This is a genomic window from Novosphingobium sp. GW821-FHT09E05, assembly GCF_059416165.1.
On sequence record NZ_JBWKOQ010000001.1, the window covers coordinates 2,303,246 to 2,358,747 of the forward strand.

General features: G+C 67.9%; 55 protein-coding genes and 2 tRNA genes (2 of these 57 running past the window's edge). 19 read left to right on the top strand and 38 right to left on the bottom strand.

The window, feature by feature from the left end:
• Positions 1 to 1,731: the 3' portion of a TonB-dependent receptor gene (locus tag AC07M9_RS10900; protein WP_494883701.1), read on the top strand. Its footprint begins 663 nt before the window's first position; the window shows 1,731 of its 2,394 coding nt (coding positions 664-2,394); its start codon lies beyond the left edge, outside the window; it ends in the stop codon at positions 1,729 to 1,731.
• A 43-nt stretch (positions 1,732 to 1,774) separates the two neighbouring features.
• Here AC07M9_RS10900 and AC07M9_RS10905 read toward each other — a convergent pair whose 3' ends face one another.
• From AC07M9_RS10905 to AC07M9_RS10915, 3 genes are all read right to left on the bottom strand, one after another.
• Positions 1,775 to 3,205 carry an aromatic ring-hydroxylating oxygenase subunit alpha gene (locus AC07M9_RS10905; protein ID WP_494883702.1) on the bottom strand — a complete coding sequence of 477 codons (1,431 nt, stop codon included), beginning with the start codon at positions 3,203 to 3,205 and terminating at the stop codon, positions 1,775 to 1,777.
• A gap of 239 nt (positions 3,206 to 3,444) precedes the next feature.
• Positions 3,445 to 5,922 carry a PhoX family protein gene (locus AC07M9_RS10910; protein WP_494883703.1) on the bottom strand — a complete coding sequence of 826 codons (2,478 nt, stop codon included), beginning with the start codon at positions 5,920 to 5,922 and terminating at the stop codon, positions 3,445 to 3,447.
• A 158-nt stretch (positions 5,923 to 6,080) separates the two neighbouring features.
• Entirely contained in the window at positions 6,081 to 6,833 is a 753-nt protein-coding gene (locus tag AC07M9_RS10915; protein WP_494883705.1) for a Crp/Fnr family transcriptional regulator, read from the bottom strand.
• Positions 6,834 to 7,060: 227 nt separating this feature from the next.
• On the opposite strand from AC07M9_RS10915, the gene AC07M9_RS10920 reads away from it, so the two are divergent.
• On the top strand, positions 7,061 to 7,651 hold the full coding sequence (locus AC07M9_RS10920) for a heme oxygenase-like domain-containing protein (protein WP_494883706.1): 591 nt from the start codon (positions 7,061 to 7,063) through the stop codon (positions 7,649 to 7,651).
• On the top strand, positions 7,644 to 10,214 hold the full coding sequence (locus AC07M9_RS10925) for an HWE histidine kinase domain-containing protein (protein ID WP_494883708.1): 2,571 nt from the start codon (positions 7,644 to 7,646) through the stop codon (positions 10,212 to 10,214). The genes AC07M9_RS10920 and AC07M9_RS10925 overlap by 8 nt, the downstream gene beginning before the upstream one ends.
• 45 nt (positions 10,215 to 10,259) lie before the next feature.
• Here AC07M9_RS10925 and AC07M9_RS10930 read toward each other — a convergent pair whose 3' ends face one another.
• The 4 genes from AC07M9_RS10930 to AC07M9_RS10945 form a co-directional block, all read right to left on the bottom strand.
• A complete protein-coding gene (locus AC07M9_RS10930) occupies positions 10,260 to 12,023 on the bottom strand; it encodes a putative bifunctional diguanylate cyclase/phosphodiesterase (protein WP_494883710.1) in 1,764 nt (587 codons plus the stop codon).
• A gap of 32 nt (positions 12,024 to 12,055) precedes the next feature.
• The gene (locus AC07M9_RS10935; RefSeq protein WP_494883712.1) at positions 12,056 to 12,529 is read right to left on the bottom strand and encodes a response regulator; all 474 of its coding nucleotides are present in this window, start codon (positions 12,527 to 12,529) and stop codon (positions 12,056 to 12,058) included.
• On the bottom strand, positions 12,522 to 14,003 hold the full coding sequence (locus AC07M9_RS10940) for a sensor histidine kinase (RefSeq protein ID WP_494883714.1): 1,482 nt from the start codon (positions 14,001 to 14,003) through the stop codon (positions 12,522 to 12,524). Before AC07M9_RS10940 ends, AC07M9_RS10935 begins: the two co-directional genes overlap by 8 nt.
• A gap of 153 nt (positions 14,004 to 14,156) precedes the next feature.
• A complete protein-coding gene (locus AC07M9_RS10945; protein WP_494883716.1) occupies positions 14,157 to 14,654 on the bottom strand; it encodes an asparaginase domain-containing protein in 498 nt (165 codons plus the stop codon).
• 184 nt (positions 14,655 to 14,838) lie between these two features.
• On the opposite strand from AC07M9_RS10945, the gene AC07M9_RS10950 reads away from it, so the two are divergent.
• A complete protein-coding gene (locus tag AC07M9_RS10950) occupies positions 14,839 to 16,026 on the top strand; it encodes an MFS transporter (protein ID WP_494883717.1) in 1,188 nt (395 codons plus the stop codon).
• Between the two features lie 14 nt (positions 16,027 to 16,040).
• Here AC07M9_RS10950 and AC07M9_RS10955 read toward each other — a convergent pair whose 3' ends face one another.
• Complete coding sequence (locus AC07M9_RS10955) at positions 16,041 to 17,033, bottom strand: DNA topoisomerase IB (protein ID WP_494883718.1); 993 nt, start codon at positions 17,031 to 17,033, stop codon at positions 16,041 to 16,043.
• A gap of 134 nt (positions 17,034 to 17,167) precedes the next feature.
• On the opposite strand from AC07M9_RS10955, the gene AC07M9_RS10960 reads away from it, so the two are divergent.
• Both AC07M9_RS10960 and AC07M9_RS10965 read left to right on the top strand, forming a co-directional pair.
• Complete coding sequence (locus tag AC07M9_RS10960) at positions 17,168 to 17,650, top strand: hemerythrin domain-containing protein (RefSeq protein WP_494883719.1); 483 nt, start codon at positions 17,168 to 17,170, stop codon at positions 17,648 to 17,650.
• A gap of 137 nt (positions 17,651 to 17,787) precedes the next feature.
• Positions 17,788 to 18,252 (top strand): pyridoxamine 5'-phosphate oxidase family protein, encoded by a 465-nt coding sequence (locus AC07M9_RS10965; RefSeq protein ID WP_494883720.1) that lies wholly within the window; start codon positions 17,788 to 17,790, stop codon positions 18,250 to 18,252.
• Between the two features lie 74 nt (positions 18,253 to 18,326).
• On the opposite strand, the gene AC07M9_RS10970 is transcribed toward AC07M9_RS10965, so the two are convergent.
• The 3 genes from AC07M9_RS10970 to AC07M9_RS10980 all read right to left on the bottom strand — a co-directional run bounded on the left by AC07M9_RS10970 (position 18,327) and on the right by AC07M9_RS10980 (position 19,798).
• A complete protein-coding gene (locus AC07M9_RS10970) occupies positions 18,327 to 18,593 on the bottom strand; it encodes a hypothetical protein (RefSeq protein WP_494883721.1) in 267 nt (88 codons plus the stop codon).
• Positions 18,594 to 18,659: 66 nt separating this feature from the next.
• Positions 18,660 to 19,073 (bottom strand): response regulator, encoded by a 414-nt coding sequence (locus tag AC07M9_RS10975; protein WP_494883722.1) that lies wholly within the window; start codon positions 19,071 to 19,073, stop codon positions 18,660 to 18,662.
• A gap of 50 nt (positions 19,074 to 19,123) precedes the next feature.
• Positions 19,124 to 19,798, bottom strand: a complete 675-nt coding sequence (locus tag AC07M9_RS10980) for a sigma-70 family RNA polymerase sigma factor (RefSeq protein WP_494883723.1) — start codon at positions 19,796 to 19,798, stop codon at positions 19,124 to 19,126.
• A gap of 430 nt (positions 19,799 to 20,228) precedes the next feature.
• On the opposite strand from AC07M9_RS10980, the gene AC07M9_RS10985 reads away from it, so the two are divergent.
• Positions 20,229 to 21,023: a response regulator gene (locus AC07M9_RS10985; RefSeq protein ID WP_494883724.1), complete on the top strand. Its 795-nt coding sequence runs from the start codon at positions 20,229 to 20,231 to the stop codon at positions 21,021 to 21,023.
• A 39-nt stretch (positions 21,024 to 21,062) separates the two neighbouring features.
• Here the strand turns inward: AC07M9_RS10985 and AC07M9_RS10990 are convergent, their stop codons facing one another.
• Positions 21,063 to 21,434, bottom strand: a complete 372-nt coding sequence (locus AC07M9_RS10990; RefSeq protein WP_494883725.1) for a PilZ domain-containing protein — start codon at positions 21,432 to 21,434, stop codon at positions 21,063 to 21,065.
• A 118-nt stretch (positions 21,435 to 21,552) separates the two neighbouring features.
• Positions 21,553 to 23,214, bottom strand: a complete 1,662-nt coding sequence (locus AC07M9_RS10995) for a CHASE domain-containing protein (RefSeq protein ID WP_494883726.1) — start codon at positions 23,212 to 23,214, stop codon at positions 21,553 to 21,555.
• 262 nt (positions 23,215 to 23,476) lie between these two features.
• Between AC07M9_RS10995 and AC07M9_RS11000 the strand changes: the two genes are divergently transcribed.
• Complete coding sequence (locus tag AC07M9_RS11000; RefSeq protein ID WP_237449604.1) at positions 23,477 to 23,662, top strand: NepR family anti-sigma factor; 186 nt, start codon at positions 23,477 to 23,479, stop codon at positions 23,660 to 23,662.
• On the top strand, positions 23,655 to 24,200 hold the full coding sequence (locus AC07M9_RS11005) for a sigma-70 family RNA polymerase sigma factor (RefSeq protein WP_494883727.1): 546 nt from the start codon (positions 23,655 to 23,657) through the stop codon (positions 24,198 to 24,200). The genes AC07M9_RS11000 and AC07M9_RS11005 overlap by 8 nt, the downstream gene beginning before the upstream one ends.
• Here AC07M9_RS11005 and AC07M9_RS11010 read toward each other — a convergent pair.
• The 4 genes from AC07M9_RS11010 to AC07M9_RS11025 form a co-directional block, all read right to left on the bottom strand.
• The gene (locus AC07M9_RS11010; RefSeq protein WP_494883728.1) at positions 24,178 to 25,362 is read right to left on the bottom strand and encodes an MFS transporter; all 1,185 of its coding nucleotides are present in this window, start codon (positions 25,360 to 25,362) and stop codon (positions 24,178 to 24,180) included. The genes AC07M9_RS11005 and AC07M9_RS11010 overlap by 23 nt on opposite strands.
• 179 nt (positions 25,363 to 25,541) lie before the next feature.
• Positions 25,542 to 26,144, bottom strand: coding sequence for a superoxide dismutase (locus AC07M9_RS11015; protein ID WP_494883729.1), 603 nt, complete (start codon positions 26,142 to 26,144; stop codon positions 25,542 to 25,544).
• 301 nt (positions 26,145 to 26,445) lie between these two features.
• Complete coding sequence (locus AC07M9_RS11020; protein ID WP_494883730.1) at positions 26,446 to 26,721, bottom strand: hypothetical protein; 276 nt, start codon at positions 26,719 to 26,721, stop codon at positions 26,446 to 26,448.
• 100 nt (positions 26,722 to 26,821) lie between these two features.
• Positions 26,822 to 27,091, bottom strand: a complete 270-nt coding sequence (locus AC07M9_RS11025; RefSeq protein WP_494883731.1) for a GlsB/YeaQ/YmgE family stress response membrane protein — start codon at positions 27,089 to 27,091, stop codon at positions 26,822 to 26,824.
• Between the two features lie 344 nt (positions 27,092 to 27,435).
• Here AC07M9_RS11025 and AC07M9_RS11030 point away from each other — a divergent pair, with 344 nt between their 5' ends.
• From AC07M9_RS11030 to AC07M9_RS11060, 7 genes are all read left to right on the top strand, one after another.
• Positions 27,436 to 29,133, top strand: coding sequence for an FAD-binding protein (locus tag AC07M9_RS11030; RefSeq protein WP_494883732.1), 1,698 nt, complete (start codon positions 27,436 to 27,438; stop codon positions 29,131 to 29,133).
• Positions 29,134 to 29,163: 30 nt separating this feature from the next.
• Positions 29,164 to 29,682, top strand: a complete 519-nt coding sequence (locus tag AC07M9_RS11035) for an SRPBCC family protein (RefSeq protein ID WP_494883733.1) — start codon at positions 29,164 to 29,166, stop codon at positions 29,680 to 29,682.
• A gap of 212 nt (positions 29,683 to 29,894) precedes the next feature.
• Positions 29,895 to 30,641, top strand: a complete 747-nt coding sequence (locus AC07M9_RS11040; RefSeq protein WP_494883734.1) for an energy transducer TonB — start codon at positions 29,895 to 29,897, stop codon at positions 30,639 to 30,641.
• 118 nt (positions 30,642 to 30,759) lie between these two features.
• Positions 30,760 to 31,647, top strand: coding sequence for a TauD/TfdA dioxygenase family protein (locus AC07M9_RS11045; protein ID WP_494883735.1), 888 nt, complete (start codon positions 30,760 to 30,762; stop codon positions 31,645 to 31,647).
• A 171-nt stretch (positions 31,648 to 31,818) separates the two neighbouring features.
• Positions 31,819 to 32,274 (top strand): RrF2 family transcriptional regulator, encoded by a 456-nt coding sequence (locus AC07M9_RS11050; RefSeq protein ID WP_494883736.1) that lies wholly within the window; start codon positions 31,819 to 31,821, stop codon positions 32,272 to 32,274.
• A gap of 147 nt (positions 32,275 to 32,421) precedes the next feature.
• Positions 32,422 to 32,598, top strand: a complete 177-nt coding sequence (locus tag AC07M9_RS11055) for a YezD family protein (protein ID WP_494883737.1) — start codon at positions 32,422 to 32,424, stop codon at positions 32,596 to 32,598.
• 158 nt (positions 32,599 to 32,756) lie between these two features.
• Positions 32,757 to 33,530, top strand: coding sequence for a sulfite exporter TauE/SafE family protein (locus tag AC07M9_RS11060; protein WP_494883738.1), 774 nt, complete (start codon positions 32,757 to 32,759; stop codon positions 33,528 to 33,530).
• A gap of 15 nt (positions 33,531 to 33,545) precedes the next feature.
• Here AC07M9_RS11060 and AC07M9_RS11065 read toward each other — a convergent pair whose 3' ends face one another.
• The 5 genes from AC07M9_RS11065 to AC07M9_RS11085 are packed head-to-tail and all read right to left on the bottom strand — an operon-like array spanning position 33,546 to position 38,448.
• Entirely contained in the window at positions 33,546 to 34,187 is a 642-nt protein-coding gene (locus tag AC07M9_RS11065) for a TetR/AcrR family transcriptional regulator (protein WP_494883739.1), read from the bottom strand.
• Positions 34,188 to 34,242: 55 nt separating this feature from the next.
• Positions 34,243 to 34,743 carry a spore coat protein U domain-containing protein gene (locus tag AC07M9_RS11070; RefSeq protein ID WP_494883740.1) on the bottom strand — a complete coding sequence of 167 codons (501 nt, stop codon included), beginning with the start codon at positions 34,741 to 34,743 and terminating at the stop codon, positions 34,243 to 34,245.
• On the bottom strand, positions 34,740 to 37,178 hold the full coding sequence (locus tag AC07M9_RS11075) for a fimbria/pilus outer membrane usher protein (RefSeq protein ID WP_494883741.1): 2,439 nt from the start codon (positions 37,176 to 37,178) through the stop codon (positions 34,740 to 34,742). Before AC07M9_RS11075 ends, AC07M9_RS11070 begins: the two co-directional genes overlap by 4 nt.
• Before the next feature lie 12 nt (positions 37,179 to 37,190).
• Positions 37,191 to 37,916, bottom strand: a complete 726-nt coding sequence (locus tag AC07M9_RS11080; RefSeq protein WP_494883742.1) for a fimbrial biogenesis chaperone — start codon at positions 37,914 to 37,916, stop codon at positions 37,191 to 37,193.
• A gap of 1 nt (position 37,917) precedes the next feature.
• Positions 37,918 to 38,448, bottom strand: coding sequence for a Csu type fimbrial protein (locus AC07M9_RS11085; protein WP_494883743.1), 531 nt, complete (start codon positions 38,446 to 38,448; stop codon positions 37,918 to 37,920).
• A gap of 237 nt (positions 38,449 to 38,685) precedes the next feature.
• Here AC07M9_RS11085 and AC07M9_RS11090 point away from each other — a divergent pair, with 237 nt between their 5' ends.
• Together AC07M9_RS11090 and AC07M9_RS11095 are read left to right on the top strand one after the other, a co-directional pair.
• A complete protein-coding gene (locus AC07M9_RS11090; RefSeq protein WP_494883744.1) occupies positions 38,686 to 39,912 on the top strand; it encodes an MFS transporter in 1,227 nt (408 codons plus the stop codon).
• Between the two features lie 102 nt (positions 39,913 to 40,014).
• Entirely contained in the window at positions 40,015 to 41,253 is a 1,239-nt protein-coding gene (locus AC07M9_RS11095; RefSeq protein ID WP_494883745.1) for a cytochrome P450, read from the top strand.
• A gap of 125 nt (positions 41,254 to 41,378) precedes the next feature.
• On the opposite strand, the gene AC07M9_RS11100 is transcribed toward AC07M9_RS11095, so the two are convergent.
• The 16 genes from AC07M9_RS11100 to AC07M9_RS11175 form a co-directional block, all read right to left on the bottom strand.
• The gene (locus tag AC07M9_RS11100) at positions 41,379 to 42,365 is read right to left on the bottom strand and encodes a bile acid:sodium symporter family protein (RefSeq protein WP_494883746.1); all 987 of its coding nucleotides are present in this window, start codon (positions 42,363 to 42,365) and stop codon (positions 41,379 to 41,381) included.
• A gap of 24 nt (positions 42,366 to 42,389) precedes the next feature.
• Positions 42,390 to 43,328, bottom strand: coding sequence for an NAD-dependent epimerase/dehydratase family protein (locus tag AC07M9_RS11105; protein WP_494883747.1), 939 nt, complete (start codon positions 43,326 to 43,328; stop codon positions 42,390 to 42,392).
• On the bottom strand, positions 43,325 to 44,458 hold the full coding sequence (gene proB / locus AC07M9_RS11110; RefSeq protein WP_494883748.1) for a glutamate 5-kinase: 1,134 nt from the start codon (positions 44,456 to 44,458) through the stop codon (positions 43,325 to 43,327). The genes AC07M9_RS11105 and proB overlap by 4 nt, the downstream gene beginning before the upstream one ends.
• A 158-nt stretch (positions 44,459 to 44,616) precedes the next feature.
• Positions 44,617 to 45,675, bottom strand: a complete 1,059-nt coding sequence (obgE, locus tag AC07M9_RS11115) for a GTPase ObgE (protein WP_494883749.1) — start codon at positions 45,673 to 45,675, stop codon at positions 44,617 to 44,619.
• A gap of 170 nt (positions 45,676 to 45,845) precedes the next feature.
• Positions 45,846 to 45,921, bottom strand: a tRNA-Ala gene (locus AC07M9_RS11120).
• A 120-nt stretch (positions 45,922 to 46,041) separates the two neighbouring features.
• On the bottom strand, positions 46,042 to 46,791 hold the full coding sequence (locus AC07M9_RS11125) for a hypothetical protein (protein ID WP_494883750.1): 750 nt from the start codon (positions 46,789 to 46,791) through the stop codon (positions 46,042 to 46,044).
• Between the two features lie 178 nt (positions 46,792 to 46,969).
• On the bottom strand, positions 46,970 to 47,710 hold the full coding sequence (locus AC07M9_RS11130) for a Bax inhibitor-1/YccA family protein (RefSeq protein WP_494883751.1): 741 nt from the start codon (positions 47,708 to 47,710) through the stop codon (positions 46,970 to 46,972).
• Between the two features lie 137 nt (positions 47,711 to 47,847).
• Positions 47,848 to 48,657 carry a pyrroline-5-carboxylate reductase family protein gene (locus tag AC07M9_RS11135; RefSeq protein WP_494883752.1) on the bottom strand — a complete coding sequence of 270 codons (810 nt, stop codon included), beginning with the start codon at positions 48,655 to 48,657 and terminating at the stop codon, positions 47,848 to 47,850.
• Positions 48,658 to 48,839: 182 nt separating this feature from the next.
• A complete protein-coding gene (rplA, locus tag AC07M9_RS11140; protein ID WP_494883753.1) occupies positions 48,840 to 49,538 on the bottom strand; it encodes a 50S ribosomal protein L1 in 699 nt (232 codons plus the stop codon).
• A gap of 3 nt (positions 49,539 to 49,541) precedes the next feature.
• Positions 49,542 to 49,973, bottom strand: coding sequence for a 50S ribosomal protein L11 (gene rplK, locus AC07M9_RS11145; protein ID WP_494883754.1), 432 nt, complete (start codon positions 49,971 to 49,973; stop codon positions 49,542 to 49,544).
• A 179-nt stretch (positions 49,974 to 50,152) separates the two neighbouring features.
• Positions 50,153 to 51,190, bottom strand: a complete 1,038-nt coding sequence (locus tag AC07M9_RS11150; protein ID WP_494883755.1) for an acyltransferase family protein — start codon at positions 51,188 to 51,190, stop codon at positions 50,153 to 50,155.
• Positions 51,187 to 52,110 carry an acyltransferase family protein gene (locus AC07M9_RS11155; RefSeq protein ID WP_494883756.1) on the bottom strand — a complete coding sequence of 308 codons (924 nt, stop codon included), beginning with the start codon at positions 52,108 to 52,110 and terminating at the stop codon, positions 51,187 to 51,189. Before AC07M9_RS11155 ends, AC07M9_RS11150 begins: the two co-directional genes overlap by 4 nt.
• Positions 52,111 to 52,277: 167 nt before the next feature.
• Entirely contained in the window at positions 52,278 to 52,814 is a 537-nt protein-coding gene (nusG, locus tag AC07M9_RS11160; protein ID WP_007684065.1) for a transcription termination/antitermination protein NusG, read from the bottom strand.
• Positions 52,815 to 52,845: 31 nt separating this feature from the next.
• Positions 52,846 to 53,040, bottom strand: coding sequence for a preprotein translocase subunit SecE (gene secE / locus AC07M9_RS11165; RefSeq protein ID WP_494883757.1), 195 nt, complete (start codon positions 53,038 to 53,040; stop codon positions 52,846 to 52,848).
• 146 nt (positions 53,041 to 53,186) lie between these two features.
• A complete protein-coding gene (locus AC07M9_RS11170; protein ID WP_494883758.1) occupies positions 53,187 to 54,725 on the bottom strand; it encodes a hypothetical protein in 1,539 nt (512 codons plus the stop codon).
• A 224-nt stretch (positions 54,726 to 54,949) separates the two neighbouring features.
• A tRNA-Trp gene (locus AC07M9_RS11175) sits at positions 54,950 to 55,025 on the bottom strand.
• A gap of 103 nt (positions 55,026 to 55,128) precedes the next feature.
• Here AC07M9_RS11175 and aat point away from each other — a divergent pair.
• Positions 55,129 to 55,502: the 5' portion of a leucyl/phenylalanyl-tRNA--protein transferase gene (gene aat, locus AC07M9_RS11180; protein WP_494883759.1), read on the top strand. Its footprint extends 469 nt past the window's final position; the window shows 374 of its 843 coding nt (coding positions 1-374); it begins with the start codon at positions 55,129 to 55,131; its stop codon lies beyond the right edge, outside the window.

Consider the following 55,502-nt stretch of genomic DNA (forward strand, 5'->3'; position numbering starts at 1 on the left):
GAGGGACCGCAGGGCACGCTCTACGGCGCCGGGTCGCTGGGCGGCATCATCCGCCTCGTCCCCAACCCGCCGGTGCTGGGCGAGAGCAGCGCCTCGGCCATGCTGGGCGGCTCGCTGACGCAGGACGGCTCGCCCGGCGGCGACGCGGCGGCGAGCCTGAACCTGCCCGTCGGCGAGCACGTCGCCTTGCGCGCCAACGTCGATGCGGCCAGCCTCGGCGGCTACATCGACAAGCCGCTGCTGAAGCGCCGCGACGTCAACCGCACCCGCATCCTCGGCGGGCGGGCAAGCCTGCGGGCCGAGCTCGCGCCGGACTGGACGGTCGATCTCATCGCGCTGGGCCAGTCCACCGACGCGCGCGACAGCCAGTACGCCACCCGCGACGGCGAGCCACCGCTCAGCAGCGAGGCCCGTGTGCGCGAGGGCTCTGACGCCTACTATGCGATGGGCCAACTGGTGATCTCCGGCCGCATCGGCGACATCCACGTGCGCTGCACCACCGGCGCGGTGCGCCAGCACCTTGAGGAGCGCTACGACGCCAGCCTCGATGCCGACAGCCCGCGCCTGTTCTCGCAGCAGAACCGCACCCGCATGATCGCCCACGAAACGCGCGCATGGCAGCCCGAGCGCGGCGGTTTCGGCTGGCTGGTCGGGGCGAGCTACACGCATAATTCCACCGTCCTCTCGCGCGGGTTCGAGACCCAGTTCACCACCACCTCTGCCACGGGCGTGCGTAACACCATCGACGAGTTCACGCTCTATGCCGAGGGCAGCCTGCGCATCCGGCCCGGCCTCACCGCGACGGCGGGCGGGCGACTGACTCATTCCCGGCTTGGCGGCTCCGGCGAGGATGTGCCGCCCGCCATCGCCTTCGCCCGCGCCGAAGTGACCGCCGACCGCTCCGCCACCACCTTCCTGCCCGCGATCGCGCTCAACGCCGAGCTGCTGGAAAGTACTGCGCTCTACATGCGCTATCAGGAGGGCTTCCGGCCCGGCGGCTTCGCCATCGAGAGCGATTTCGTCCGCCGCTTCCGGGGCGACCGCACCGGCACCTGGGAATTCGGCGTGCGGCACGGCCGGCCGGGTGCGGGCACCTTCGACCTTTCCGCCAGCGTCTCCTACACGCGCTGGCGCGACATCCAGGCCGACTTCATCGACAATTCGGGCCTGCCGAGCACCGCGAACATCGGCGATGGGCGGGTCTGGTCGGCCAGCCTGGCCGGCGGCATACAGGTCGCCGCCGGACTGCGCGTGGAGGCGGGGGCGACATGGAACCAGAGCAAGGTGGACCCGCCGCCCGCCGAACTGCTCGCCCTGGTCGCCCGCGCGATCCCGGCGGCCGAGCTCGCCAGCACCGACCTGCTCGATGCCGCGCTCGCCCGCTCGATGCAGGTGCCCAATATCGCGCAGTTCTCCGGCCGCGTCGGGATCGGCTGGAATCATCGGCTGACCGAAGAACTGCATCTCACCGCCAATGGCTGGGGCAGCTATGTCGGCAGGTCGCGGCTCGGCATCGGGCCGGAACTGGGCCGGTCGCAGGGAGACTATCTCGACAGCGGCGCGGACCTGCGCGTCGGCACCGCGCGCTACGGGGTGACGCTGTCGATCGACAACGTCACCAACTCACGCGGCAACCGCTTCTCGCTCGGCACACCCTTCGGCACCGCGCGCGACCAGGTGACCCCGCTGCGTCCGCGCACGATAAGGCTGGGCCTAGACGCGCGGTTCTAGGAGGACCCGCGCCTCTGCGACGTCCAGACAGCAAGTCTCGTCCCTAGCTGTTCGAGCCATCGAACGGAATCCGCGTGGGGGCGCCGCGCCCGCCCATGAAGTTGGCGAGGTTGCGGTGGAGGTTGATGACCTTCTGCTCCTGGTGCGGATTGGGCAGCGGTCCCCGGAACCCGCTTGACTTCATGCCCTTCTGGACGAACTGCATGTTCGAGAAGTCCTGCGCCAAGACCGAGCCCCACAGCTCGCCGACGGGGTCGGCGTAAGTCCACTCGGTCTCGGGGACCTCGCCTTCGGGGAAGCGCTCCAGCGCGTAGCTTTCGAATACGCACTTGTTCGGGTCATCGCCATAGGGGCGCACGCGGTAGCACAGCGCGAACGTCACGCCGTGGAGGATGTTCTGGTTGGGGAACAGCCCCCAGGCGAGCCCGGCCTCGGCCATGACGGCGGGCGGGACCTCGGGCCAGGTGACGCCGCGCGCGGCGTCGTCCTTCCTGGCGCTGGCCATCCAGTGGGCGATGACCTCCTGCGCCGGGGTGCCCTCGGGCAGCTCGTCGACGAGGCGGCTGGCGGCGTTCACCAGCGTCTCGGTCGAGGCAGAGTAGTTCACCGTCTCGTAGTTCTCCTTGATGAGCTCGTAAGTCGACAGCCGCGCATCGTCGCCCTTGCCGGCGCGGGTGGTGCCCGAGCTTTCGCTCATCTTGAACGCGTCGTCGCGGGTGTCGTAGCTCGATACCGAGTGCAGCCCGTACTGCTTCGACAGCGCATAGTAGTTGCCGTAGGCGAGCAGCTGGGTGTGGGTGCCGGCGACGTGGTAGGGTTCCAGGAACGCCTCGATCGCGGTCTTCCAGTTGCAGTCGTAGATCGCCCACTGGCGCCACTTGTAGTGCATCTTGTCGAGCTCGAAGTGCGACAGGATCTCTCCGGCGCGGCCCATCCACTCGCTCAGCGGCACCGCGTCGGGGTCCATGGTCACGTAGATGTAGCCCGCCCAGGTATCGACCTGCACGTCGGACAGGCAGGTCATCTCGGCGGTCAGCTTGTTCTGCCAGTCCTGCGGATCGAGGATGTAGGTGTTCTGCCCGTCTAGGTCGAAGGTCCAGCCGTGGAAGCCACAGATGAAGTTGCGGCGGTTGGAGCCGCGCACGTCGTGGATCTTGCCGGGAAGCATGTCGGGCACCGACACCAGCTGGCGCCCGCGGTGGGGGCAGACGTTGTGGAAGGCCTTGAGGGTGCCGTCGTCCTTCCTGAGGATGATGATCGATTCGTCGGCGACGTCGTAGGTCATCCAGTCGCCGGGGTTGGGCAGGTCGCTCTCGCGCTCGACCATCTGCCAGACCTTGGGCCAGAGGTGCGTCTTCTCCGCTGCGAGGTAGTCCTTCGAAAGGAACGCCTCGGTCGGGTAGGTCGCAAGCACTTCCGCGTCCATGTCGGCGGCGGTGAGGCGGCTGGGTTCGAAGGATTCCGGCTTGTTCATGGTCGTCTCCCTTGACGCCCCGCCCGTCCCTTCGCGCGGGGACATGGTGGCCGGTGCGGCAACACTATTCAACAGCACTGTCTATTAAGCCAAGGTCCGGCCGGTTTCCAGAGCCTACCTTGCGCAACGCCCCGGCGATGCGGCGAGACGCGCCTCGTGCTAACGGAAAGGGAGGAGATGCCCGCCGGCATCCCCTCCCCTCTCACTTTCCGTGAGGGCGAACCCTCCGGATCAGTGCCTTACAGGCCGACGATACCGCCGTCGGTCTTGGTGATCGCGATCAGCGCCGAGCGGGGACGCACGGTCGCGGCCGGGGTGCTGCCGTCCTGCGTGTAGGGCCAGTGGCTGCCCGGCGCCGCGTAGGTGCCTTCCTCGCCCGGATGCTGGATGCCCACGAAAAGGGTGCGGCCGTCCGGGGTCTGGTCGATGCCGGTGATCTCGCACTGGGCGGGGCCGACGAGGAAGCGGCGCAGGTTGGCGGCGGTCGCCTTGGCGCCGACGTAGGTCTTCTGCGTGCCGGTGCCGCCATTGGTATTGGTGATGGTCACCGCGCCGCCGTCACCGACCTTGCCGGGGATCGCGGCGAGCAGCATGCAGTTGGTGCGGTCGGTTAGGGCGCCGTCGTCGGTCTCGATCCACAGCAGCGGATTGATCTGGCCCGATGGGTTGGTCGAACGCGAGAAGTTCAGGCCATCCGGGCTCGAGAAGTCGTTGGCGACGGTGAGGCCAGAGACGTTGACGTTGACCGGATCGGCATCGGTCGAGTCGGCGCCGAACAGATAGATGTCCCACTTGAAGGTGAGCGCGCTGGTGGTGTCGCCGTCTTCGCGCAGGCGCACGATGTGGCCGTTGGGGTTGCCGGTCTGGGCCGTCTTCGCGGCGCCCTTGGGGTCGTTGTACGAGCGCGGGTTGGCGGCGTTGGTGCCGGTCACCGGGCGGAAGGCGTTGTTCGAATTGGTGAGGGTGAGATAGATCTCGCCGGTCACCGGGTTGCCCACGGTCCATTCCGGGCGATCCATCGGCGTCGCGCCCACCGCGTCGGCGGCGAAGCGGGTGTTGACGCAGATGTCGGCCTGGTCGGCGAAGGTGTAGGCGGGGTAGGTGCCGCTGGCCGGGCGGGCCGGGACCGAGCCGGCGACGAGCGGCAGCCACTTGCCGGTGCCGTCCGCGTCGAAGCGGGCGACGTAGAGCACGCCGGCGTCGAGGTACTTGTCACCCATCGCGAGGCGGTTGGTGGCGGTCGCGTCGGCGGCGTCCCAGGTCGCGGTCGAGACGAACTTGTAGAGGTATTCGCCGCGCGAGTCGTCGCCCATGTAGACGCCGAGCTTCTGGCCGGTGGCGATGCGCACGAAGGCGCCTTCATGGCCGAAGCGGCCCAGCGCGGTGCGCTTGCGCGGGGTCGAGGCGGGATCGAACGGGTCGATCTCGACCACCCAGCCGAACTGGTTGGGCTCGTAGCGGAAGTCGGCGGTGGCAGGGGCGGTGGCGCCGCTGATCGTCGCGTTCCAGCGCGTGAAGCGCGTGTCGGTGCTAGACGCGGTCGACCACGAGTAGCTGCCCGAGCGGCTGGTGATGCCGTTGCGCTGGAGCGAGGCCAGTTCGCGCGGCGTGCGCAGGGCATCGTCGGCAGCGTCACGGCGGAAGTAGCCGGCGTAGTTTTCCTCGCAGGTGAGGTTGGTGTTCCAGCCGGTCACGCCGTTGGCGCAGTTGTTGATGGTGCCCCGGCCCGCCTTGCCATCCTTCGAGTAGGCGGTGACGAGGTAGGCCGAGCCGGCGGCCGGACCCGAGAAGCTCATCGGCGTGTTGGGGGTGATGCGGCGGTTGAAGGCACTGTTCTGGACGTAGCTCCAGGTGCGGTTGCCCGAATCCGCGTACTCGACGACCGAGACGCCGTGGCACTCGATCTCCTTGAGCGCTTCGGCCAGCGGGCGGGGCGCGGCGGTGGGGCCTTTGGGGTGGAGGTAGGTCTGGGTGATGTTCTCGTGGTTCTGCACCATGAGGCCGCGCGTGGAGCTGGTCGGCGCGGGCGCGCCGGTGGCAGACATGCCGAAGAAGTGCAGCGCGTCGTGGTGGTCGCCGATGCGCTGGTCGAAGCCGCTGTCGGTGCCGTCGTTGGCATAGGCCGAAACACCGGCGGCGATCGGATCGCCCAGGCGGGTCATGACCGTGACCTTGTAGCCTTCAGGCACGATGGCGACGTCGGCAAGGCTGTGTGCGACGGCGGTGAAGCCGAGCACGGCGGGCGACACGCGCACGGTGGTGGCGGCGCTGGTGGTTTCGCCGTAGGCCGAGGTGGCGGTGTACGTGAAGCCGAAGTCGGTCGCGGCGGCGACGGCCGGGGCGATGAACGTGACGATGCCGGTGGTGCCGGAAAGCGTGACGGCCGGGCCGCTGGTCTGGGTCCAGACCGGCGCGGCGGCGCCCAGGGTTCCCGTGGTGCTGCCGTTCAGCGTGACGACACGGCCGGCGCTGGTGGCCGCGTTTTCGCCTGCCGAGACGGTGACACCGCCCACGCCGCCGCCGTCGCTGTCGCCGTCACCGCAGGCCGCGAGGAGGCTGGTGCCCATGAAAGCCATCGTCGTGGCGCCGGCGCCGCGGAACATCGCCTGGCGGCGCGAGTAGCGCTCGGCGGCCATGCTCTCGAGCGAGCGCTGGGTGGAATCGTTGGTGTCGACGTCGCCGTCGGTGTAGCCGCTGTCGTGCGAAATTTCGGTCATGGTGTCGCCCCTGTTGTTGGTCGCGAGGGCGACAGCTAGGGGCGGTTCATGACAACAACACGCAAGTTCGATGGCAATTCGATGGCGGTATTCCGACGGTCATTCGACTGCGCTGCCGAACGGGTGGTCGCGGGGTTTCGGATGGAAGATTCTCACCCTCACCCCTCGTGGGGATAGACCTCGCCCAGCACACGGCGGAAATGGCCTTCGACCTGGTCGTTGCAGCCGCATGCCCGGTCCTTGAGCCCCTCGCGGGCGAGCACTTCGATGCCGCCGCGCCGGGTGCGAACCATGCCGTCGCGTTTGAAGCGCTGGAGCACGCGGCTGGCGTAGCTGCGGCCGATACCCATCATCGAGGCGAGCTGCTCCTGCGTCATCGTCACGTCGTTGCGGCCGATGCGGTCGACGGCGGCGGACAGCCACTTGGCGGCGCGCTGCTCGATGGTGTGGACCGCGTTGCAGGCGATCGACTGGAATATCTGCGCCATCACGCAGTCGGCGTAGCGGTTGAACAGGTGATCTATCGCCGGGGAGCGGCCCTTGGCGGCATCGAGGTCGCGGGTGGAGATGCGCAGGAAAAGGCCCTCGTGCAGCACGTTGGCGCGGGCGTAGGACGGGAGGGAACCCTGGCTGACGATACCGCCCAGCGCCCCTTCGCGGCCGACGAGAATCGTTTCGACCGCCATGCCGTCGTCCATCTCGACGAAGTAGGAACTCATCGCGCCTTCGGTGGGGAAGTAGCAGTACTCCACGGTATCACCGGGATTGTAGATGATCTCACCGGACTTGAGCCTGCACTCGCCGAGCCTAGGTTCCAGCAGCGCGAGGTCGTCCTGGCGGAGCGCGGACAGCAGATCGCTGCCGGCGATCGCGGCGGCCGACACCGGGCTGGATTGCGGGATTGTGCTCATTGATAGTCCTCGGCCGCGCGGTCCACCCCCGGACCATTCGCAGACAACCCCCGGGCGCGGAGCCAGTTCCCGTCCTTTGCGATCAAAAGTGGACAGACGCGGTAATCTGGCGGTGCTATGCGGCATCTTGTGTGACTGAGGAACATAACCGGCCGGCAAAGGTTCGCATGCCGGGCGTTCCATTCGGCTCGCTTTGAAAACGTGCAAAAGGCCTCTAAGCGGATACCATGCAAGCCGATGTCCCTTCCCCAGTCCCTGACCTGCTGAGCCTCCTACGCACGGCAACCGGCCCTTCGCACGAGCGGCTCGACGCCTCGTTCGGGTCGCTGGATCTCTCCCGCCGTGACGATCTGGCGCGCTTCCTCGCCGCGCACGCGATCGGCCTGGCGCCGATGTTCCCGGTGTTCCGCGCTTTCCTCCAGGAGCGTCTGGGGCTAGACTGTCCCGACTATCCGGCGATGCTCGCCGCCGATCTGGCCGCGCTCGGCGTCGACCGCCGCGCGTTGCCGGTGCTGGACGTCCCCGCCGAAATCGCGCCGATCGGCGCCGAGGCGGGCGTGGCTTATGTGATCTGCGGCTCGCGTCTCGGCCTCGCGATGATCCGCCAGCGCGGCTACTGGGGCGAGGCGCAGGGCTTCCGCTCCGCCTACATGACCGACGGACGCGGGCACGAGGCATGGAAGGCGCTGGTCCCGCTGCTGCGCGGACAGCCCGTCACCCCGCTCGCCGCCGAGGCTGCGGCCGCCGCCGCGCTGACCGCGTTCGAAACCTTCTCCGCCGCCTTTGCCGCCAGCGCGGATGTGCCCACCGATGCCTGATACCATAGCCACGCCCCCCGTGGACCTCACCACCTGCGACCTCGAACCGATCCACGTGATCGGCCGCATCCAGAGCTTCGGCTGGCTGCTGTCGTTCTCCAGCGACTGGATCATCAACCACGTCTCCCTGAACGGCGGCGAACTGTTCGGCCGCGACCCGCGTGACATGGTCGGCCTTTCCGCCACCGAATTCCTCTCGCCCAGCGCGCTGCACGACATCCGCACCCGCCTCCAGATCCTCGGCGGCGCCGGGGCGGTGGAGCGCATCTTCGAGATCGACCTTGTGGGCAACGGGCGCGCCTTCGACGTCGCGGTCCATTCCTCGGGCCGCTCCTTCGTGCTGGAGATCGAGCCGCACGAGACCGGCCGGCGCCGCGACTTCGTCTCCTATGTCCGCCCGATGATCGAGCGCCTGCGCCAGTCGCCGACGATCGAGCAGCTCTGCACCAGCGCCGCGCGCCACTTGCGCGGCCTCACCGGCTTCGACAGGGTGATGGTCTATCGCTTCGAGAACGACGGTGCCGGAGAAGTCATCGCCGAGAGCCTCAACGGCACGGTCGACAGCTTCAAGGGCCAGCACTTCCCGGCCTCCGACATCCCCGCACAGGCGCGCCGCCTCTACACCCGCAACATGCTGCGGATCATCAGCGACGTCGACGACGCCACGGTTCCCATCCATCCGGCGACCGGCCCCAACGGCGAACCGCTCGACCTGTCGATGTCGGGCCTGCGCGCGGTTTCGCCGATCCACATCGAGTACTTGCGCAACATGGGGGTCAAGGCCTCGATGTCGGTTTCGATCATGCGCCGGGGTAAGCTGTGGGGGCTGATGGCCTGCCACCACTACACGCCGCTGGTGCTATCCTATTCGGTGCGCACCGCCGCCGAGCTGTTCGGCGAGTTCTTCTCCTACCTGCTCGAGCAGAAGGAGACCGACTTCGCGGCCGTCAAGCGCGAGGAATCGGTGCGCCTCCATGACGAGATCATGGCCCGCGTCGCCGGCGGCGGATCGCTGCTCGAAGCCTTCGACGAGTTCACCGACGCGATCCGCCACGTCATCCCGTTCGACGGCGTCGTCGGCTGGGTCGACGGGCGCTTCATCGCGCATGGCAGGACGCCCGACCAGGCGCAGTTCACCCAGCTTGCCCGCTTCCTCAACACCGCCGGTGCCAGCACCGTATGGTCGAACGACGCCATCGCCGCGGTCTACCCGGCCGCCGAAGAGTGGGCCGACAAGGCGGCGGGCGTTCTCGCCCTGCCGGTCAGCCGCTCCCCACGCGACTACATCGTGCTGTTCCGCCAGGAACAGGTGCGTGAACTGAAATGGGCGGGAAATCCCGAAAAGCCCCTCGAACTGGGCCCCAACGGCGTTCGCCTCACGCCCCGCAAGAGCTTCGAGATCTGGCGCGAGGAACGGCGAGGCTATGCGCTGCGCTGGACCGACGAGGAAGTCTCGGCGGCGGAATCGCTGCGCATCACGCTGCTCGAAGTCGTGCTGCGCCTGTCCGATGCCGCCCACTCCGAGCGTGAGCAGGCCAGCCGCCAGCAGGACATGCTGATCGCCGAGCTGAACCACCGCGTCCGCAACATCCTCAACCTGATCCGCGGCCTCGTGTCGCAGAGCAAGGAGAGCGCCGAGACGATCGACGATTTCGCCGAGATCGTCGGCAGCCGCATCCAGGCGCTCGCCCGCGCCCACGACCAGGTGACCCGCAAGGAGTGGTCGCCCTCCTCGCTCTACGACCTCATCCGCACCGAGACCGAAGCCTACGCCAGCCAGAGCCTGGACCGCGTGGTGATCGAGGGGCCCGACGCGCTGGTCGCGCCGAACGCCTTCACCACGCTCGCGCTGGTCATCCACGAGCTGACCACCAATTCGTGCAAGTACGGCGCGCTGTCGGACACCTCGGGCGCCATCCGGATCACGCTCAGCCGGGGCGACGACGGCTCGCTCGAACTCGACTGGCGCGAGGAAGGTGGCCCGCCGGTCAAGGTGCCCACCCGGCGCGGTTTCGGCTCGACCATCATCGAGCGCACGATCCCGCACGAACTGGGCGGATCGGCCTCGGTCGTCTACCCGGCCGAGGGCCTGCACGCGCTGTTCCTCGTGCCCGTGGACCATGTCTCCGGCTTCGAGACGCCGGGCGCGCATATCCGCGAAGTCGTGGCCGAACCACCGCAGGCCTCAGAGTTCACCGAGCGGCTGGCCGGCGGCACCGCGCTCATCGTCGAGGACAACGTCATCATCGCCATGGAGGCGGAGGACCTGCTGCGCGGCTTCGGGTTCACCGACTGCCGCGTCGCCGGTTCGGTCGAAACCGCGATGGGTATCCTGGAAGCCGCCGAGGTCAGCTTCGCCATGCTCGACGTAAACCTGGGCAAGGACACCAGCGCGCCCGTCGCCACCGCCCTCAACGAGCGCGGCATCCCCTTCATCTTTGCCAGCGGTTACGGCGAACGCTCGCTCCAGACGGGCGCTTTCCGGGGCGTGCCGGTCGTCACCAAGCCCTACGGCGAACGCGACGTGCGCGCCGCGATCGGCCGGGTGCTGAAAGGGCGGTAAGGCGCCCGATCCTCCCTGTCGCGGTGCAATGGGGAGGATCGAGACTTACGCTCGCAGCCGCGTGCTGCTGCGTTCGGTGTTCCACATCTCCAGCCAGCCGCGGACGTTTTCGTAAGGCATCGGGCGGCAGATGCCGTAGCCCTGCCCGCAGGTGCAGCCCATCGCCACCAGCATCGCCTGCGTCTCGGGGTTCTCCACCCCCTCGGCGACGAGCGGGATGCCCAGGCTCTCGCACAGCACGACGAGCGAGTGGACGAGCGACTGGTCGAACCGGCTCTCGGTGAAGCGCGAGATGAATGAGCGGTCGATCTTGATCTCGCTCACCGCGAACTCCCGCAGGTACCCGAACGAGGTGAAGCCGGCGCCGAAGTCGTCGATCGCGAGCGAGATCCTGTGGTCCTGCAACTGCTCGATCACCCGCCGGGCCTGCGCGGGGTTGGCGATCAGCGCGGTCTCGGTAAGCTCGAGCATGACGCGCGAGGGATCGACCTTGTGGCGCGCGGTGGTGGCGACGACGTGGCTGACGAAGCCCGGCCGCTCGAGCATCCGCGCCGAGACGTTGATGCAGATCGCCGCCTCGTCCAGCAGATGCTGGAGCGCCGCGAACTCGCCCAGCACCACATCGAGGCTGAGGTAGGTGAAGGCTTCCAGGAGGTGCGACTGCTCGACCGTCTCGATCAGCACGTCGGCAGGGATCGGGCCATCCTCCGGGTGGGTCCAGCGCACCAGTGCCTCGAAGCCGAGGACCTGGCCGTCGCGCATGTCGACCTTGGGCTGCCAGTGCCATTCGAAGTCGCGGGTCGCGATGGCCCGCTCGATGTCGCGAAGCATGCCGCCGTGGTCGAGCGAGGCCGGCCGGCGCTCCTCTCCCTGCGCGAGCATCGCCTTCTCGTGCCCGCGCTTGGCCTCGTACATCGCGCCGTCGGCAGCGGCGAGCAGGCCCTCGGGCGAGAAGCCGAGCTGCGGGCACAGGGCGATGCCGATCGAAGCCCCGACGTGCAGCATCCGTCCCGCGTGGACCACCGGCTGCTCGATCATTTCGGTCAGCTTGGTGGCCACCGCCATCGCCGATTCCTCGCCATCGATGTTCTGCAGCAGGATCGCGAATTCGTCGCCGCCCAGCCGCGCGATGGTGTCCACCTCGCGCAGGTGCTCGCGCAGGCGCTTGCCGATGGTGACGAGCACCGCGTCGCCTGCGGCATGGCCGAAGTTGTCGTTGATCTCCTTGAAGCGGTCGAGGTCGACCATGACCACCGCGAAAGGGTCGCCGCTGCGCCGCGCCCGCGCGCAGGCCTGGCCGAGCCGGTCGGAGAACAGCGTGCGGTTGGGCAGGTCGGTGAGCGGATCGTGCAGGCTGCGATGGGTCAGCTCCTCCTCCTGCCGGCGCAGGTCCTCGCGGTACTGGCGCCAGGCCATCCCCTCCTCCACCGAGGCGGCCACCCGCTCGGGCGAGAGCGAGCGCTTGGTGAGATATTCGGTCATGCCCGACTTGATCGAATCCGCCGCGATCTGCTCGTCGGCGTTGCCGGTGACGGCGATGATCGGACAATCGGGGTCGATCTCGCCCCGGATCGCGGGCAGCAGGTCGCGCCCGTCCCCGTCGGCAAGGCCGAAGTCGAGGAAGACAATGTCGAAATGCGCCTCGGGCCGGCGGATCTTCTCTAGCGCCTCGGCCTGCGAGCCGGCCTGCTCGACGGTGATTGCGCGGGGGCCACGATGCAGCATCCGGACCAGCCGCTCGCGGTCGACATCGTCGTCGTCGACGATCAGGGCGTGGATGTTCTGGGTGCCGTTGTGCAGGTGATCCATGGGCGCAAGGGTCCTCCGGGCGAAAGGTGAAGCTAGGGCAGCTGCTGGGTGCGGGCATATTTCCCGATGAAGTCGGCGAGGCGGGCGAACTGCGGGCCGACGCAGGACTTGACCATGTAGCCCGCGACGTGGCCGTCGTAGGCGCGGCAGCGGTCCTGCTCGCGCGCCGAGGTCGAAAGCACGAAGACCACCGTGCGGCGCAGCAGCGGATCGGCGCGCAGCGCGTCGAGGAACTGGAAGCCGTCCATGCCGGGCATGTTGAGGTCGAGCAGCACGATCACCGACGTGTCGAGCTTCTTGCTGGCATGGCTGCCGCGCAGGATCTGCAACGCCTCGCCGCCGTCCCCCGCCGTGACGGTGCGGCAGGGCACGTCGTGCTTGCGGAAGCTGCGCAGCACGCCCTCGATCGCGACGTCGTCGTCGTCGACCAGCAGGACCGTGCAGTTGGCAAGCAGGTCGCTCCCCGTGGTGTCGCATTCGCTGGGCACCCGTGCGAGTTCAATCATCGTCGTTCTCCCTCAGGAGGATGCGCGGCCAGTGGACTTCGAAGCTGGCGCCGCCGAGCTGGCCCCTGCCCTGCGCGGTGACCAGGCCGCCGTGCGCGTTGATCATGCGGCGGGTGAAGGCGAGGCCCACCCCGTCGCCGTCGGTGCCGGGAGAGGCCCGGTGGAACAGTTTGAAGATGCGCTCCTCGCTGCCGGGCGGAATGCCCTGCCCGTCGTCCTCGACCGAGAAGATCGAGAAGCGGCCTTCCTCGCGCAGGGCGATGCGGATGTGGCCGGTTTCGCTCCCGTGGTGCTTGACGGCATTGGCGATGAGGTTGCGCAGCGAGGTGGAGAGCGGCGCACGCGGGGCCATGAGATCGCTGCCGTTGATATCGACCTCCACGGTGAAGCCTTCCGGGATGACCACCATGGCCATCGCCTCCTCCACCAGTTCGCGCGGGTCGATCCGGTGCAGCTTGGGATCGCGCACCCCGGCACGGGCGTAGCTGAGCAGGTCGTCGATCATCTGCTCGCAGCGCTCGATGCGCTGGGTGATGCGGTCGAAGTTGTGGCGCACCGCCTCGGGCAGCGCGTCCTCGCCCCAGACATCGGCGAGATCCTCGCGGATCCACGAGACGAGATCGCCGATCCCCCGCAGCGGCGAGCGCAGGTCGTGGCTGGCGACGTAAGTGAACTCCTCAAGCTGCGCGTTGGTCTGCTGCAGCGCCGATTCCGAGCGCTTGCGGTGCGTGACGTCGCTGACCACCGCCATGAAAAGCGGCTGGCCCGGGTTCTCGAAGCGGGTCAGGGCGATCTCGACGGGAAACTCGCGGCCCGAACTGTGCAGGCCGGTGAGGTCGCGGCCCGAGCCCATCATCCGCGAGGCCGGCGCCGCGCAGTAATCGGCGACGTGGCCGACGTGAGCGGCACGGTAGCGCTCGGGGATCAGCATGTTCAGCGGCTGGCCGATCATGTCCTCGACCGGATAGCCGAACTGGCTGGCCAGCATGACGTTGGCCTGGGCGATGCGCCCCTTGGCGTCGACTACCACGAGCCCCAGCGGCAGCGTCTCGAACATCTCGGAGAAACGCCGCTCCGCCGTGACCTCGCGCGTGGTGTTGCGGACATAGACGACCGCGCGGTTGCCATCGTCGCGGCCCTGCTCGCCTTCGAGCGGGGCCAGCGTCAGTGCGATCGTCGGGCGTGAGCCGTCCGCGGCGTTGAGCACGAACTTGCGGGTCCAGGGATCGCGCTGCGCCGGGGGAGCCTTGAAGAACAGCTCGAACATCTGCCGCAGCGTCTCGGCATCGTCTTCGCAGAACCACACGAACAGCAGGCCGAGACGCAGGCGCTCGGTGTCGGGCTCGGCGAACAGGGTGGCGCAGACGGCGTTGGCCCAGCAGATCACGCCGGTCCGCTCGACGATCATCGCACCGAACGGCGCGTGGGTGAGCGGGGCCTGGATATCGGGCGTGATGTGCATCGCCAGCGTCACGGTTCCTGCCTTGCCGGGAGGGCCGCGGCGCGTGGGAGACACGCGCAGTCGGCACCTGTTACTAAAAACAGGTACAGCGACGGAGTTAGCGATCGGCCAAGCAGCGCCTAGGGAAGCTTCCCTAGACGCCAGCATTAGCAACGATTGCAGTGGTTAACCGGCGACGAACTTCCCGGCGTCCCGGTCCTTGCGGACCTTGAGCCCGTCGAACACCGAGCCGCTCATGGTGATCCACACCCCTGGCCGGGCAGACTGGCAGGTGGCAAAGGCCATGCCGAGGTTGAACGCCGCATCGCTCTCGGCGAAGCGCGCCGGGGCGAGCGCGCCGCACAGAACCACGGTCTTGCCCTCGATGTGGGCGAGCGCGGCGGCGGTCTGGGTCATGGTGTCGGTGCCGTGGGTGACGACGACGAGGCTCTCGGGCGCGCCGGCGATGGTGGCGGCGATCAGCGCGCGGTCCTCGTCGGTCAGCTCGAGGCTGTCCTTGCGCAGCAGCTCGACCACGCGGAACGGATGCGCCACGCGGGCAATATCGAGCAGCTTCGGGATCACGCTTTCGGTGATCCGGTACTCGCTCAGCGCGTCGAAGTACTGCTTGTCGAGAGTGCCGCCGGTGGTGACGACGAGGATGGGGGAGAGCGAGACTGTCATCCGGATGCCTTAGAGCCTGACGGCGGCGTTTCCAATATCCCGTCGTCGCCGCGAACACGGGGACCGCTCACCGGCCCGCAACGCCTCACCGCGCCTCGAGCGCACGCCGTTGAAATGTCCGACCTGCGATCTTGCGCATTTCTCGCCGGTGCCATCCGCGTGCCGGCATGTTACGGAACCGCAGATGACCGCTGCACCGACCGCCGCCCGACACGAACTCGCCGCCGGATGGCCCACCGTGCTGGCCGCCGCGCTGGCGATCGGGGTGGGCATGATGGGCCTCGGCTTCTACACGCTCGGCCTGTTCGTCACGCCGCTGCAGGCCGAGTTCGGCTGGAGCCGCGCGCAGGTGGCCGGCGCTGCGACGTTCCAGCAGCTCGGTATCTTCCTCTCCGCTCCGCTGGTGGGCCGTCTTGCCGACCGCTTCGGCAACCGCCGCATCGCCATCGCCAGCTATATCGCGACCCCGCTCGCCTTCGTCGCACTGTCGCGGACCGGGCCGTCGCTGACCGCGTGGTATGCGCTGTGGCTGCTGCTCTCGCTGGCCGGCTGCGGAACGACCCCGGCGATCTGGGCGCGGGTGGTCTCGCTCCGCTTCGATGCGGGACGCGGCCTCGCGCTCGGGCTGATGCTGATGGGGACCGGCACCGCCGCCATGCTCGCCCCCGCGCTGATCGGCCCGGTGATCGCCGCCCACGGCTGGCGCACCGGCCTGCTGGCGATGGCCGCGACGGTCGCGGTGATCGGCATCCCTGTTAGTCTCCTCACCGGGCGCGACGCCGCCAGGCCGCTGGCCGATCGCCGCGCGCGCGGCCGGATCGAGATAACCGCCGCAACCTCGCGCCTCGCCCTGATCGGCTTCCTGCTCGGCGTGATCGTCGCCGCGCTGATCGTCCATCTCGTGCCGATGCTCGTCGACCGCGGCATTCCCGCCGCCGAGGCCGCGCGCATGGCCGCGCTGATCGGCGTGGCGGTGGTCGTCTCGCGGCTAGTGGTCGGCTGGCTGTTCGACCGCTTCCACGCGCCGCGCGTCGCCTGCCTGTTCCTGACCTCGCCAGTGATCGCCTGCGCCGTGCTCTACTTCGACGGCCCCGCCGTGCCGGCCGCGCTGATGCTGGGCCTCGCCGCCGGAGCCGAGGTGGACATGCTCGCCTATTTCACCAGCCGCTACGCCGCGCTGGAGAACTACGGCGCGACCTATGGGCTGATCCTCGGCCTGTTCAGCCTCGGCGCCGCGTTCGGGCCGCCGCTGTTCGGCTGGGCGGTAGACACCACCGGCAATGCGGACCTCGCGCTCGCCTGTTCGGGCGCGGCGCTGGTCGGCGTACTGGTCCTCATCGCGACGCTGGGGCCGTACCGGCGCGAGGCATAACCGTCGTCGCGCGGTCAGACGGTCTCCAGAAACTTCAGCAGGCCCCGTTCCTCCCGCGTCATCCACTGGGTGCTGCGCGGCAGCGTCCCGGGCAAAGCCAGCGCCCCCGCATCACCCTTGGCGGCGGCGATCACGGCCGGATGGACGTAGGACTTGCGCGCGATCGCCGGCGTGTTGCCGAGGCGCTGGGAAACTTCCTCCAGCAGCGTCCGCAGCGACAGGCCCGGCGTCTCGTGCAGCAGCGAGAAGCCCAGCGTGCTGGCCGCCCAGGTGCGGAAGTGCTTGGCGGTAAAGCCCTCGCCCGCGGGACCGCAATCCATCGTCTCGGCCAGGTATTCGTTGACGTCGTGGCTGTGCACCGGGACCGCGCCGCCCTCCGCGTCTAGGTACTGGAACAAGTGCTGGCCGGGCAGGTCCTGCATCTTGCGCACGCAGCGCACCAGCGCCGCATCGTCGCAGTCGATCTCCTGCAGCTTGCCCGACTTGCCCTTGAAGCGCAGGCGCAGGGTGCCCCGCTCGATTTTCGCATGGCGATTGCGCAGCGTCGTCGCCCCGAAGCTTTTGTTGGTCCTGGCATACTGCTCGTTGCCGACCCGGATCGCGCCGGTATCGAGCAGCGCCACGACCGAGGCGATCGCCCTATCGCGGCCCAGCGTGCGGCCGGCCAGGTCGGCGGCGACGCGCTTGCGCAGGGCCGGCAGCGCCTCGCCGAAGCGGGGGCACAGCTCGAACTTCATCGCCTCGCGGCTCTCGCGCCAGTCGGGGTGGTAGCGGTACTGCTTGCGGCCCCGCGCATCGAAGCCGACCGCGAGCAGGTGGACGTTCGGGTCCGCCGAGAACCAGCAGTTGGCGTAAGCCGGTGGCAGCGCGATCCGGTTCAGGCGGTCGATCTCGTCGCGGTCCTTGATCCGCGTGCCTTCGGCATCAAAATAGGCCCACTTGCCGCCGCGCACGGGCTTGCGGGTGATCCCGGCCGCCGTGTCGTCGGCGAATTTCAGTCGCGGCATGCGTTTGCGCTTTCCGATCAGGCCCTTGCCCCTGCTGAACGCGCCAGCGGCGGCGAAGTTGTCGACGCCTTCGGAAACCGGATGCCTTGCTGGCCGTTCCATCAGCAAAGAAGCAGCAATCACAGGAACCCACCATGGCAGATGCACGGATCTTCGAAGACCTCAAGGCCGACCACGACCGGCAGCGCGTGATGCTCGAGCAGCTCGGCGAGACGAAGGGCGACAGCGAGGAACGCCGCGACCTCTTCGAGAAGCTGCGCAAGGAACTGCAGGCCCACGCCGCCGCGGAGGAGGAGTCGCTCTACGCAACGATGCTCGGCAATCCCGAACTGCGCGACGAAGCGCGCCATTCGGTGTCCGAGCACAAGGAAGTCGACGACTACCTGGGCGAACTGGTCGAGCTGGACATGAGCTCGTCGGGCTGGCTGGTGAAGTTCAAGGAGATGCGCCACCGCTACCTCCACCACATCGACGAGGAAGAGGAGGAGATGTTCCCCTCCGCCGCCAAGACGCTCTCGGGCAAGGTGGAGGCGCAGATGGCCAGGACCTTCGAGGACCGCAAGCCCAAGGAACTGGCGCTGGCCGAAAAGGAACTTCCCGGCGACGCGCGCGAATAACCGCAAGCCATAACCGCGCCCCCGGGTCGCGGACAAGGCGGGCCTCCCATGCGGCAAGCAGGGGAGGCCCGCTGCCTTTGGGGGAACGCCGCCGCTGCCGGAGCGTTGACCCTTCAAAGCCATCAAGGAGACGAGCCATGGATCAGGACATTCGCGAAACTTTCTGGAAAGCTTTCCAGGCGAGCCCCTTCATCATGATAAAGCTCGATGCCGCCTCCGGTCATGCCGAGCCGATGACGGCCCAGCTCGACAAGGACGCGCACCACGCGGTGTGGTTCTTCGCCAAGCGCGACAACCGCATCGCTCCCGGCGGCAAGGCCATGGGCCAGGTCGCGACCAAGGGCCACGACGTCTTCGCCTGCATCGACGGCACGATCGTCGAGGAAACCGACACCGCGCTGCGCGAAAAGCACTGGAATAACGCCGTCGAGGCGTGGTTCCCCAACGGCAAGCAGGATGCGTCGGTGGTGCTGCTGCGCTTCGACATTGAGGACGGCGAAGTCTGGACCTCGGACCTCGGCCTCAAGGGCGCCTTCAAGCTACTGACCGGCCAGCCGATTGCGGCACACGAAGCCGGCGAACACGCGCTCGGCGCGGTCTGATCCCTCTCGGACCTGCCTGAGCAGCGGGGGCGCGGCAACTTCGGTTGCCGCGCCCTTCTTATTCCGGGGAAGGGTCAGGCGGTCTCTTTTCTCCGCTTGGACAGCAGATAGCGCCAGACGCCGACGCAGTTGATCGCGAACAGCGCGATGTTCTGGACGCCGATGCCTTCGGCCTTGTCGTCCAGGAAACCCCATGCGACGAGCGCCATCGAACTGGTGACGAAGATCACGAACCCGAAACCCGTCCAGCGCCGCCCGAGGTCGAGAGATACGATTAGCGCCGCCACGGTTCCCGCGGCGGCGCCATAGTATTGCAGGCATTGCAGGACAAATTCACTCATCCACTCGCCTTTTTCTGAGGCCCGATTGTTTTTTGGTTCCGGGCCCGGGCTCTATCGGCCCCTCTCCTACTCGGGAATACGTATCGTCAATTGCTGCAGCGGTTCGAGTTCAACCGGGCGATCGGTTTCGGAGCAGCCGGAAAAGGCATAGGAAACCGCGGCAAGGATGGCCTGCCGGGTGAACGGCTTCTGTACGATGCCGACCGCCGTGGTTGCGGGAAGATCGATCTGGCCGGGATTGGCAGTGACGTAGATGACGCGCGAACCGTAACGCCCGGCAAGATCGCGGGCGATGGTCGGTCCCGTCAGTCCGTCACGCAGGTTGAGATCGACAAGCGCCACATCGGGGACCTCGCCCAATCGCTCGAGCGAGGCCATGTCGGGGCACGTGCCGATGACGGCATACCCGCCATCGGCCAGAATATCTTCAAGTTGCAGCGCTACCAGGAATTCATCCTCAACGATGAGGACCTTGCCCATGCTCGGTATGATCACGTCCAACGTGGATTATCCCCGGTCCCCGGACGGTGTCAGGCTGCCGCCAGGAGCTTGCGGCCCTGATCGCCATTGGCAACCTTGCCAAGCTCGGCGAAGAAGGCGTCGATAGCCTCGCCGGTCAGGACGAAGTTATGGCGGAAGTCGGGAAGCTGGCCGGACTCGATGATCTTCGACAGCATGGCGCGGGCGCGGCAAATGCGGCTCTTCACGGTGCCGAGCGCGATGCCGCAGATATCGGCGATCTCTTCGTAGGAGAGATTGCCGGCGGCCACGAGCACCAAGGCTTCGCGGTAGGATGCGGGAATGGCGGTCAGCGCGCGCAGGACGTCGGCCAGCTCAACGGCGCTTTCCTGGCTCGCTTCGGCGCGCAGGATGCGTTCGGCGGCAACTTCGTCGTATTCGCCGTGGAAGCGGGCGCGGCGCGCTTCGGAATAGAAGTGGTTGCGCAGGATGGTGAAGGTCCAGGCCTTGAAGTTGGTGCCGGCGGCGTAACGCTCGCGGGCGGCCCAGGCCCGAAGCATGGCTTCCTGGGCGAGATCGTCGGCGCGATCACGGCAGCCGCAGAGGCCGCGGGCGAAAGCACGAAGATGCGGGGCGACTTCGGCGAGAGCGCGCTTGAAGTCACGGTCGCTGAGCGCGACCTTGGGTTCGGGCCGGTCCAGGACCTCGATGCTCGCGTCAGAGCTTGCTTCGATAGTTGCCGACATGGCGTTACCCTCCATAGAAACCTGTCGCCAATCAAACGTCACCGGATCGCAAATGGTTCCCGGACGATGAGATTTCCCGAAAAAAGCTTCGACCGCAGCCGTCGCCCCGCAAGGGTGCGCGAGGATTTTTGGAAGACCGCCGGAACCACAGCAGGCCTGAAACCTTTGAGGCCTCCGTCCACCATCTGGTGAACGGAGGCCTCCGGGATCGGATCACCACCGGTTTGCGGGGGGTGGGGGAGCCAGTGGTGACAATATGGGAACGTGAAGCCCCTTGGTTGGTTCCCCGCAATGCGATCCGTCGCGAAAAATTTTCCGGTTGCCCTATCTGCCCTGCGGAGTCAGACAAATGACATCGGCCCGCAGGCGCAAGGGGCGCCCTTCGACGTGCAATCGGGAATGATATCCCCAAAAGGCCTGAGGAACATGAATGTCCGTCTCTGACCAGATCGCCATCCAGCTGCCGTACCTGCGTCGCTATGCGCGCGCCCTTACCGGCTCGCAGCATTCGGGCGACGCCTATGTTCGCGCCACGCTGGAAGCCGCGCTTGCCGACCGTTCGCTGCGCGAGGCCATCGCGCGCAGCCGCGCCGCGCTCTACGGCGCCTTCACCCGTATCTGGGCGACCGGCCATGTCGACGACGCCGGCCTGTCCGGCGGCGGCGGCCTGCACGAGCAGGCTGCACAGGAACGCCTGGCGACGATCGCACCCACGCACCGCCAGGCGCTGCTGCTGACCACCGTCGAGGAATTCTCGCGCGAGGAGACCGCGCAGATTCTGGGCTACACGGTCGAAGAGGTCGACTCGCTCGTCGCGCAGGCGATCACCGAGATCGAGGGCGAAAGCGCGACGCAGGTCCTCATCATCGAGGACGAGCCGCTGATCTCGATGCAGCTGGAAGGCCTCGTGAGCGATCTGGGGCACACTGTCGTGGGGACCGCGGCGACGCATGCCCAGGCCCTCGAAATCTTCGAGAAGAACCCGGCAGGCCTCGTCCTCGCCGACATCCAGCTTGCCGATGGCAGCTCGGGCATCGACGCGGTGGAGGACCTGCTCAAGTTCGGCAACGTCCCGGTGATCTTCATCACCGCCTACCCCGAGCGCCTGCTGACCGGCGAGCGGCCCGAGCCGACCTACCTGGTCACCAAGCCGTTCCAGGAGGCCACCGTGCGCGCGGCGATCAGCCAGGCGCTGTTCTTCAACTCGAGCAAGCCGCTGGGCTGACGCCCGGCTCCAGCATCGCGATACGGCGGCGCCGGCGGATCATCCGTACCGGCGCCGTCCGTCTGCCTCCAGCGGCGGCAGGATGCGGCCGAAGCGGTCGCGGTGGACATGGTCCTCGAACGGCGCCGAAGGCGGGGTGAAACCGATGTGGCGCACCACCGCCTCGTGCAGGGGGACGTCGAAACGCACGCCCACGCAGCGCTGCCATTGCCACACGACCGTCCCGCCAATGGCCTGCGATCCATGCAGATCGACTTCGAGCGTCCTGCCGGTCACATCCTGGGCGTCGCGCAGTTCGATCATGCAGCCGCCGGCCGAAAGATTGTAAAGAAACCCGCCGGCCTCCATTCCCGCGACACGGCACGAGACGTCCTTGTCGACGAGATGGCGACTGCAGCTTCGCGTATCCATAGTGTCCCCCAAAGTGCCCCCAATCAACTGATTGCCGGAACATAGGAAAAGCCACTTAAACAATGGATAACGCGCGCTTCACATAACGCGCCGGGCGCGGCCCGACTTGACCGCGCGACTAGCGCCGTTCGTTGCGCAACACGAATTCGCGCGATGCGCGCACCGGCACTTTCAGGCGACATTCGACACCGCCGGGATTGAACTTCAGGTCGACCTGGGACTTGAGTTCATGGGCGACGATCTTCTCGATCAGGTCCCGCCCGAAGCCGCGCTTGCTCGGCTCGGAAACCAGGGGCCCGCCCTCTTCCCGCCAATGGATTTCGGCCAGTTCGGGCGAGAGCAGGACCCAGTGGACGTGGATGCGCCCCTCGATCGTGCTGAGCGCGCCGTATTTGGACGCATTCGTCGCCAGTTCGTGGATCGCGAGGCCGAGCGACATCGCATCGTTGGGCGCCAGCTTTATCTGCGGCCCGGACATGGAGACATGGCTTTCATGGCCCTCCATGTAGGGCGCCAGTTCCGAGCGCACGATGTCACCGAGCGCGGCATTGCCCCAGTCGGACTGCGAGAGCAGGTCATGGGTCGCGGACAGCGCCCGGATGCGAGCGGTGAGGCTGTCGGTGAAATCGTCGATGTCGGCCGAACGGCGGCGCGTCAGCGCGGCGATCGACAGGACGTTGGCCAGCGTGTTCTTGACCCGGTGGTTCAATTCGCGCGTCAGCGAGTTGCGGATCGAAGCCTGGCTGGTGAGCCACTCGAGGACATGGCGGTCCTCGGTCGCGCGTTTGGTGATGAGGCGGCCGATCGCCATGACCATGAGCGAGGCCAGCGCGCCGAAGAACAGCGTGATGCGCGACAGCGGTGACAGGATCCCGGCCTTGCGGTCGCTCACCTGTACCACCCACGCGCGCCCGCCGACATCTATGCGCCGCTCGATGTTGGGGCCGGTGATGCCGTCGGCCCGCTGTTCCGCCAGCATCGTGTCGGGTGCGACGTGGTCGTCGTAGATCGCGACGTCGATGCTGTCGTTGCGATAGAGTTCGCTGGCCGATGTCAGGAATGTCTGCGCGCGGAAGGGACTGAAGACGAAGCCCTTGACCGTGCGCCCCCGGCCGCGCTCTGCGAAGACTGGCATGTAAATCAGGAAGCCCGCAGCCTTCGCCTCGTCGCCGTCCTGCACGAGGTGGACGAGGCTGGTTGCCGCGGGCCTGCGCGTGGCCATCGCCCGCTCCATTGCTGCGCCCCGGGCCGGATCGGAGAACATGTCGTAGGCCACCGCGCGGCGATTGGGCAGCGACTCAGGCTGGAGATAGAGGATGGGCACCGAATAGTTCTGCCCGACGCCGGGGCGCGGCATGACGAAAAAGTCGGGGTTGCCGGCAATCTTGAGGCCGACTTCGAACTGGGCCAGCTGCTCGGCCGGCACCAGCGGAGCCCAACCCATGCCCAGCGAGCCGTAGAGCGTGCCGTCGCCTTGCAGGTCCTGCGCGAATTCGGCGAACTGCTCGGCCGACACCTCTTCCTGCGTCGCAAACAGGGCGCTGCCGGCGCGCAGCAGCGCGATGTTCTCGGTCACGCGGCGCTGCAGGGCGGACGAAATCTCTGTGAGGTTGCGGTCGAGTTCGACGGAGCGCGTCTGCTTGTCGGCCCGTTCTATCGCCATGACCGACACGGCCGTGGTCACGCTTGCAATGATGAACAGGAGGAACGGCCAGCCGCGCGGATACTTGTGGAACCACGCCTGCTTCTGCACCCTGTCGAGCAGAGCCTGGTCAATCACCCAGCAACTTCCTGTTCTCCAGAACCACTTGATACGGTCATTAGTGACCGCAGCGATACCGTGCTATGCCACAGTTTCTCTCGGGGGGAACCATGCTGGACGTCGATTGTTCCATGAGCAAACGACGTCCGCTCGGCTTGCAGACAGGACGGAACCCGTGAAGCGCCCGACGCCGGTCCTTGCACCGGATGACGAGCCAGCGCGCCGGGCTTGACCGTAACCCGGTCTCGCAGCAAGTGTGCAGGGTGAAAGGGAGTTCGTGTTGAGTCAGCCCAATGGACGTGGTGAACCCGGCAGGATGCCGGGCCTTCCGCCGGAAGTCCGCAAGGATGGAGAACCCGGCTGGGCCGGGGGGTTGAGGAAGCTCTACAACTCCGTGGTGGAAGAACCGCTGCCGGACAGCTTCAAGGATCTCCTGAAGAAGCTGGATGACAGCGACGATGCCTGAGCAGATCAAGGCTTCCCCCGCCGACGAGGGATTTCGCCTGGAACTGCTTTCCGTCCTCCCCCACCTGCGCGCTTTCGCCCGCGGCCTGTCAGGCCGCTCCGACTTTGCCGACGATCTCGTCCAGGAAGCCGCCATCAAGGCCTGGACCGCCCGCGAACGCTATCAGGCGGGCACCAACATGCGCGCCTGGACCTTCGCCATCCTGCGCAACCACTATCTCTCCGAACTGCGACGCTCACGCCGGCAGACCGACCTCGACGAGGGCGTGGCCGAGCGCATGCTGGTGATGGAGGCCGACCAGGAAGGCCCGCTTCACCTCGGCGACATGGAAACCGCATTGCAGAAGCTTGCGCCCGAGCGCCGCGAAGCCGTGCTTCTCGTCGGCGCCTCGGGCTTCAGCTACGAGGAAGCCGCCGAGATCGCCGGGTGCCCCATCGGCACGATGAAAAGCCGCGTCGCCCGCGCCCGCGCCGACCTTGCCCGCATTCTCGACGGCGAGGCCGATCCGGTCGAGGTCAAGACGCGGAAAGCGGGCTGAGCGCGGCTTCCTCCCGCAGCTTCGGCAAGGCGACGAGACATAGCACGGATATCAGATGAAACACGAGCGCGGCGCCGGCCACCGGCACGGTGCCGCGCTCGATCCACGGCGAGACAAGCGCAGTGCCCAGCGCCGCCGAGGCCAGCACGAACAGGATGACGAGCGCGCTCCCCCGCGCGTCGTCGCCGTGACTGGCCAGGATCGCGCGGAAGAAACCCGGCGGCCCGCGCAGGCCGAGCCCGGTGTTGACCGGCACGAACAGCGCCATGATCACCAGCGCAGAGGTTCCGCCGCTGAGTGCATAACCGAACTGCGCCAATGCGCCGGCCGCCGCCAGCCAGGTGCCGATGGTCAGCACCCGCTCCGCCCCGATCCGCGCGACCACGCCTGACGAGCCATTGGCGGCGATGATGAACGTCGTGATGCCGCACACCTGCATGACGATGAAATCGGCCAGCGTGCCTCCATGCACGCGCACGAAGACGGTGGGCATGCCAAAGACGAACACCAGCAGTCCGCCCAGCACCAGAGCCTGGCTGATCGCATAGCGCAGGAACGTCGCGTCGCGCAGCAACGACGCGAAGCTGCCCTGCCCTCGCCGGCTCACTTGCGGCACCCCGCCGGTCGCCGCCAGCAGCGCTGCGACCATGACCGCCGATGCAGCCATGACCTCGAAATTCAGCGTCCAGCCACCCAGCGCCAGCAGCCCCGCGCCCGCCAGCGGCGCCAGCGCGGGAGCGAGCGATTCGATGCTGGCGAGAAAGCCGATCGCCCGCACCGCGCGCGTCTCGTCGAACATCGCCTTGACCACGCCCGGCGCAAAGACCGCGGGAGCGGCGGCGGCGACACCCTGCGCCGCGCGCAGGACGATGAGCGCCTCGATGCCGGTCGCCAGCGCGCAGGCCAGCGAGAGCACCGCCGTCGCCAGCAGCGAGCCGATGAACAGCCGGGCGGTCGAAACCCTGTCTCCCAGCGCACCGAAGCCCAGCAGTCCCAGGCACGATCCGCCGACGTAGGCCGCCAGCACCAACTGCGCCCGCGCCGGATCGCCGCCGAGCGTCTCGGGCAGGTGCGGCACTGCGGGCAGTACCAGGTCGGTGCCCATGAGGCCGACGATCGTGCCGCCGACCACCAGTCCCAGCGTGATCCACGCGCGATTCACGATTGTCTTCCCCTGTTGCGCCGCGTGTCTTCGCAGGTGCGGGAGGAGATCGTCAAGGGACCGCGCCGTCAGCCCTTCAGGAGCGTCCGGTGGAAGGGCATCGCCGCCCCCGGAAAAAACAAAACCCCCGCTTCCCTTGCCGGAAACGGGGGCTTCGCATGCCGCAAGGGCGCTTGGACTTACGCGGGGTAGGTCCAGACGGTGCCGCGGTCGAAGTTGTCCGAAGCGAACTTCCAGTTGAGGATGTTCTCGAGGACCGCCTTCACGTAGGCCGGGCGCTTGTTCATCTGGTCGATGTAGTAGGCGTGCTCCCAGACGTCGACGGTCAGCAGCGGCACCACGTCCTTGACCAGCGCGCTGTCGGCGTCGTGGGTCGAGATGACCTTGAGCTTGCCGCCCTCGACGACGAGCCAGGCCCAGCCGTTCGAAAAGTGGTTGATCGCCTCGTTCGAGAGCGCTTCGAGCAGGGCATCGACCGAACCGAAGTCGGCGGTGATCGCGGCGGCGAGGCTCTCGCTCGGCGCGGTCTTCTCGGGGCTCAGCGAGTACCAGTAGAAACCGTGGTTCCAGGTCTGCGCCGAGTTGTTGAACAGCGGGCCCGACGCCGACTTGGCGATCTCTTCGACCGACTTGCCTTCGTTCTCGGTGCCGGCGATCGCGGCGTTGAGCTTGTCGACGTAGGTCTTGTGGTGGGCGCCGTGATGGATCTCCAGCGTCTTGGCGGAGATATGCGGTTCGAGCGCATCCTGCGCATAGGGCAGCGGCATCAGGGCAATGGTCATGGCATGGTTCCTGTTTCAGGTTATCGAAAGCGGGATGCGGCGACCGGACTCATGGCCGCGACCGCCCCATAGGACATGGGCGCCTATTTCGATCGTGCAGCGCAACAATTCAAGCGTGCATTAGTGGCATTTTGATTTCGCGGCGAATTTATCGCCCGCCTCGTCAAACCCAGTTTGCCGAAACGCAAAAGGACGGCGCCCAAACGAAAAAGGATGGCGGGGTTGCCGCCATCCTCTCCCGTAACCGCCGGCTACCCTGCAAGGGGGGCGGGCGCCGATCGGTACGACTGTCGAACAGTCGTTAGTTGTGCTTGTCAGCCTCGGCCTTCATCGCGTCGGACTTGGCGTCGCCAGCCTTTTCGACGGCGTCAGCCTTGGCGTCGAGCGAATCTTCGGCGGCACCGGTGGTGGCGTCGGCCTGGGTCTCGAGCGCATCGGCTGCGGCATCGGACTGGGCTTCCACCGCGTCGGCGGCCTTGTCGGTGGCTTCTTCCTGGGGGCTGTTGCAGGCAGCGAGGCCGAGCGAGGCGGCAGCAACTGCAATCATTCCGAGACGCGGCATGGTGATGGCTTTCATGGCGAGAAGTCCTTTTCCCTGTTGTCGTTTAGGCGCGAAGTCTTTCGGGAGGCGCGCCGCCCGCCCTACGGGGCCCGTTCCCGGGCCCCGGCCGCACGGTTTAGCGCACCGAACCGCGACGGAAAAGGTTTACGATCGCCAGAAGGACGACGGCACCCAGGAACGAAGCGAAGAGCGACAGAATGTCGAACGAACCGCTGGTGATGGGAGCGCCGCCGATCAGCGGAGTGATGATGAAGCCCGCGATCAGCGCGCCGACGACGCCGACGACGATGTTCAGGAAGATGCCCTGCTGCGCATCGGTGCGCATGAGGATCGATGCGAGCCAGCCGATGATGCCACCGACCAGAAGGATGAGAAGAAGGGTCATTGTGCCGTCTCCAAGATGTGCTTGTTGATCCAGTAAACGGCCGTCCTGCGTCAAGGTTCCGCATGGTCAGAATTCGTTACGTCGAATTGCTGGCGGACCAGACGCATCCATTTCCGTGCCATCCCGCGCCGAGGAGCCGGACGAAATGAAACAAACCGGGTGCTTTACGCAACTCCCGCGATTGCAAATCTCTCGTTAAATAGCAGAACGCCGAACAAATGTGTTGAAACGGTAAAGGTGCCTAATTAGACCTGCGGGTGCGGCGCGATTCTCGGCGGAGATCCGGGGGCGCGTGCCCGTTGGCGCCAAACGGCGCGGCGGGATCACCGGGAGAGGATGCCCACATGCTCGAAAACATGCCCAAGGCCTGGGATATCGAAACCGATTTCGTGTCGGTCGGGTCGGGAATCGCCGGCCTTTCCGCCGCGATCACCGCCCGCGAGCAGGGGCTGGAGGCGGTCGTTCTGGAGAAAGCCGCGCAGGTGGGCGGCGTTACGGCGCTGTCGATGGGCGAGGTCTGGGTCGCGGGCAACCACCACGCCGCCGCGCTGGGCATCGAGGACAGCGCCGAGAGCGGGTTCCGGTATCTCCAGCGGCTGTCGATGGGCTACGGCGCCGACCTCGCGGTGCTCAACAAGGTCGTCCATGCCCGCGAGGCGCTGCGCTATTTCGAGGAGCGCATCGGGCTGCGGATGGAAGTCATCCGCGACTGCCCGGACTACTACTACGGCCACAGCAACGATTCGGTCGCCGAGGGACGGATGCTCGAAGTCGTGCCCTTCCCGGCCGAGACCCTGGGCGAATGGCAGGGGAAGACGCGCATCTCGCCGCAGATGCCCTATGGGCTCACCCATCACGACATGTTCCAGGCGGGCGGCACCGCCAACATCGCCAGGTGGGATTTCGGCAGGATGGCCGAGCGCCTGACTGCCGACGAGCGCTGCCTCGGGCCGGGCCTCGCCGCGTATTTCGTCAAGGGCGCGCTCGACCGGGGGGTGACGCTGATGACCGACTGCGGCGTCGAGGAACTGATCTGCGACGGCACCCGCGTCGTCGGCGTGCGCGCCGTCCAGGAAGGGCGGGACCTGTTCGTCAAGGCGCGCAAGGGCGTGCTGGTCGCGGTCTCCAGCTATGAGCGCAACCCCGACTACAACAAGACGCTCGGCCAGCAGCTGGACCTCGGCTCGATGGTGTTCGCGACCGTCGACGGCGCCAACTTCCGCCTGACCGGCCCGCTCGGCGCCCGCATCGCGCGCGTGCCCGACATCACTTCGCTGGGCTTCACCATCCCCGGCATGGAGGGCGAGGACGGGCGCCCCTTGTGGAACAGCGCCCTGCCGGTGATCGGCCAGCCGCACACCATCGTCGTCAACCGCGCCGGCAGGCGCTTCGGCAACGAGGCGTTCTACCGCAGCTTCTACTATACCATCGACCACATCGACGGCGCCAACCAGACCCACCCGAACTTCCCGTGCTGGGCAGTGATCGACAGCCAGGTGCGGGAGAAGTACCCGTTCGGCTCGATCATGCCCGGCTCCGACTGGCCAGAGGGCCTCGGCGAAAGCGCGGACACCCTGCGCGAACTGGCGCTGAAGATCGGCGTCGATGCGGACGGGCTGGAGCAGACCGTCGGCGCCTTCAACGCCAACGCCGTCAAAGGCGTCGATCCGGAATTCGGGCGCGGCACCCACCCGTGGAGCACCTGGATGTGCGGCGATCCGTTCCACCAGCCCTCGCCCGTGCTCGGCCCCCTGGAGAAGGCGCCGTTTTACGCCGTGCGGCTCGACCGGATGGGGGGCACCGCGATCAGTTCGTCGGGCATCCTCACCGACATGCACGGGCAGGCGCTCGACTGGAACGACCGGCCGATCCCGGGGCTCTACGTCGCGGGCAATTCGCAGGCCCGCATGGAGACCGGCGCGGTCATGCAGTCGGGCATCTCGAACGCGCGCGGCATGACGTACGGCTGGCTGGCGGCGCAGCATGCGGCGGGGGCGCCGAGCGGGCTGCTCGCGCGCGAAGTGGAACGGATCGGCCTGTGATTGAGCAAACGACATGATCGAGCAAATGACATGATCGAGACGGCGCAGACGGTCACCATCGCCGCCCCGCTCGGCGCGACCTGGGATTATGCCCGCGACGTCGAGCGCTGGGCGCAGATCATGCCGGGCTACCAGTCCTGCGAAATCGCCGACGAGGACCATTCGATCTGGGTCCTCAAGATCGGCGTCGGCGGACTTGTCCGCACGGTGAAAGTCGCGGTCCATGTCGAACGCTGGGCCGGGCCGGAGGAGGTGGACTTCGCGTTCAAGCTCCAGGGCGACCCGGTCGAAGGCTCGGGGTCCTACCGTGCCAAGGCGTTGGACGGCGGGCATTCCGAGGTGACGCTCGCGGTGCAGGTGCGCGGCTCCGGGCCGATGGCACCGATGTGGGAGGCGATGGGCGCGCCAGTCCTGCCCCGCTTCGCGCGCGGTTTCGCCGAGGAATTGAAGGGGCGGATTGAAGCGCAGGCGGGGACGGCGGCGAGCGTGGCGGGGCCTTCGCTGGTGTCGCGTGTTCTGGCATGGCTCGGAAAATTGTTCCGAGCCTGAAAGGTCCCGGCGATGCCGTCCTTACTTCCGTCATCCCCGCGAAGGCGGGAACCCATCTCCTGACCTGTCGCAGGACACCGCATCAGTTGGCTCCCCGCTTTCGCGGGGATGACGAAGGGAGGTGCGGAGATGACGAAGGGGATGACGCCAGCGCCTCGACAACGAAACCATCCGCAGGTCTCCCGGGTTACCCCCGCGAGGAGACGCCCGACGTGTACAGGTCCGACCAGCACCGCGCGCTATCGGCGCTGGCCTCGCTGCTGATCGTGGCGGCCGGCATCGCCGCGCTCGTGGCCGGGCTTGCCGCCAGCATGACCCCGCGCGAACGCCGGCAGGCCCTGGCCGCCGTGCTGCCGCTGCCCGAGCCGCCCGAGCCCCGCCCGCGCGAGACCCCGGCCAAGGCGCAGTCGACCGCCGCCAAGGGGCGTCCCTCGCCCGCCAACCTGCGCAACAAGGCGACCCAGATCGTCGCCCCGCCGCCCCGCCTGCCGCCGCTGATCGTGCCGCCCCCGGTGATCACCGCGCCCCGGGCCGGGACCGGCTCGGCCACGCAGAGCGGCGCATCCGACCGCCCCGGCCCCGGCCAGGGCGCGGGCGGGATCGGCGATGGCGACGGCGGCGGCGGCAACGGCGATGGGGACGGCGACGGCGACGGCGACGGCGTAACCCGTCCGAGGCAGATACGCGGCCGCCTCCACTTCTCCGACCTGCCGCCGGACCTGCGCGAGCAGAAGGCCGGCGGCGAACTCAAGCTGCAGTACCGGATCGGTGTCGATGGCCGGGTCAGCGACTGCCGCATCCTCGTCTCCAGCGGGCGCCCCTCGCTCGATGCGACGACCTGCCGGCTGATCACCGAGCGTTTCGTGTTCCGGCCGTCGCGCAATGCGCGCGGCAAGCCGGTGCCTTCGATCATGGTCGAGACGCACGGCTGGTACTGGCCGCCCGACGAGGCGGAATGAAACGCCCTCGCTCACTTCCCCATGGACAACCACCCGCGCCGCGCGCACACTGTACACGTGTACAGCAGTATGCCGACAAAGCCCCGAAAACGGGGATCGTCTGGAGAGGAGAAACCCGGTGTCCATTACCGTTGAACCCGTAAAGCCGCATATCGGCGGGATCGTCCACGTCTCGCCCGACCACCTGCTCGACGACGAGACGATCGGCACGGTGCGCCGCGAACTGGAGACGCGCGGCGTGCTGGTGTTCCCGCAGATCGCGGTATCCGACCAGTTGCAACTGGCCTTCACCGACCGGCTGGGCGAGCGCGTCAACTTCACCCGCCAGGTCCCCGGCTCCGACGCCGACACGCCCGACGTCTACAAGATCACCCTCGACCGCAAGCTCAACGCCGAGCCCGACTACGTGCTGGGCACGTTCTTCTGGCACATCGACGGCATCACCATCGACCAGCCGCTGCCCAAGGCGACGGTGCTTTCGGCGCGCAAGCTGTCGGACAGCGGCGGGGCGACCGAGTTCGCCAATCTCTACGCCGCCTGGGACCTGCTGCCCGAGGACGAGAAGCGCGAGTACGAAGGCCTCAGGGTCATCCACTGCGTCGAGGCGGCGGTCCGCCCCGTCCACGGCCACCCCAGCGAGGAACGGCGCGCGCGCTACAAGGCGATGGCGGCGGTGATGGAACAGCCGCTGGTCTGGACCCACGAGGACGGCCGCAAGTCGCTCCTGCTGGGAACCCACGCGGACGGCATCGTCGGCATGCCCGGCGCCCACGGCCGCGCACTGCTCGCGCGGCTCCAGCAATGGGCGGCGCAGCCCGACTTCGTCTACACCCACAAGTGGCAGCCGGGCGACCTCGTCATCTGGAACAACCAGGGGCTGATGCACCGCGTGGTCCCTTACACCGACGAAGGCCGCGTCATGCACCGCACCACCATCGCGGGCACCGAGAAGCCGGGCGTGCCCGCCGATGCGGCCAAGGTGGAGAGGATCTACCAGGTGGCTTAACCCCGCGCTAATGCCTCCCTAATGCCTCCCTATCGACGTCGCCGGTGGGGAGGATTTGCAGTAATCCACCGTTGTCGTCCCCCGCCGGCCCGCGCGTCGGGCAAGACGGGTTGACGCGGCCCGGTCAACCGGAGCAAGTGAACCGATCAAGTCCTTGCGAGAATTGCACCGATGCTTTCGCAGAAAACCCGTTATGCGATCCGGGCCATGCAGCACCTCGCAGACAAGCACGGCCAGGGTCCCATCCCCCTGACCGACATCGCCGAGACGCAGAACATCCCGGCCAAGTTCCTCACCGTCATCCTGTCCGAACTGTCGCGCGTGGGCATCGTCGCCTCGCAGCGCGGCAAGGACGGCGGTTACTGGCTCGGTGTGCCCCCGATCGACATCACGTACGGCGACCTCATCCGCGTCATGCGCGGATCGCTGGCGCTGGTGCCCTGCGCCAGCCGCTTCGCGCACGAAACCTGCAAGAACTGCGTCGAGGAAAAGGACTGCCGCACCCGCGCGCTGATGCTCCAGGTGCGCGATGCCACGGCCTCGCTGCTCGACGGCGTGAGCCTTGCGGACCCTATCGAACTCGTGCCCGCGGCCGAAGGCCTCGAAGCGGCGGACGGGGACGTATAGAGCTTCAAGGCGCGATCCGGCGTCTGCTTTCGGCCCTGAAAGCAAAGCTACCTCATCGACCCTATTGTCAACTTATTAGATTGAGAATACCACAGGCGCATGGCCCGCGGGGGGAAGGCTGCCCCCGCATTGCGAGAGGAGATGCGCATGCAAATTGCCAAGCCCAGTGAAGTGCCCGCGGGGGAACATCCCCTGCTGAACGACGGTGTCCAGCATGTGATCGAGGCGCTCCAGCGCCTGCGCTTCGGCGTGATCCAGCTGACCGTCCACGACGGCAAGCTGATGCAGGTGGACGTCACCGAACGCCGCCGCTTCGGCAACTGAGTTCCCTGCGCAGCGCCGCGCTCCCCCCTCCCCGCGTCGCTCGCTGACCGCTACGCCCTTGCGAGCGGCCCCGATAACGGCCAAGCGCCTTCCACGCGGGAAGGGCTTTGCCCCGATCCCCGTCGATCTGCGACAAGCCCGCCCCGGGAGGAATATCCATGTTCGATTCGTTGCCGGCATTCGCCGACATCGCGCCCTTCATCGCCATCGGTTTTGCCGCACAGATCGTCGACGGGGCGCTGGGCATGGCCTTCGGGATCATCACCCAGACCTTGCTGGTAAGCGTGGTAGGCGTCGCGCCGGCCACCGCTTCGGCGAGCGTCCACCTCGTGGAACTGTTCACCACGGGCACTTCGGGGCTGAGCCACATCTGGCATCGCAACGTGAACTGGGGGCTGTTCTGGCGGCTGGTGCCCGCCGGCATCGTCGGCGGCGTCACCGGCGCTTACGTACTCTCCAGCATCGACGCCTCGGTCGCCAAGCCGTTCGTGATGCTCTATCTCACCGGCATAGGCGTGTACCTGTTCATCCGCGCGACGCGCATGCGCCAGCCGAGCTTCGAAGACCCGCGCTTCACGGCTCCGCTCGCGCTGACCGGCGGCTTCCTCGACGCGGCGGGCGGCGGCGGCTGGGGCCCGGTGGTCACCTCCAACCTGCTGGTGCAGGGCGGCGAGCCGGCCAAGACCATCGGCACCGTCAACACTGCCGAGTTCCTGCTCACCGCCTCGATCTCGACCGCGTTCATCGCCACGCTCGGGCTTTCCGCGTTCACGCTCGCCACGGTGGGGCTCATCATCGGCGGCGTCATCGCGGCCCCGTTCGGCGCCCTCTTCGCCAAACGCATCAAGCCGCGCACCCTGCTTTTCGCGGTCTCGGTCGTGCTGATCGCGACCAGCCTGTTCAGCGTCTGGAAGGCCTGGCCGATCTTCTGAGCGCGTCGCCCCGGATCACGCCGGCGGCGAGGTCATCACTTCGCCGTGATCGAGGAAATGGACGAACGTGCGCGCCAGCTGGTCCAGCGCGTTGCGCACGCTGGGGCCCGGGCCGCCTTCGTTGATCTGCACGGTGGTGCCCTCGATCATGAACAGCATCATATAGCAGCGCGTGCGCAGCGCCTCACGTTCGCTGCGGGGCAGGCTCTCCAGGTCGAAACCCGCGAAGCGCCGGCCCAGCGTGGCGATGATGTTGTCATGGTGCCGGTAGACGGGGTCGAGGGCACTGGTCCGGAGATTGGCCCCGGCCCAGAACAGGTTGAGCGAATTGCGACGCTCGTCCTGCTCGCCGCGCAGCCGGACCAGCCACTTGCGCACCGCCGAGAGGCTCACGCGCTTGAGCGTCACCAGTTCGGCGTAGATCTCCAGCTGATAAGCCAGGTCCTGCCGCATCAGGTCGAGCAGCATCTCATCCTTGCTGCGATAGTAGAGGTAGACGGTGGCCCGGCTGACCCCGGCCAGCGCCGCGATCTCCTCGACCGAGGTGGGGAAGAACCCCTTTGCATAGAACACCTGCCGCGCCGCGATGCGGATGCGCGCGATCGTCGGTTTTGCGGATGCCCGGGCGGCGCGGGGCTTGGGTGGAGTATCGTCCATGCCCCTGCGGTTTGGGCCAAGCCGCGGGCGGCGGCAAGCCGGGAAGCGGCGGAACCTAGAACGTGAAGGTCACGACGATCGAATCCGTGTAGGCGCCCGGCTTGGGGAAGCTGCGCGCCGGGATGCGGCCATAGGCGGTCTTCGTCGCGTTGAAGGTGAGCAGGTTGTTGATCGTCATGGTCTGGAGCTGCCCCCCATTGCTGCCGTTGCCCCAGACGGTGGCGTAGCCGCTGTCCTGGTAGATATTGTAGTCGAGCCGCGCTGCCCCGCTGCCCATCTGCCGAGCCGCCGCGTTGCCCGAGGTGCCGGCGCTGAGGCTCAGGTCCACGGTCGCCTGCATCGGCACGCTGACCGAAATGCAGCCGGCCGTGACCGTCGCGGTGGCGGTGGTCGGCGCGGCGCTGCCCGGGTTGTAGGTGCCGAACGTCAGCGCCGTGGTCGAAACGGTGCAGATGCACACGATGCATCCCGCCGCGGATGCCGGCCCGGGCGGCACCAGCCCTCCGGCCAGGGCGCCGAGTGCGAGAGCGGAGCGGACGAAGGCATGGCGTCTCATCGGATGGCGTCCTTGGCGGCGAGCGCGAGTTCGGGCGGTCCTGCCTTGTCGGACTTGACCCACTCGTTTTCGGAAACACAGGCGACCGGAACCGCTGCCGTGAGCCGCGCTTCTCCGGTCAGTTGCGGAACGACCACGCGGCAGGCGCCGTTCGCCCCGGAAACGCGGATGACGGCGCCGCCGCCGGCATAATCGTCGAGCCAGATTTCGCCGTCGTAGCCTACGATGCCCGAGCCCCCGGTCCAAGCGAAGCTCGATCCGGTCTGGACCGGATTCCCTTGCCCGTCGACGAGGCGCAGGCGCGCGCCTTCCCGCCCGGCGCTGCCGAAACCGACGCGCACCGCCTGCCGCCAGCCCGGCGCGACGACCTGCGCCTGTGCGTCGAGGCCGGCCTCGATCGAAAGATCGGCGGCGTCTATCGCGATGTGGTTCTCGGCATAGGGCTGGAGCCCGGTGACGATGACGCGCCGCCCCTGCCCGGCCTTGCGCGGCTTGGCGCGGTTCTCGACCAGGACGGTGACCGGCGTGTCGCTCGCCACGTCCACCAGCGCGAAGCCGTCGTCGATGTGCTGCGTCGCCATGACCGCGCCGTCGATCCGCAGCAGCCCGCCGCGCGCGTTCACCTGCACGCCCTGACGTCCCTGCCGCCGCGCCGCATCGACCCGGAGGTCTCCGGCGGCGGTGCGGTAGGACAGCCCGCCCTCCACCCACGCCGAGCCCCGGTCGACGCCGGCGAGCGCGCGCATGCCAATCCCGGTGTCCTCGGGCAGGTTCTGGTCGAAGGTGACGGCGGCGCGGCCCTGTTCGGCAATCGCGCTGACGTGGCGGCGCGGCCCGAGCGGCACGGTCAGCGAGCCGAACAGGCCCAGGTTGCGGCTCGCTCGTTCGCTGCGGGCGCCGAGGCGATCGTCGGCGCGGCGGCCGGTGTACTGGACCCCGACCGAGAGATAGGCGCCGCGCAGGTTGGCCGAGTAATAGACCGAGGCCAGGTCGAATCGGCTCGGCGCGTCTCCGCCCAGGCCCTGCCGCAGCCGTGCGTAGCTGGCGTTGATGCTGCCCCAGCCGCCGAGCGACAGGCCGCCCGCGACCACCATTTCGCTGCGCCCGCCGCCGTTGACGCGGCTCTCGCCGACCTGCCGGAACTGCGCGTCGGCGTGCTCGTAGCTGGCGCTGAGAGTGTAGGCCGGGGTGATGCGCTGCGCCGAAGCCCGCACCAGCATACCGGTCCCCGCGCTTCCCTGCGACACCGCGCCCGAGACCGAGACTTCGCCGATCGGCCCGATCACCATCGCACCGCCCAGTCCGGCCATGCGGGTCTGCCCGCTGACTTCGACCCGGCCTTCCAGCGTCAGCATGTTCGTGATGCCCCGGCGCAGCCCGGCGGCGGCGAACAGCGGGCCGTAGCCGAAGCTGTCGAACCCGAAGTCGCGCCGCAGCGCGCCCGCCTCGATCGCGAATTCGGAGAGGCCGGGGCGCAGCAGGTTGGGGCTCGCGTAGAAACTGCGCGTGACCTGCCGGGTATTCCCGGCAAGGTCGCGTACGCTCATCGTCACTTGCCCGGCGCCGGTCAGGCGCGGCTGGAGCGAGAGGTCGAACGCGCCCGGCCCCACGTCGAGCGAGCGGCGCGAGGATTCGGACAGCAGTTCGATCGTCGAGGGTGTCAGCGCGCTGCCCGAGATCATCGGCAGCGGGAAGTTGACCGCCTGCGGGTCGAGCGAGAAATCGGTGCCGAGGAACAGGCCGCCGTACCGCACCGGCCGGCTCCACGGCGCGCCGCTGCCCACCGCGTCGCCCAGCACCAGCCGCATGCGCCTGTCCGGGAAATCCCGGCGCAGGCTGGTGTCGAGGCGCACGAGGTTGCCGCCCGGCCTCCCGGCGCCGGTGTCCACGAGGAAGCTCGAACTGGCGACGCCCCAGGCGCCCGAGAATCCCGCGTCGACGAGGCCGGTCAACTGCGCCGACCCGTTCCAGTCGGACAGCGTCAGGTCGTAATCGACGAACTGCGCGGGCACGGCCGCTCCCAGGGGCACGGCGCTGCGGCCGGGTTCGATGGTGAGGCGGGGAAACAGCGAGGCGTCTGCCTGGATATGCAGGGTGCCGCCATCGGCATCGAGCCGGGCGACGAGACCCTTCACGCGGTCGAGCGCCACGTAGCTCTCGCCGGCCAGCAGTTCCCCGGCGGCGATGGACTTGCCGGTGAGACCCCAGGCCTGGAGATCGCTGCGCCGTGCGAGGATGTGGCCATTGCCAACCACCAGCAACGCGGGATCGGCCATGGCCTGCCCGTTGACGATGACGCCGACGGGCATCTCGTCCGGCGCGCTATCGTTCGCCGCTTCCTGCGCCGACGCGCTTTCCCCGCCCGGCACGAGGCCGCTCGACAGGGCGGCGACGGCCGCAAGGACGGCCGTCACGCGGCGGAGCACGATCGGCACGGGCCGGGTCCATTACTTCACGGGAGCGAGAGCGACGTCGAATTCGCCCTCCTCGGCCCGCACGCGCACGCTGGAGACGCCGCCGCGCGGGAGGCGCTCGAACGGGACGACCTGGGCGCCGCCGGCAAGCAGGTAGAATGCGCGCTCGGCGGTGACGCTGTCGCCGTCCGGGCCGCGCAGGGTGACGGCGAGCGCCTTGATATGGCGTGTGCCGGTGTTGGCGAGGCGCAACGAGTCCCTGCCCATGCTCGCGGCGAGGCGCGGGGCGGCCTTGTCGCCGGCGCGGAACACCGGGAGCGAGATGCGCAGCAGCGTCTGCACGGTGCCGGGCACGTTGACGAGGCCGGGTTCGGGAAGCTGGTCGACGATCAGGCGCCACTGCTGCTCGGCCTGCGCGGCGGGGTCGCCGGTGGGCAGGCTGCAGCGCATCAGGCGAGTCGTGCCGGGCGCGATCGTGGCGATCGAAGGGTTGACGATGAAGCGGTTGTCGGGATCGAGGATGTCTGCGCCGCTCTCGTCGCGGGCCCAGGCGAAGGCGCGGACCTGCACGGTCATCGCGCGGCCCGAGTCGTTCCCCAGCGTCAGCGAGCAGAAGCGGCGCCCCGCCGCCACGTCGACGCGCACCGGCATGACGCTGAGCGAACCCGCCCACGCCGGGCCTGCGCCGGCCATGCCGAGCAGTACCGTGAGCGGGAGCAGTATCGCGGCGGTCAGCCCGGATGCGCGGCGGGTGGCCATCTCAGTAGGTGACGGTGACGGTGACCGAATCGGTGTAGGCGCCGGCGGTCGTGTTCTGGTTGCCGGGGATGCGGCCGTAGACGGTGTAGGCGGTGGCGGAGGTCCCGGCGGTCCCGGGGACGGTGTCGGTGGAGACGGTGTTGCCCCAGTTGGTGGTGCGGCCGGAGTCCGAATAGAGCGCGTAGTTGAGCGTATGGCCGCTGCTGGTCAGCTTGCGCACCGTGGTGGTCGCGCCCGCGCCGCCGCCGGCGCTCAGGCCGACGTTGTAGGCGGTGCCCTGCGTGCAGGTGACGTTGAGTGTCGCCGTCGCATCGAGGTTGGTCCCGGCGACGGGGTTGTAGGTGCCGAACGCCAGCGGGCTGGCCGCGACGATGCAGGCGGACTGCACCGTCGCGGTCACCGCCATGGTGTCGGTAACCGTGGCCGCCAGCGCGGCCTGGGGAGCGAAAGCGAAACCGGCCGCAAGGACGAACCCAGCGGCAAGCGGGCGGATGCAGGACAGGGCCATGCGGGTGTGGTGAACGTTGCTCATGCCAGTCGTTTACCAAGAGGTCGTTGCGCAGCCGTCCAATGCCCTCCCCGGTGATGCCCGTAGATTGGCGGAAACCATGGCCGAAGTCTCGAGGTCGGTCCCGGGGCAACGCTCGGGCGATTTCCGGTTGCCTCACCGTGAAAACGCCCATGTCCGGCGGGGCGGCGCTTTTGCCGCCGGGGTCAAGCTGCCAAGGTTCGCGCAAAGGGAGAAGACACTCCCGGGAGAGACGAGACCTTGCGTTATCTATCGGAAATCGCTGCCGCATGGCGGCCGCTGCTGGCGGCGACGCTGGGCATGGGCACGGGCATGTCGATCATCGGGACGGTCACCAGCGCGATCGCACCGACCCTGGTCTCGGACGCCGGGTGGTCGAAGTCGGACTTCGCGATGGTCGGCACGCTCGGCCTGCTCACCGCGCTGGCCATGCCCTTCATCGGCCGCCTTGCCGATGTGCTCGGCGTCAAGCTGACGGCGCTGATCGGCATCGTCGCGATGCCGCTGGCGTTCCTCGGCTTCAGCCTCAACGGCGGATCGTTCAACATCTACCTCGCGGTCTTCGTCTTCCAGAGCGTGGTCTGCGTGACGACCACCGCCACGGTCTATACCCGGCTCGTGGTGCAGCACGTCGTCCACGCACGCGGGCTGGCGCTGGCGATCGTCGCCTGCGGACCGGCACTGTTCAGCGCGGTCGGCGGACCGATCCTCAACGAATACGTCGAGGCGCACGGCTGGGTCGCGACCTATCGGACGCTGGCGCTGTTCGTGACCCTCACCGGCATCGTCACCTTCCTGCTGATCCCCTCGACCGGACGCGACCATGCCCTCGCGGTCCTCACCCCCAAGCGCCGCGCGCGCGACGATTATCCCGAGGTGTTCCGCGAGCCGGCGTTCTGGATCCTGTTCGCCTCGATGTACCTGTGCAACCTGCCGCTGACGCTGATCCTGGTGCAGCTCAAGATGCTGGTGCTCGACAACGGGATCACCGGCGAGGGCGCGTCGATCATGTTCACCGCCCTGGCGCTGGGCATGCTGCTCGGCCGCTTCATCACCGGCGTCGCGCTCGACCGTTTCGCACCCAACGTGGTCTCGTTCTTCACGCTGGGACTGCCGGGCGTGGGCCTCTACGTGCTGGCGACCAGCTACGACGCGCATGCCGTGGTCACCGCCGCGATCTTCAGCCTCGGCTTCGCGGTCGGCGCGGAAGGAGACATCCTCGCCTTCCTCGTCGCGCGGCATTTCCGGCCGGCGATCTATTCGAGCGTGCTGGGGCTGCTGACGGGCGTGTGCTCGCTGGCCGCCGCGTCGGGGGCGATGCTGCTCAGCCTGACGATGGCCCGGACCGGAAGCTTCAACACGTTCCTGGTTATCACGGGAACCTCGGTGCTGGTCGGATCGCTGCTGCTGCTGATGCTGCGGCGGGCGCCCGACGAAGCATTGCCGGGAGAACCCGTGGCGGCGTGAACGCAGGGCCGATGTGATTGACGGTGGATCATTTCCAGATAGAATGAGGGGCAAGCGACCGGCGAGTCCCTTCAAGAGCGCCGGCGAGGAGAGAGGCCCCTCATGCCCGCGCAGCCCATAGCAGGCCCGGACCTGTTCCACTTGCCCGTCGAGACCGCCGCGTTTTCGAACGACCCGACGCCCTGGCTGGAAGCGGCCCGCACCCGCCATCCCTGGTTGGCGACGAGCGTAATCGGCCCGGTGCTCACCTCGTACCGCGCCATCGATGAGATCCTGCGCATGGACGATGCACTGGCGATGCCCGGCAGCGAGATCGTCGCGATCATGGGCGCGCAGGGCACCGGCTGGGGCGACTTCGCGCAGGAGATGCTGCTCGTCCGCCACGGCGCCGACCACCACCGCCTGCGCTCCAGCGTCAGCGCCGCCTTCGGGCCGGGCAACGTCAAGCGCATGCGCCCGGTGATGATCGAGACGATCGCCGCCCTGCTGGACGAATGGGCGCCCCGCGGCGCGTTCGACTTCACCGAATTCGCCGCCAACTTCCCCGTCCGCGTGATGTTCGCGCTGATCGGAGGCGACGTCGCGCGGCTGCCGGCGATCATCTCCTCGCTCGAGGTGCAGGGCACCAGTTTCAACATGATCGTCGAGGACATGCCCCGCATCGAGGAGGCCTATCAGGTGCTCTGGCGCTTCGTCGACGAGCTGATCGAGGAGCGCGGGCGCGATGGCGAAAGGGGCGACCTGCTCGACGACCTCATCGCCGCCGAGACGCGCGGCGACCTCACCGCCAAGGAACTGCGCCAGATGCTCGTGTTCCTGTTCGGCGCGGGCTACGACACCTCCAAGAACCTGCTGACGCTGCTGATGGATTCGATGATCGCCCATCCCGCGATGTGGGAGCGCTGCGCGAGCGACCGCGACTACTGCCGCAAGGTCGTGCGCGAACAGCTTCGCCTCACCAGTCCTTCGAACACCTACCGTGTCACCACCCGCGAGGTGACGTGGGAGGGCGTGACGATCCCGGCGGGCACCATGCTGCTGTTCCCGCTCGGCATCTCGGGCCGCGACCCGGCGCTGTTCGCACGGCCGCTCGACTTCGATCCCGAGCGCCCCGACCGCACCGCACCGCTCGCCTTCGGGCGCGGCATGCACATCTGCCTCGGCCAGTTCCTCGCGCAGGCCAATGTCGAGGAAGCGACGCACCTCATCGCCCAGCGCCTGACCAACCCGCGCCACGCCGCCGTGCCGGAATGGCGCAGCTTCTGCGGGGTCTGGGGCATCAGGTCGCTGCCGATCGCCTTCGACCCGGCGCCGGCCCGCGTGCCCGAGCCGGTGGGGTGACGGGCAGCCTCACTCAGCCAAGTTGAAGGAACCGGGGCGGTTGAAAAAATCTCCGTCGCCCCGACCGGCTTGTTTGCATTTACGGGGCAGGAGCTCGGGCGCTACCTGGCCGGGAAGTGCCGGCCTCAGGCCTGTACGGCCAGCTCCGCCTTCTCGTTCTCCGCCGCGAAGCGCCGCGCCAGCACCGCGCAGACCATCAACTGGATCTGGTGGAAGAACATCAGCGGCAGGATGATCGCGCCGACCTGTGCTGCCGGAAACAGCACGCCGGCCAGCGGCACGCCGGTCGCCAGGCTCTTCTTGGAGCCGCAGAACAGGAGCACGATCCGGTCCTCACGCGAGAAGCCCAGCGCCTTGCCGACCACGGTCGAGATCACCATGACCACCGCCAGCACGGCGAGCGAGATCACCGCGATCAGGCCCAGTTCGCCCAGCGTCACCTTCTGCCACAGCCCCTCGATCACCGCCGCCCCGAAGGCGGTATAGACCACCAGCAGGATCGAGCCGCGATCGACGTAGCCCAGGATCTTCTTGTTGCGCGTCACGAAGCCGCCGATCCACGGGCGCAGGAAATGACCCGCCAGGAACGGCAGCAGCAACTGCGTGGCGATGGCGATGACCGGGTCGGTGGAAAAGCCCCCGCTGTCGCCGGTGATCAGCAGCGCGGTCAGCAGCGGCGTGATGAAGATGCCCGCAAGGTTCGAGAACGAGGCGCTGCACACCGCCGCCGCGACGTTGCCGCCGGCGATCGCGGTGAAGGCGATCGAGGACTGCACGGTCGAGGGCAGCAGCGTGAGGAACAGCACGCCCGTCGCCAGCGAAGGCTCGAGCCCGGGGATGGCGCGGACGCCGAGGCCGATCAGCGGGAACAGCACGAAGGTCACCGCCGCCACCGTCAGGTGCAGCTTCCACGCCCGCGCGCCGTCGAGGATCGCCTCGCGCGAGAGCTTGGCGCCGTGCAGGAAGAACAGCAGCGCGATGCCCGCGTCCGCGACGCCGCCCGCGATGTCCGCCCAGATGCCGCGCGCCGGCAGGACCGAGGCCAGCCCCACCGTGCCGACCAGCAGCAACAGGTAGGGATCGATATTCAAGCGCGCGAGCAGCCCCTTCATCCGTGCAATTTCCCCGTTATGTCGTCAGAGCCACTTCTGCTCGCGGTACCACTGCGCGGTGGACTTCAGCCCCTCGCGCGTCTCGATGCGCGGCTGCCAGAGCGCGGCGGGAACCGCGGCCTCGGGCGAAACCACCCAGTCCGGGTGGCTCAAATAGCCCGCACGGTCGAGAGTCATTTTTGCGCGCGGCCCGCGCAAAAACTTGTCGAGGCGCGCCACGCGGCTGAGCATGGCATGCGACAGGCCGATCACGCGCGGGCGCTTGCCCATCGACCAGCCGATCGCCAGCGCCGTCTCGTAGTGGTCCCAGCCCTGCGGCTTGCCGTCGTCGGGCTCGAAGATCCGTCCGCTGACGCCGCCGACCCGCTCGCCGTCTCCCGGAACCAAAGCGACCAGCAGACGCGCAAGGTCCTCGACATGGATCATCGAGGCGCGGCCTTCCCTGGGCATCGGCATGACGCCCCAGCGCGCGGCCTTGAACAGCTCGAGCATGTCCTTGTCGCGCGGCCCGTAGATCGCGGGCGGTCGCACGATCGTCCAGTCGAGCGAGCTGGCCATGATGAACTTCTCGGCCTTGGCCTTCGATGCCCCGTAGATGGAAAGCTCCGGCTCGCGCGCGGATAGCGAGGAGACGTGGACGAGCCGCCGGATACCCTGCGAGACCAGCGTCTCGATCAGGTTGAGCGTGCCGGTGACGTTGCCCGCCTCGAACCCGGCCGCATCGGGCGCGTTCACCACGCCGGCGACATGGATCGCCGCTTCGGCCCCGCGCGTCAGCTCGGCCAGAGCGGCGCTATCGGCAAGGTCGCCGCCGACCCAGTCGACGTGCTTGCGCTCCGGCTGGGCGCGGCGCGTCAGGGCCCGCACGGCGTAGCCGGCAGCGAGCGCGGCATCGAGCACGGCCTGCCCGACGAACCCGGTCGCCCCGGTGAGCGCGATGATCGGCCGGTCCACTCTGTTCACTTCATCACCATCTGGTCGCGGTGGACCACCGAGGAGCGCGGCGCGTAGCCGAGTACGGCTTCCTGCGCGTTCGAATGCAGCCCGACGATCGCCGCGCACTCGGCCGCGTCGTATTCGGAAAGGCCGTGCGCCAGCACCCGGCCCTCGCCATCGACGATCGCCACCGGATCGCCGCGCCCGAACACCCCCTCGACCGCGGTGATGCCCTTGGCGAGCAGGCTCGAACCCCGGCGCAGCGCCGCCGCGGCGCCGTCGTCGACGATAAGTTCGCCCTTGAGCTTGAGCCGTCCGCCCAGCCACGCCTTGCGCGCGCCGGCTTTCCTGAGGCCGGGCACGAACAACGTGCCGATGCCCTGCGCCATGATGCGCTCGACCGGCCGGTCGTGCTGGCCGTTGCCGATGACGAGGCAGATGCCCGCGAGTTCGGCGATCTCGGCCGCCTGCAGCTTCGACACCATGCCGCCCGAGCCCATGCCCGAGTTCGATTCGGTGCTCGCCATGGCGTGGACCTCGCGCGTGACCCCCTCGACTACCGGGATCAGCGTCGCGCCGGGCAGTTTCGGATGGCGGTCGTAGAGTCCGTCGATGTCCGAAAGCAGCACCACCGCGCTCGCCTGCGCGGCCTGCGCCACGCGCGCGGCGAGGCGGTCGTTGTCGCCGAAGCGGATTTCCTGCGTCGCGACCGAATCGTTCTCGTTGATGACGGGCACCGCGCCCGCATCGAGCAGCCGGGTCAGCGTGGCGGTGACGTTGAGGTAGCGGCGGCGATCCTCGAGGTCGTCGAGCGTCAGCAGCATCTGCGCGGCCGTGATGCCGTGATCGCCCAGCAGCTGAGCCCATAGCCCCGAGAGCGCGATCTGGCCGACGGCGGCACTGGCCTGCGCGTCGGCAAGGCTGCCGCGCCCGCCCTTCTCCAGCCCCAGCGTCGCCGCGCCCAGCGCGATCGCGCCCGACGACACGACGATGACGTCCTGCCCCCGGTCCCGCGCCTCGGCGATTTCGGCCACGAGCCCGGCCACCCAGTCGCGCCGCACGCCTTCCGGGCCGACGAGCAGCGCCGAGCCCACCTTGATGACAAGGCGAGGTGCGAGAGCGGCGTCGGCGAGATCGGAGAGTCGGGAAATGGGCATGGGAGCGCCAGCCTCTAGGGTAATAGCCGGTAGGTGGAAAGCGTCAGCTTGCGCGGATGGGCGCGGCGGCGGAACGCATGGGCCCTGGCGCCCAGCCCCCCGGAGCCCGCAGGCGGTGCCCCTCGCCGTCGCGCCGCGAAAGGGAGGGTTTCACGCGATCAGATCGGCGACCACGGCTTGTCGTCGAGTTCCTCGCGCTCGCCGGCGGGACGCTCGGTCACGGTGGCGGCGGGGAGGTAGTCGATGATTGCGTCGAGCAGCTTCGACATGCCCTTGCCCGTGGCGCCCGAGATCGGGAACACCTCGTCGGCGCCGGCCTTGAGCAGCAGCTTGGCGTAGTCGGCCGCCAGCGCATCGTCGACGAGATCGATCTTGTTCAGCGCGACGAGGCGCGGCTTGTCGGCCAGGTCCTCGCTGTAGGCTTCCAGTTCCTCCTCGACGATCTGCATGGCCTCGACCGGGTCGGTGTTGGAGATGTCGATGAGGTGGACGAGCACGCGGCAGCGCTCGATGTGGCCGAGGAACCGGTCCCCCACGCCCGCGCCGTCGGCGGCGCCCGCGATCAGGCCCGGAATGTCGGCCACCACGAACTCACGGTGATTGTGGGTCACGACGCCCAGCTGCGGACGCAGCGTGGTGAAGGCATAGTCGCCGACCTTGGCCTTGGCGTTCGACAGCTTGTTGATGAAGGTGGACTTGCCCGCGTTGGGCATGCCGACGAGGCCGACGTCGGCCAGCAGCTTGAGGCGCAGCCACACCCACTGCTCTTCCGGCTGGATGCCGGGCTGGTGCTGGCGCGGCGCGCGGTTGGTGCTGGTCTTGTAGCTGGCGTTGCCGCGTCCGCCGAGGCCGCCCTCGCTGAAGACCACGCGCTGGCCGGGCTCGGTCAGGTCGAGCAGGACGGTGTCGCGGTCCTCGTCGTCGGCGATGACCTGGGTGCCGATCGGCACCTTGATGACGAGGTTCTTGCCCGCCGCGCCGTTGCGGTTCTGGCCCATGCCGTGCCCGCCGCGCGGCGCCTTGAAGTGCTGGGTGTAGCGGAAGTCGATCAGCGTGTTGAGGCCGGCGACGGCCTCGAAGATGATGTCGCCGCCCTTGCCACCGTTGCCGCCGTCGGGGCCGCCGTATTCGACGTACATCTCACGCCGGAAGCTCACCGCTCCGGGTCCGCCGCCGCCTGCACGGGTATAGATCTTGGCCTGGTCTAGAAAATGCATCGGTCCTGATCGCTTCCGGCGCTCAATCAGCGCTCCTGTTGCGACCGGTCCCGGCCGCCGGAACCTTCACCGTCCCGTATGCGCCACCTGCCGCAGATAAACAAAAAACCCGGCCGTGTCTCGGGCCGGGTGATGCCCGGTTGCCCCGAACACGCCTAAAATGTCGATACTGGTGGAGCCGAGGGGGATCGAACCCCTGACCTCGTCATTGCGAACGACGCGCTCTCCCAGCTGAGCTACGGCCCCGTTCCAGTATCATGCCCGCCACGGCATGCGCCGTACCGGAGCGCCCCCTTAGCGAAGAGAACTCCCGCCGGAAAGGCCAAAAATGCATGGGCGCCGATTCCGCGCCCATGCAGCGCCCGCTTACTGGCTGAAGCCCTTGGTCTGCGCCATCGTCTGTTCCGAGGTCGGCCGCACCGTTATCAGGCCGCCCGCGCCGTAGCGCGCCTGCCACGCGGCGAGGTCGGCGCGGTACTGTTCGAAGGCGGTGAAGAACTCCTTGAACGGCGCCTCCAGCTTGGCGAGGCCTTGGTAGGAGTACCCCTCGAACTGGCTGGGCTCGACCGTCATCAGCTCGGTGGAGACTTCCATCGCCGCACGGCAGAAGCCCGCATCGACGGGCGGCAGCGAGAAGAAGTTGTAGACCTGCGTCTGGTACGTCTCGCGCGCGACGATCGCGGCGCGGCCCTTGTGCTGGCTCTGGAAGCTGCGGTCGATCTCTAGCGAGGCCTTGTGGAGCGACTTGTCGTAGGTCTTGAGGAAGCGCTTGTAGCCTTCCAGGATCGGCGCGTATTCCGGCTCGATGCAGTTCAGCGCAGCGACGTTGTAGGCCGAGCGCAGGTTCCACACCGCCTGCGAGGTGGAGATGCCGTAATTGACGGTATGGCGCTGCCCGTCCTCGGCGATCGGGGGGATCGTCATTTCCGCCTGCGCGCCCATCGGCGGCGACGGCATCGGCGGGATGACGACCACCGGCGGCGGCGGCGGCGGCGGCGGCGGCGCCTTGGCGCAGCCTGCGAGGGTGGCCAGCGTCACGGCGAGAACGGAGCCCGCCAGCAATGGCAGGCGGCGCGCGCCCCGCTCGCTTGCCTTGATCTCAATCCCGATTTTCACGCACGTATTCTCCATCACAGGAAAAAAGGTCTAACGCTGCGAGCCTATAAAGCAAATGCCCGGTGCGACGAAACGCACCGGGCATCATGGCTATACGAATCTGGACTGTGGATTAATCGCTCAGAAGGGGTTTTCCCTCCATTCCGGTTTCATCCGCAGGCGCAGGGTCAGCGCCCGCTCAGTCCCTCTGGCCGAGGAAGCTGAGCAGGAACTGGAACATGTTGATGAAGTCCAGGTACAGGCTCAGCGCGCCGAGGATCACGGCCTTGCCGACGAAGTCGGTGCCGCGCAGCTGGGCGTACTGGTTCTTGAGCATCTGCGTGTCGTAGGCGGTGAGGCCCGCGAAGATCAGCACGCCGAGGATCGAGATCGCCAGCTGCAGCATCGTGGAACCCACGAAGATGTTCACCAGCGACGCGATCAGGATGCCGACCACGCCCATGATGAGGAACGTGCCGAAGCCCGACAGGTCCTTCTTCGTAGTGTAGCCGTAGAGGCTCAGGCCCGCGAAGGCGGCGGCCGTCGCGAAGAACGTGGTTGCGATCGACGAGCTCGTGTAGATCAGGAAGATCGTCGAGAGCGACATGCCCATCACTGCCGCGAAGCCCCAGTACAGGACCTTCAGGGTGGATTCGCTGAAGCGCTGCGCACCGCCGCTGATCGCGAAGACGAAGCCCAGCGGCGCGAGCATGACCAGCCACTTGATCGGGCTGCCCATCATCGCGGCCGCGAAACCGTAATTCGCGAAGACGAACGCCACGATGCCCGAAAGCAGGACGCCCGAGGCCATGTAGTTGTAGATCGACAGCATGTGCCGCCGCAAACCGGCATCGTAGGTCGTCCGGCCGGCGGTGCGCCCGTCTAGGCTCGGAGACGCACCGAAGCCCGTGCGGGGCTGGGGGTCGTTCCAATTCGCCATTTCTAACTCCCTTTCGCGGAAAACCAGCACAATGCGGTTCCGCACGAAAGGGAATATCGCCCCGACCCCACCAAGTTTCAAGGAAAACCGGCGCCCGGCATTTGTGACAAAGTGTATATCGCTGCCGGAACGGAGCGTTATCCCTGCCGGGCGGCGGCGGCCATCTCCGCATTGCGGTCGCGCGAGGCGGTCATGGCGCTGGCGATCACCTCGCCGAGGGCATTTCCTTCGTCCAGCACGTTCATGCCCGCACGGGTCGAGCCGCCGGGGCTCGCCACCTTGTCGGCCAGTTCGCCCGGCGAGAATTCGGACGCACCCGCCAGCAGCGCGGCGCCCTCGACCATGGCGAGCGCCAGGCGCTGCGACTGTCCTTCCTCGAGCCCGAGCGCCACGGCCCCGGCCGCGAGCGAGTCGATGAAGCGGTAGACGAAGGCCGGGCCGCAGCCCGCCAGCGCGGTCACGGCGTCGAACAGGTGCTCGCCCGCCAGCCATTCCGGGGTCCCGAGCGGCGCCATCAGCGCCGTCACGGCGGCGCGGCCGATCTCGTCGAGCCCGCGCGCGTCGAGCGCGATCGGCGACCTGCCGATGGCGGCGGCGAGGTTGGGCATGATCCGCACCAGCGCGCCCGCCCCGGGGAAGCGCGCGGCGAGACTGTCGAACTCGACGCCCGCGAGGATCGAGAACAGCACCGCCTGCCCGCCCAGCAGCGGCGCCAGCAGCGGGGCCACGTCGTCGAGCCCCTGCGGCTTCACGCCCAGCAGCACCGCGTCGAACCGGCCCTCGGCGGGCAGTTCGCGCAGCAGCGTCACGCCCTCGGGCACGGTTTCGCGGTGGGGATCGACCACGGTGAAGCGCGCAGGCGCCATGCCGCCGGCCAGCCAGCCTGTGAGCATCGCCCCGGCCATGTTGCCGCAGCCGACGAGCAGGATGCTTTGAAACCGGTCCATGTCCATATTCCCCATGAGTGACGGCGCGCGGCTTAGGCGAGCGGGAACGGCGTGCCAAGGGCCAAGCGGCTGCGCGGGCCATGGGCCATCGCCCGCCGCAGGACCGGGATCGCAGGGCACAGAAAAAGGGCCGGGAAGATCGCTCTTCCCGGCCCCCTGTCTGTTTCAGCGGTCCTGAAGGATCAGGCGCCGGTGACTTCGGTCGTGTCGATCTTCAGGCCGGGGCCCATCGACGAGGACAGCGACACCTTGCGGACGTACTTGCCCTTGGCGCCGGCCGGCTTCGCCTTGACGATCGCGTCGACGAAAGCGGCGAAGTTCGACTTCAGGTCTTCGTCCGAGAACGACATCTTGCCGATGCCGGCGTGGATGATGCCCTGCTTCTCGACGCGGAACTCGATCTGGCCGCCCTTGGCGTCCTTCACGGCCTGCGTGACGTTCGGGGTGACGGTGCCCAGCTTCGGGTTGGGCATCAGGCCCTTGGGACCCAGCAGCTTACCGAGACGGCCGACGACGCCCATCATGTCCGGGGTGGCGATGACGCGGTCGTAGTCGAGGTTGCCGGCCTGCATGTCTTCCATGAGGTCTTCGGCGCCAACCTTGTCGGCGCCGGCGGCGAGAGCCTCGGCGGCCTTGTCGCCCTTGGCGAACACGGCGACGCGGACTTCCTTGCCGGTGCCGGCCGGGAGCGAGACCATGCCGCGGACCATCTGGTCGGCGTGGCGCGGATCGACGCCCAGGTTCAGCGCGACTTCAACGGTCTCGTCGAACTTGGTGGTCTTGAGGTCGCGCAGGGTCTGGAGCGCTTCGCCGACGGCGTAGAGCTTCATGTTGTCGCCCAGCTTTTCCGACAGCGACTTCTGCTTCTTGGTGGTCTTCATGGATTAGCCCTCCACAACCTGGAGGCCCATCGCGCGAGCGGAGCCTGCAATGATCTTCGTCGCCGCGTCAATGTCGTTGGCATTGAGGTCGGCCATCTTGACCTGGGCGATCTCGGCCAGCTGCGACATCTTGATCGTTCCGGCGGACACCTTGCCCGGCTCCTTCGAACCCGACTTCAGGCCGGCGGCCTTCTTGATGAGGAAGGTGGCGGGGGGCGTCTTGGTGACGAAGGTGAAGCTGCGATCCGCGTAGACGGTGATGATGGTCGGGATCGGCATGCCGTTCTCGAGTTCCTGCGTGGCGGCGTTGAACGCCTTGCAGAATTCCATGATGTTCACGCCGCGCTGACCCAGCGCCGGACCGATCGGCGGCGACGGGTTGGCCTTGCCGGCCGGAACCTGCAGCTTGATGTAACCTGTAATCTTCTTGGCCATGTGGCCGCTCCTTTTTCACACTGTCGCGCGCCCGAAACCCGGGAACGCTCATGCCTAGCGGTGAGAACGGATGCCCGAAGGCATCCTCCCGCGAGGGAATCGTTCCGGCCGAGGCCGGTCCGAAGGGGGCGCCCCTAAACGAAACGCCGGCAAAAGGAAAGAGCGCGTTTGCGCCCGCCTCAGGCGGGGCTGGTCGCCGACCCCGCCCGCCGCTCCCACGCGGCGCGGACGGCGCGTCGGGCCGGGACTTCGAAGCGGCGATAGGCCAGGTCGCTCAGCACCAGCACCAGCGCGGCATAGCCCAGCGTGATCGTCCCCGCCAGCCAGCCGGTCTCCGCGGCCTTCAGCGAGGGGACGAAGATCGCCAGGCAGGGAAAGTGAATGAGGTAGACCGCATAGGAGCGGTCCCCGAGCCATACCGCCGCGCGGCTCGCCAGCAGCGGCAGGCGCAAGGCCAGCAGCAGCGCGCAGGGCCAGGCGAGCAGGCAGACCGGCGGCAGCGGACTGGCGCTTCCCATGTCGATGGCGAGGCCAAGCGCCAGTCCGGTGACGAGTGCCGCCACCGGCACCGTCGCAAGGCAGGCGCGCCGCCGCCACAGCACTTGCCCGAGGAAGAAACCCAGCAGTCCGCGCGGCACGCCGTCGCCGACCCAGGGGCCGCCCGCACGGCCCTGCAGCGCGAAATGCACCAGAGCCACCACGATCGCACCGCCGGTCACCCAGCGCAGCGTCCGGTCACCGCGCACGGCCGCGAGCACGAAGACGAGGTAGCACACGATCTCGACCGAGATCGACCACGAGGGGCCGTTGAAGGTGTGGCTGACCTTCCCGACGAAGGCCTGCGCCATGAACAGGTGGGCGGCGAACGCGGCCCAGGTGTTGTCGGCGCTCCCGGCAAATATCACGGCCGACGCGAACAGTGTCAGCAGGTGCAGCGGATAGAGCCGGGCCACGCGCGCCACCGCGAAATCGGCCATGCCTGCCCGCTCGAGTCCACCGCCCGGCAGATAGACATGTGCGAAGATATAGCCGGAGATCAGGAAGAACAGGTCGACGAAGGTCCAGCCCCAGTCGCGGAGCCAGATCACCAGAGACGGCGCACCGGCCATGACGGAGGCGTCGAACTCGAGCAAGGGGTGGTAGAGGAATGCGACGCCGCAGGCCGCGAGGCCGCGCAGGCCGTCGAGCGAGGTCAGGCGGGAGCGGCCGGACGTCATGATTGCAGGGCCTTCAGGCCGGGGCCGCGAAGAACGCAGGTCAGGCGGCGCGAAAGCCACAGGGCGCCGACCCCGGAGGCAAGCCCGAGCGCGACCTGCCAGCTTCTCGCCACGTCCAGCGCCTGCAGGGTCAGGATCACGGGACCGTGGACGGCATAGAGCGGGAACGACAGGGCCCCCGCCCCCATCGCCAGCCGCGAGCCGCCGCCGCTGCGCAGGCCTCCCGCGATGAGCAGCGGGCACAGCACGGCGACGAAGGTGAAGTCGGCAAGAGTGTTGGCGAGCCCCGTCACGATGGACAGGGCGAAGAATGCCGGCATCGCGCTCCAGGTGAAGGCCGCGCCGACCCGGATCGGCGGCCGGTCCCGCCAGGTTCGGTAGAGGACCACGCCCATGCCGTAGGGCGCCAGCGTGCGCACGAAGACGAGCACCCAGTTTTCGGGTCCGGGCGGGAAGCCCAGCCCCTTCCCCCGCGCCGCGAACACCAGCAGCACCAGCAGGACCGCGCTCAATGCGGCGAGGCGCCGCGTGGGCATCCGGGCGAAGAGCAGGCCGTGGACAAGGTTGGCACCCAGCTCGCAGCCGATCGACCAGGCGGGCGGGTTGAGCATGACCGGCATGACCAGCAGGCCCACAACCGCGATCAGCCATGCGCCCTGCCCGCTGTCGGCGAGCAGCCAGGGTATGCCCAGCATGCTGCCAAGGAAGACCAGCGGATAGAGCCTGACGAATCGCGCGCGCATGAAGCCGGCGGTCGCCGCCCCGCCGCCTTCCCTCAGCCGATCCTCGTAGCTGCGCGCCATGACGTAGCCGCTCAGCATGAAGAAGAAGTCGACCGCCAGATAGGCGTTGCCGGGAATGTCGGCGAAGACGTGCGACAGGAACACGCACAGGGCGGCGATGCCCCGCAGTCCGTCCAATCCGTCCAAGCGCCCCCTGACCATGCGCGGCTCATGCCACCACAATCGTTAAGTCGGCGCTAACCGTGCCTTAGCTGGGCGCTAAATGCAGGCCGCCCCGCAACGCCGGTCGGCGCACGGGGCGGTTGGTGACTGCAGGGGAACCGGGCGAAACCGCCCGGCGCCGCTTACTTGCTGAGTTCGACGTGCTCGAATTCGAGCTCGACCGGCGTGGCGCGGCCGAAGATCGACACCGCGACCTTGACGCGGTTCTTGTCGAAATCGAGCTCTTCCACGATGCCGTTGAAGCTGGCGAACGGACCGTCGAGGACCTTCACCGAATCGCCGATCTCGTAGTCGATGCTGATGGTCTTGCGCGGCGTGGCGGCGGCGAGTTCGGCGGCGCCGAAGTAGCGCTTCGCCTCGTTCTCGCTGATCGCCTGCGGCTTGCCCATGGAACCGAGGAAGCCGGTCACCTTGGGAGTGTTCTTGACGAGGTGGTAGACGTCGTCGTTGAGATGCAGCTTGGCGAGCACGTAGCCGGGCATGGTCTTGCGCTCGACCTGGACCTTCTTGCCGCGCTTGACCTCGGTGATGGTCTCTGCGGGAACCTGCACGTCCTCGACGAGCTGCGAGAGGCCCATCCGCTCGGCTTCCGAGAGGATGGATTCCTTCACCTTGTTCTCGAAACCGGAATAGGCGTGGATGATGTACCAGCGGGCCATGGTTGTCTCTTCGTGTCCTAGTTTCGTGCGATCAGAGCAGCGACAGCAGCGAGCTGACGACCCAGCCGAACAGCGCGTCGATGCCCAGGAAGAACGTGGCGAGAAGCACCGTCATGATGCCGACGAAGATCGCCGTCGTCACCGTCTCCTGGCGCGAGGGCCAGTGGATCTTGCGCGCTTCCGCCTGGACCTGGCGCATGAATTCGCCGGGGGTTGTCTTGGCCATCTTACGTCGCTCTCTCGTCGCTTGCCTGGTGCCCGGCACAGGTCCGGGCGCGAAAATTCTCGTGTCTTCCGGCTAGGGTTCATCGCCGCCCCGACCGGGGTCGGGAGGGGCTTGGTGAAGTCCGCTTGTCGGAAGGAAACCGCGACTTAGCTTCCGTCGCCCGGATTTGCAAGGTCCACCGCGTCGGGAAGCCGTGCGAGGAACGAGTTGGGCGTCGCGTAGACGATCCGGGCGCCGTCGGGGATGCCCACCGGCTGCTTGTCGCCGATGTACCAGAGGTAATCGGCATGGCGGGCCGGCTTGAACTTCCTGAGGTCGATCCGCTGGCGCGGCGAATAGAGGATGCGCTGGGTGGGATCGTTGAAGCGGTAGCGCGTCTCGCGCATCGACAGCATGTGGACGTCGGGCAGCGCGAAGTTCGAATTCTCCATCGCGCTGCGGCGCACGACCGCAAAGCTGCCGAAGTGCTCGAACGGCCCGAACAGCCACTGCGAGCGCGGGATCGCCACGGCGGTCGCCACGCGCGCGCCTTCGGGTACATGGTCGAGCGCGGCGACGAGCTGGCGCGCGGTCTGCGCGTCCTGGTACCAGACCACGCTCGTCACCGCGATGCGCACCGTGAACAGCAGGCTTGCCAGCGCCAGTCCCCAGCGCGGCACCGGCCAGTCGATCGCCATGCAGGCGACCATCAGCGCGGCGGTGCTCAGGCGGTAGTCGGCATAGTCGCCGCCGAAGATCTGCCGCGGCACGATGAGCGTCAGGATGAGCAGGATCAGTGCCGCCCAGCCGACCCGGCCGTCGAAGCGGCGCAGTACGAGCGCGGCGGCCACGACCGCCACCACCAGGCACAGGCTGGTGATGTCGAGGACCTGATCGTAGCTGCGCATCGCCTTGTAGAGGATGCCCCACTTGTACTCGAGCACGCCCCAGCGGCCGTAGGAGACCTTGGAATTGGCGCCCATGCCCAGCAGCATCGGCAGCAGCGGGAACACCAGCGGCCAGGGCTTCAGGAGCGGTCGCCAGTCGAGCCAGCTGCGGCGGCGCGACCACTCGTAGCCGAATATCAACACGCCCATCACGCCCCAGCCCGAGACGTGGCATATCCACACGACGAAGCCGACCGGCACCATCACCGCCCAGCGCCACCGCCATCCCTCCAGCCGCACCCAGCCCGCGAAGGCAAACAGCGCGAAGGCGAGCGAGAGCGAGTAGTTGAGGAAGCCCATCAGCAGCGAAGGCGACCAGATCATGGCGAAGGCGAGGATGGCGCCGACACCGATGCGCTTCCTGAGGCTCCACTCCACGGCCATGATCGCCATGCCGGTGAGGAACGGGATCGAGGCGACGATGAAGCGCCCGGCCTCCTCCAGCCCGAGCAGCGGGGTGAGCGGCACCATCAGCAGTTCGGCGCCGAGGTTGCCGGTCCACTCCCAGTTGAACAGGAAGTAGCGCGTCAGGAACGGGTCGTGCCCATGGTCCAGCATGATCCGGTAGCCTGCGAGATGCGACGGGTAGTCGGTCATCTGCGGCGTCCAGGCGAGCAGCGCCGGCAGCATCGCCAGGCACGACAGGACGAAGCCCAGCCAGGCCGCTTCGTGGCGGGTGCGCAGATAGGTCTCGCTGGTGCGGAAGCGGCGCTTGCCGGCTTCCGGGCCCTCTGGTTCAGGATGCGCGCTGGCGTGCATGTGCGACTGGATCTTTCCCGCTGTGCCCCATTCGGTTGCCGCGACGCAAAAGGCTTGGCCACGTCCGAATCGGCGGACGGGTTCTCCTAGTCTGCGCCGGGCAATTGGCAAGGCGCACGAGGCTAGCGCGGCGAACGGCCTGCCGCAATCGCGCCAACCGCCGCTGCGACCTCCGGACCCGGAGGTGCCCCGAAGGGCAGGTTATCGCGATGTTCGGGAAATGCTGGCAGGAGTGGAGGGACTCGAACCCACGGCCCTCGGTTTTGGAGACCGATGCTCTACCAACTGAGCTACACTCCTGCGGGCGGAGGTCCCCCTAGATTGACCCGATGCGGATTACAAGCGGCGATTGATAAGATGCCGACAGATTGCCACCATTGTGCCTTCTGCTAGGACAAGGACCGTGCACGCCCCCCGATCAGAACCGATCATCGAGCCCGAACTGCTGATGCTCGCCTACCGCAGCGGGATCTTCCCGATGGCGGACAACCGCGACGACCCGGAGATCTTCTGGATCGAGCCGCGGCTACGCGCGATCCTGCCACTCGACGGACTGTGCGTGTCCCATTCGCTGGCGCGCAGCCTGCGCCGCGGCCGCTTCACGGTGACCTGCAACGAGGCGTTCTCCCAAGTCATGGATGCCTGCGCCGCGCCGCGCCGGGTGCGCGAGGACGAAGACGGCGACGAAGGCGGCAGCTGGATCAGCCACCGCATCCAGGCCAGCTACGAGAATCTGCAGTTCCTCGGCCATGCCCATTCGATCGAGGTGTGGTCGGG

Bases quoted from the DNA above. Each gene is read 5' to 3' on its own strand.
- rplA (WP_494883753.1), bottom strand. From the start codon at position 49,538: ATGAAGACCACCAAGAAGCAGAAGTCGCTGTCGGAAAAGCTGGGCGAC.
- AC07M9_RS10945 (WP_494883716.1), bottom strand. From the start codon at position 14,654: ATGACAGTCTCGCTCTCCCCCATCCTCGTCGTCACCACCGGCGGCACT.
- AC07M9_RS11015 (WP_494883729.1), bottom strand. From the start codon at position 26,144: ATGACCATTGCCCTGATGCCGCTGCCCTATGCGCAGGATGCGCTCGAA.
- AC07M9_RS10975 (WP_494883722.1), bottom strand. From the start codon at position 19,073: ATGGGCAAGGTCCTCATCGTTGAGGATGAATTCCTGGTAGCGCTGCAA.
- AC07M9_RS10970 (WP_494883721.1), bottom strand. From the start codon at position 18,593: ATGAGTGAATTTGTCCTGCAATGCCTGCAATACTATGGCGCCGCCGCG.
- AC07M9_RS10925 (WP_494883708.1), top strand. From the start codon at position 7,644: ATGCCTGATACCATAGCCACGCCCCCCGTGGACCTCACCACCTGCGAC.
- AC07M9_RS11135 (WP_494883752.1), bottom strand. From the start codon at position 48,657: ATGGACCGGTTTCAAAGCATCCTGCTCGTCGGCTGCGGCAACATGGCC.
- AC07M9_RS11150 (WP_494883755.1), bottom strand. From the start codon at position 51,190: ATGACGTCCGGCCGCTCCCGCCTGACCTCGCTCGACGGCCTGCGCGGC.
- AC07M9_RS11065 (WP_494883739.1), bottom strand. From the start codon at position 34,187: ATGGACGATACTCCACCCAAGCCCCGCGCCGCCCGGGCATCCGCAAAA.
- AC07M9_RS10985 (WP_494883724.1), top strand. From the start codon at position 20,229: ATGTCCGTCTCTGACCAGATCGCCATCCAGCTGCCGTACCTGCGTCGC.
- AC07M9_RS11080 (WP_494883742.1), bottom strand. From the start codon at position 37,916: ATGGCCACCCGCCGCGCATCCGGGCTGACCGCCGCGATACTGCTCCCG.
- secE (WP_494883757.1), bottom strand. From the start codon at position 53,040: ATGGCCAAGACAACCCCCGGCGAATTCATGCGCCAGGTCCAGGCGGAA.
- AC07M9_RS11030 (WP_494883732.1), top strand. From the start codon at position 27,436: ATGCTCGAAAACATGCCCAAGGCCTGGGATATCGAAACCGATTTCGTG.
- AC07M9_RS11005 (WP_494883727.1), top strand. From the start codon at position 23,655: ATGCCTGAGCAGATCAAGGCTTCCCCCGCCGACGAGGGATTTCGCCTG.
- AC07M9_RS10965 (WP_494883720.1), top strand. From the start codon at position 17,788: ATGGATCAGGACATTCGCGAAACTTTCTGGAAAGCTTTCCAGGCGAGC.
- AC07M9_RS11070 (WP_494883740.1), bottom strand. From the start codon at position 34,743: ATGAGACGCCATGCCTTCGTCCGCTCCGCTCTCGCACTCGGCGCCCTG.
- AC07M9_RS11025 (WP_494883731.1), bottom strand. From the start codon at position 27,091: ATGACCCTTCTTCTCATCCTTCTGGTCGGTGGCATCATCGGCTGGCTC.
- AC07M9_RS10960 (WP_494883719.1), top strand. From the start codon at position 17,168: ATGGCAGATGCACGGATCTTCGAAGACCTCAAGGCCGACCACGACCGG.
- AC07M9_RS10980 (WP_494883723.1), bottom strand. From the start codon at position 19,798: ATGTCGGCAACTATCGAAGCAAGCTCTGACGCGAGCATCGAGGTCCTG.
- AC07M9_RS11095 (WP_494883745.1), top strand. From the start codon at position 40,015: ATGCCCGCGCAGCCCATAGCAGGCCCGGACCTGTTCCACTTGCCCGTC.
- AC07M9_RS11100 (WP_494883746.1), bottom strand. From the start codon at position 42,365: ATGAAGGGGCTGCTCGCGCGCTTGAATATCGATCCCTACCTGTTGCTG.
- AC07M9_RS10930 (WP_494883710.1), bottom strand. From the start codon at position 12,023: ATGGATCACCTGCACAACGGCACCCAGAACATCCACGCCCTGATCGTC.
- nusG (WP_007684065.1), bottom strand. From the start codon at position 52,814: ATGGCCCGCTGGTACATCATCCACGCCTATTCCGGTTTCGAGAACAAG.
- proB (WP_494883748.1), bottom strand. From the start codon at position 44,458: ATGCCCATTTCCCGACTCTCCGATCTCGCCGACGCCGCTCTCGCACCT.
- AC07M9_RS10950 (WP_494883717.1), top strand. From the start codon at position 14,839: ATGACCGCTGCACCGACCGCCGCCCGACACGAACTCGCCGCCGGATGG.
- obgE (WP_494883749.1), bottom strand. From the start codon at position 45,675: ATGCATTTTCTAGACCAGGCCAAGATCTATACCCGTGCAGGCGGCGGC.
- AC07M9_RS10955 (WP_494883718.1), bottom strand. From the start codon at position 17,033: ATGCCGCGACTGAAATTCGCCGACGACACGGCGGCCGGGATCACCCGC.
- AC07M9_RS11130 (WP_494883751.1), bottom strand. From the start codon at position 47,710: ATGGCGAATTGGAACGACCCCCAGCCCCGCACGGGCTTCGGTGCGTCT.
- AC07M9_RS11055 (WP_494883737.1), top strand. From the start codon at position 32,422: ATGCAAATTGCCAAGCCCAGTGAAGTGCCCGCGGGGGAACATCCCCTG.
- AC07M9_RS10920 (WP_494883706.1), top strand. From the start codon at position 7,061: ATGCAAGCCGATGTCCCTTCCCCAGTCCCTGACCTGCTGAGCCTCCTA.
- AC07M9_RS11170 (WP_494883758.1), bottom strand. From the start codon at position 54,725: ATGCACGCCAGCGCGCATCCTGAACCAGAGGGCCCGGAAGCCGGCAAG.
- AC07M9_RS11050 (WP_494883736.1), top strand. From the start codon at position 31,819: ATGCTTTCGCAGAAAACCCGTTATGCGATCCGGGCCATGCAGCACCTC.
- AC07M9_RS10990 (WP_494883725.1), bottom strand. From the start codon at position 21,434: ATGGATACGCGAAGCTGCAGTCGCCATCTCGTCGACAAGGACGTCTCG.
- AC07M9_RS11035 (WP_494883733.1), top strand. From the start codon at position 29,164: ATGATCGAGACGGCGCAGACGGTCACCATCGCCGCCCCGCTCGGCGCG.
- AC07M9_RS10915 (WP_494883705.1), bottom strand. From the start codon at position 6,833: ATGAGCACAATCCCGCAATCCAGCCCGGTGTCGGCCGCCGCGATCGCC.
- rplK (WP_494883754.1), bottom strand. From the start codon at position 49,973: ATGGCCAAGAAGATTACAGGTTACATCAAGCTGCAGGTTCCGGCCGGC.
- AC07M9_RS11060 (WP_494883738.1), top strand. From the start codon at position 32,757: ATGTTCGATTCGTTGCCGGCATTCGCCGACATCGCGCCCTTCATCGCC.
- AC07M9_RS10935 (WP_494883712.1), bottom strand. From the start codon at position 12,529: ATGATTGAACTCGCACGGGTGCCCAGCGAATGCGACACCACGGGGAGC.
- AC07M9_RS11085 (WP_494883743.1), bottom strand. From the start codon at position 38,448: ATGAGCAACGTTCACCACACCCGCATGGCCCTGTCCTGCATCCGCCCG.
- AC07M9_RS10905 (WP_494883702.1), bottom strand. From the start codon at position 3,205: ATGAACAAGCCGGAATCCTTCGAACCCAGCCGCCTCACCGCCGCCGAC.
- AC07M9_RS10910 (WP_494883703.1), bottom strand. From the start codon at position 5,922: ATGACCGAAATTTCGCACGACAGCGGCTACACCGACGGCGACGTCGAC.
- AC07M9_RS11020 (WP_494883730.1), bottom strand. From the start codon at position 26,721: ATGAAAGCCATCACCATGCCGCGTCTCGGAATGATTGCAGTTGCTGCC.